Consider the following 48,095-nt stretch of genomic DNA (forward strand, 5'->3'; position numbering starts at 1 on the left):
CATCTCCATCAGAGTCATTTATAGAGCCATCGTCAGTACATCCTGGAATTACGTCAATACAAGAGCCATCATCTGAATTAGCATCAGAATTGTAATTTAGAGCAGCTTCGTCAGTACATCCTAGAACTACGTCAACACAAGAGAAATCATCTATATTAGCATCAGGATTATAATTTAGAGCTGTTTCATTAGTACATCCTTCTATTTCATCTTCATCACAAATACCATTACCATTTGAATCATTCAAAGAGCTATCAGGACATGGGTCATCTGCATTATCTACAAATCCTTCCCCAGGAAAATCGCATCCTAATTGAGTAAAGATATTAGATCCTAAACCATCACTGTCTGTGTCATAATACCACATTAATACATTGTTAGGGTTATCAATGTTGTCGGGGCAAGGGTCGTCATTATTAGTAACAAAATCAGGTACTTCATTACAAGATATTGTACTCATAGCAGGATTTCCTAAACCGTCCCCATCCGAGTCAGAATACCATGTTTGAGCATACTCGCAGGAGTTATCTTCTAACATTGCTAACGCATCATAATTACATGCAGTTTCATCGGTACATCCATATGTTAAAGTATATTCACCTATAAAATTAACAGATATTAAGTTGCCAAAAGCCTGACAATTATAAGTATCTGAATTTGGACCAAATTGAGTTCCCATAATCGCACCATTGTCGTCCATAGGAATTGTTTGGTTGCCAATTAAAAGCGCCCAATTTGTGAGTTCTTCTCCGACTTGAAAACCATTATCAAGTCCCGATTCCGCCCCCCAAGCAGGGACTGCTGTTGAAGTTCCACTCCACTCCTCTGAACCTCCACATACAAGCTGTCCGTTTTCGTTTTCATAAAATACTCCTATTGTAGCTCCTGTTGGTATCTCGCCTCCGTTAAGGGATATATTTAGATTAGTAATTTCCGGCTCATTAATTAAAATTGTCATATTACAATCTGATGGTGTAACTGTCCAATTTAAATTGTAACATGTGCCATTATCATATGTTGCATCAGAATTATAATTATAAGCGGATTCATCAGTACATCCAGCAATGCCAGAAATTTCACAATTATATTCTGCTGATAACAATTGCCCAAATCCGTTGTTTGAAAATGAGTCAGAGAAGGGACCGCCACTAGTCATAGCATAACTATCAGCTATAAAAGTTTGATTGCCAACTTGTAATAACCATGTAATTTCTTCACCCTCATCAAATCCATTCTCTTCTCCTGATTCTGACTTCCAAACAGCAATTGCTAATTGCTCTCCAGTCCAGCTTTGGTAGCCGGCACATACATATTGATTGTTATCATTAGTAAAGAAAGCACCTAGTAATGATCCATTAGGTGGATTCTCGCCATTTATTGTAACTACATCAGTGCCTCCAACTTGAACAGTCATATTACCATCGGTAATAATATAATTCCAGTCGATATTTTCTAATTCACAACTTGTGTCATCATTGTTATTACAATTGCCACAGCTTTCAGGACAGGCATCTGAAACAGAGATTCCATTATACTCCCCGTCACATGTAAAGGCTGAAATAGCAGTTACACAAGGAAATGGAAATGCAGTGTCATCATCTTCACATATCGTTTCACAATTGTCACAGCTTTCAGGACAAGCATCTGAAACAGAGACTCCATTAAACTCCCCGTCACATGTAAAGGCTGCAATGGCAGTTGCACAAGGAAATGGAAATGCAGTGTCGTCATCTTCACAGCTATCATTACTTGCATATTCACATAGTTCACTTATAAATGAACTATTAGAGCATTCGTCTCCAGAATAATTAGAAGCGGAGGAGTCGTTACATCCACCAACTACAACACATGAACCATCGTCAATTGTGGCTGCTGAATCCCAATTTGCAGCAATACTACATGTGCAACCAGGGTACTGGCAATCTTCATCAATAAAATTAGAGTTGTCGCATTCTGATCCTGAATAATTAGATGCTAAAGAGTCACTACACCCCCCAGTTATAATACAGCTTCCATTGTCCTCAGTAGCAGATGAGTCATAATTATCAGCTTGTTCACATGTGCATCCTACTGAATCTTCACATACTTCTGAAGGATTTAAATTGTTGTTGACGATTATATTGTTGTAGCCAGTAACATTACAATAATTATCTTGGGTAGGGTCTGATGCACAGTAATTAGTTGCTTGAATAATACAAAGTCCGTCTTGATCAAAAGCAACTGTTTCAGGATTAGAGCAACTACATGGTTCTAATTGAGTAGATTGAAAATTGATAGATGAGATTACAGGTGTTGAATTCGCTACAAAATTTGAGCTGCCAATAGTAAATGTGATGTCACTACTTGGATAATTAATTCCATCAATTTGTAAGAAAAATAATATTGTTTCGTTTGCGTCAAACCCGTTATCTGAACCTGAGTCGGATCCCCAAGCAGGTATAGAAATATTTCCTCCATCAATATAGCTAGGACTTCCACCTTCAATAAAACCTTCAGCTAGATTATCACAATTTCCATCATTATTAAAATCCATGCATCCGCCACATATATATTCACCGGCATTATTTATAAAAAAAACACCTAAAGTAGCTTGTGGATCATTGATTTCAGAGCCGTTGAATAAAATAGACCCTTGAGGAAATGCAATTGAAGCATTACCAGTACCTGTAGGTTCTGGAGGTGACCAATTAAGGTTTTGACCGTTAGTTATAAATATAGAACCAAGTAGTGCAAATAAAATTGCAATAATGTAATTATTTTTCATATTCTAAGTGTTTAATGTATCTAGAGATGTATTAGAATAATACCATGGTGCTAGTCTCTAAGATACAAAATTTATTAACAATATGCTAATTAGCAAGTTTCCAAAATTAGTATAAATACTCTTAAAACATATTATATTTATAAAAATTTATCTGATAACAAACTGATTTCAGTTTTTTTATTAAATAGTTTTTTTTAATTTGCTTTTGAATATTTATGATTGTGAAGTTTTTAAAATTATTATTATTAACATTAATATCCTCATCACTGATTCTTTTTGTTATACTATTATTAACAAATAGTATAAACATTACATATGGGATATTTTGGAAATTAATTTGTTTTAATTCATTAATAATTTCTTTATCATTGATTTTTTGGATGAAACTATTTACTGTTAAAAAAATAGATGATAAAAAAATCAAGACTGAAAATTCTTCAGAAAAATATAGAAGCGAGTTTTTGGGTAATGTTTCTCACGAATTAAAAACTCCTATTTTCAATATTCAAGGTTATGTAGAGACATTAATTAGCGGTGCTTTATATGATAGTTCTGTAAATAAAAAATACTTAAAGAGAACAAGTAAGAGTGTGGATCGCTTAATATATATTATTAGAGACTTGGAATCAATTGGACAATTAGAATCGGATGAGCTTTCTCTAGAATTTAGTAATTGGAAATTAAAACCTCTTATTGATGAAATTATTGAGCAGTTTGAAATAAAAGCTAATAAAAAGAAAATAAAATTATTGCATGATAAAAAAAGCACAAATTTTCATGTAAAAGGAGATAAGGATAAAATGTCCCAGGTTTTATCCAATTTAATTTCCAACTCAATCAAATACGGAAAGCGAGGGGGGGTCACAAAAATAAGTTGTCATCAAACTAAAGAGACATGTGTAGTCTCAGTTAAGGATGACGGAATAGGAATAGCAGAAAAAAATATTAAACGTTTATTTGAAAGATTTTACAGAGTAGATAAAAGTAGATCTAGAGATCAGGGTGGTACCGGCCTTGGTTTAGCAATTGTTAAACATATATTAGAAGCGCATAATCAAACCATTAATGTTAAAAGTACAGTTAATAAAGGTACTGAGTTTTCATTTTCAATAGATTGTTCCAGTTGCAATAAAAAATAAATTAATAATTAATATTATAATCATTTGATTTTAATAATTTTGTTACAAATAAAATTCTTTATGAAAAGACTCTATATACTTATGTTATTGATGATTTTTATAGGATGTAAATCCAATAAAAATCAAGATTCAAATAATATCAAAGTTGAAAATACTTCCTCAAAGGTGTTTTTCAAAAATTTAAATAATGGTGATACATTACAGAGCCCTGTTATAGTTGAAATGGGTGTTAGGGGAATGAAAATTAAACCTGCTGGAAAATTAGAGGCGGGTACAGGTCATCATCACATTATTTTAAACAGTAAATTTGTTCAGTATGGAGAAATTATTCCGATGGATAAAACACATTTACATTACGGTAAAGGAGATACTGTGGCTAGTGTTCCACTTGAAAAAGGTGAGCATACTTTAACATTGCAGTTTGCAAATGGTTTACATATGTCATATGGAGAGCAGTTTAGTAATACAATTAGTATTTATGTTAAATAAAAAAATATGAAACAATTAAAACTCTTTGTATTCAGTTTAACTTTCGCTTATTCATTTACATATGGTCAAATATTTTTTTCTGAGTATTCAGAAGGGTCTTCATATAATAAGTACATTGAAATATATAATTACTCAAATGAAACAGTGAATTTATACCCGCAGTTCGTTCTTACAAGCTGCACAAATGGCTGTATTGATGGTAATAATTTTTATCTTAATGAGTTCCCAGAAGACGCTTCGATAGCTCCAGGTGATGTTTATGTTGTTGCTTCCAGTCAAGCGGACCAGGCGATCCTAAATGAAGCAGATTATACTTTTCAATATTGTTGTGGCAATGGAGATGATGCCTATGCATTAATGTTAAATGGACTTACAGGCGATGTGTTTGATTCAAGCAATGCACTTGACATTATAGGTAATGAAAATACTTGGCAAGAGGGAATTGGTTGGGATGTTGCTGGTGTTGAACAAGCAACAGAAAATCATACTTTAGTAAGAAAAAGCTCTGTTGTTGAACATAATGCAGGAAATTGGGCTATGTCTGCTGGTACGAACGCTGATGATTCTGAGTGGATAGTTCTAGATATTGATAATTGGACTAATTTAGGATTTCACGTGTATGATTCTAGTGGTGATATTTTTGGATGTACAGATCCATTAGCTGATAATTTTAATCCAAATGCCAATAATGATGATGGAAGCTGTGAGTATTTAAATATATATATCTCAGGCTGTTATTGGTGTGAATTTGCAGCTAATTACTTTGATTTTAATTTTCAGATTACATCCAGTAATATGTCTATTGCCATTACAGATATTTCTAATTTAATGGAAGGTGATGTTGTCGGGGTTTTTTTTGTAGATAATGAAGGATACATAAAGTGTGGTGGGTCTACTTCTTATGAAGGTTCTACATTGGCAATTTCTGCTTGGGGGGATGATTTGTCAACTTTCACAAAAGATGGATTCTCAATAGGCGAGTCTTTTATATTTCTAGTTGAGAGAGATGGCATTGTTTATGAAACATCATCAACATTAAATAATGTATCACCATTCACTACAATTTATGGTGATAATAATTTTGGACAAGTTGCTGAATTTGACCTTTCTAACGAATTTGTTGAGGAGTGTATTTTGCCACTGGGTATTAGTGATGAATGTGAGGAGTTTTTTAGTGTTTCAGAAAATCAGAAAGTTCAAAAATTAGTAATTAATGTAGATATTTTTGGTAGAGAGGTGCTTGGTAAGCAGAGTTCCTTAATTATTAGTATATATGATGATGGCTCTATTAAGAAAAAGTATTATTTAAATCATTAAATTACAACCTCTTTGGGTAGAGTTTTGGCCTCTCCCAATTATATCAAATCCACCATTACGTGAATAACCAAGGTCATTTGTTGCAATAAATCCACAGCTATAAATATTTGCAAGGTCAATAATATTAATATATCCTCGTTGATTTTCCGGAATTATTTTGAGTGGGTTTGTTTTATCTCGAATTAATATTTTTTTCCATGGGGGAGAGTAAAATAATGAGCTGTCCAAACAATATGATTGAGATAATAATTCAGCCATGCCATATTCAGAATTAATAGTGTCTGATTTAAAGTATTTTTTTAATTGCTTATGCATGTCTTCCTTTATTATACGCGTTTGGTTTTTTTTAGTGCCTCCTGTTTCGATTACTAATCCGTACTCAATATTAATATTACTGTCTTTTGCAAAATGAAGTAGCTCAAAGCTTAGTCCGAATAAAATATATTTTTCTTTTTTTTGTTCGCAATTTTTAATTACGGATTTTAATTTCTCTTTCTTATTTAGGTAGAATCCACTTTTTTTATTTTTGCTTTTTGTAATCATTTGATTACACATAAAAGCTAATGAGGAATTTGGATTTTTTTTAAAACTAGGCACCATACATAGTATCGTATATAGTTTTGGATCTTTGAAAAAAAAGTTGAAAGACGATATTAAAGATTTTACATATATATCTGTGTTAAAAACATAGTGTTTTGATCTTAAACTATTTGTGCTTCCGCTACTGAAAAAAACGGCTTCATGCTTTTTTTGATGTGTAGTTACTTTATTATTTCGAAAAAAATCAATTGGTAAAAAAGGAATAGATTGGTAGTTTTTTATTTTTGAAATTTCACAGCCTAAAAGATTTACATATTCACGATACAAGACGTTAAAATTGTATTGATATCTAAATAGTTGTAGAGCATAATTATTAAACTCATCTAAACTTTTTATTTGAAAGATATTTTTTATATAATTATTTATATCCATAATTTTGTAATAGCAATATAAATAAAAATTAAAGTTTTGAAAAAAATTATCTTTTTATGCACAGGTAATTCTTGTAGAAGCCAAATGGCGGAGGGTTTTGCTAAAGAGATGCTTAAAGATAAAAACCATATAGTCCAAAGTGCCGGTGTTATGCCTGATACTCTAAATGAAATAGCAATTCTTGTGATGAAAGAAGAAGGTATTGATATTTCAAGTCAGTATTCAAAGAAAATAGAAACCTTTGATTTAGGTTCGTTTGATATTGTTGTAACTGTTTGTGATAAAGCAAAAGGTTATTGTCCTGTTGTTAAACATGTTAATCTTCTCCACTATAGTTTTTATGACCCAGTTCTCGCCACAGGTACCAAAAACCAAAAGCTTATTGTTTACAGAAAAGTCAGAGATCAAATTAAAACAATGGTAAACAACTTATTACTTAATTACAATATATTATGTCAAGAAACAAATTGAAAAAATTTTCAAGGCTTGAAAATATGTCACATGTAATTCAACCAAAAAGAGAGGACCTGTTGAATGATAAGTTTAAATTAAAAGGTTCTTGGCTAAGTTTGTTTAACAATAATAATCCTATTATTGTAGAACTAGGTTGTGGAAAGGGGGAGTATACAGTAGCCTTAGCAAAAATGTTTCCAAACTATAATTATATTGGGATTGATATAAAAGGTTCGAGAATCTATTCAGGTGCTAAAATAGTTGACGACTTACAATTAAATAATGTGTTATTTATTAGAACTCAGATTGAGTATCTAGAGTCTATTTTTGCTGAGGATGAAATTTTTGAAATCTGGATTACTTTTCCAGATCCTCAAATAAAATTTAATAGAAGAAAGAAAAGATTAACTTCTTTAAAGTTTTTAGCGATATATAAAACAATTTTAATTGACAACGGTTGTGTTAATCTTAAAACTGACAGTATATTTCTACATGGATATACGTTAGGGCTATTAGAAAATGGTCCTTTTAAAATTTTACAAAGCTCCCATGATATATATGCTTTAAATGAAGTAGATAAAAGTTTAAATATCAAGACTTATTATGAGAAAATATTTTTAGAAAAAAAACAAGAAATCAGCTATCTTAAATTTTCTTTTCTTTAGAAAAAATTTGTTTTATTTTTACATCAAAATAATTTTTAAATGACTATTGATAAGCAAAATGTTATTTCTATTTTAAACGATATTTCATCCAATGATTTATCAGGATTTATTTTAAACGAATCTATAAAAAAAATAGATGTAAATGGAGTAAATATTGAACTAGATATATTAGTTACGAATCCTACCTTACAATTTAAAGAAAAAATAAGATTAGAGATTCAAAGAATAATCTCAAAAGTATATCCAAAAGCACAAATCAGCATTAATTTTATATTTGAAAAATCTAATGAGAATAATAGTGTCTCTAGTATTAAAAATATTATTGCTATTGCATCTGGTAAAGGGGGCGTTGGTAAATCAACAATATCTTCAAATTTAGCTATTGCTTTACAAAAAAAGGGATTGAAAGTTGGTTTAATTGATGCAGATATATATGGCCCCTCAATTCCACTAATGTTTGACGCACAAGATTCACGACCAAAACAACAAAAAATTAAGGATGCTACTTTAATGTTGCCAATTGAGAGTTATGGCGTAAAGATTATGTCTATCGGTTTTTTTTCTAATCCGGATGAAGCAATTGTATGGAGAGGGCCAATGGCTACTAAGGCATTAAAAACTATTATTAATGAAACATATTGGGGAGAGTTAGATTATTTATTGATTGACCTCCCACCTGGAACTAGTGATATTCATTTAAGCCTTGTGCAAACAGTTTCAATAACAGGAGCTTTAATTGTTACTACTCCTCAACCTGTAGCTTTAGTCGATGCGAGTAAGGCTATTAGTATGTTTAATTCAAAAAATATTAATGTCCCTATTTTAGGAATAGTTGAAAATATGTCATGGCATATTGTTGATGAACAAAAATATTATTTATTTGGCCGAGATGGAGGGAAAACACTATCTGCTTCAAAGGGTATTCCTTTATTAGCAGAAATCCCTTTAAATCAAAGTATTAGAGTAGCTGGAGATGTTGGTAGACCAGCAGCTCTACAAGATAGTAGTTTATCATCTCTATTTACTAATTTGTCAAATAAGGTGGTGGAGAGTACAAATAATCGGAATAAGGATTTACCAACTACAAAAAAGGTTGAAATAACACATAATAGAGGTTGTAATTAGTTATTTTTGTAATATGAAAGAAAATTTATTGACTCGCGTAAATCAGGGATTAAATGCAATACGTCCGTATTTAGCTACAGATGGGGGAGACTTAGAATTGGTTAAGATTTCTTCAGATTTCATTGTTTTTATTAGTTTTAAGGGAGCTTGTAAAGCCTGTGATGTTAATCAAATGACACTAAAGCTTGGTATAGAGGAATCTGTCAAGAAATATGCTCCCGAAATTATTTCGGTTGAAACAATAGACTAAATATATGATAAGTACAGATATAATTATTATTGGCGCTGGTCCTTGCGGTTTGTTTGCAGTATTTGAAGCAGGATTATTAAAAATGCGATGTCATTTAATTGATTATTTGCCTCAACCAGGGGGACAATGCTCAGAAATTTATCCAAAAAAACCAATATATGATATTCCCGGATTTCCAGAAATTCTTGCAGGTGAATTAGTTGACAATCTTATGACTCAAATTAAACCCTTCAAGCCTGGTTTTACACTTGGCGAGAGAGTTGAGCAAATTGTGAAGAAAGAAGATAGTTATTTTTATGTAACTACTAATTTAGGCACTAAGCATAGAGCGAAAGTAGTTGTTATTGCAGCTGGTTTGGGTTGTTTTGAGCCACGTAAGCCAAAAGTTGAGAACTTAGATTTTTTTGAATCAAAAGGAGTTGACTACATAGTAAAAGATCCTCAAAAATATAAAAATAAAAAAGTAATTATTTCAGGCGGAGGAGATTCAGCTTTAGATTGGGCAATATATTTAGCTAGTGGAGTCGCACAATCAATTACTTTAATTCATAGAAGGGAGTCATTCAGAGGACATCCAGAATCAGTAGATAAGTTAAATAAAATGACTAAAAAAGGTCAAATAAATTTGATTACTAATTCTGAAGTCATTGAATTAAAGGGCACACCCACTTTACAAAGTTTAGATGTTAAGAGTAATTTAGATGAAGAAGTCATAAGTTTAGAAACAGATTACTGGATTCCTTTATTTGGACTTACTCCAAAGTTAGGTCCAATTGCAAATTGGGGCCTAAATCTAGATAAAAATGCTATTAATGTAAACACTTTGGATTATAGCACCAATATTGAAGGGGTATATGCTATTGGCGATATAAATACATATCCTGGAAAACTAAAATTAATTCTAAGTGGTTTTCATGAGGGAGCTTTGATGGCTCAATCTGCCTTTAAACATGTATTCCCTGATGGTAAACAGTCATTTAAATATACTACAGTTCTAGGCAAAATTGAAGGTTTTTAAAAAGTGGAAAATAAAGAAACGCTAATTGATAATGTTATTGAAAATCCAAATAACTTGGATATTATCACGATCAACATTATCGACGTTGATGACACTCGTTATGTTTTAAGAACTTTAGTTCATCAAAATCAAAACTTAATGGAAGTTTTTAGAGAAGTGGAATTTGCTATGGGCCATTGTGGTGGCATGGCTCTTTGTGCTTCTTGTCATTGTTATATTGAGAGTTCACACTGCTTAAATAGCAAAGATTTGGAAGAGGAGTCAATGTTGGATCAGTTACAAAATATTAATTCCGAGAAAAGTAGGCTTATTTGTCAAATTCCTATGGATAAGTCATTAGACGGAATTGTAATTAGAATTGTAAGAGATTAGGTTTTTAGATGTTTGGGTATATAACAAACAGGAATAGGTTCGGTTTTATGTTTATTATTTATTCTAAATTTATTAAAAATACTTAAAACCTCAATTTGTCTTTTTGTTAGTTGGTCTCCATTGTCGTAGTCCATAGCCCATTCTAACTCTTCATATGTTGCCCCAATCTGATCTTCATCAGTCCTTCCGTCCTGCCACAGCCCGTCAGTAGGGGGGGTACTTATAATATCAGAGTGAATTTGACAGTATTTTGCTAATTTTCGTACTTCGGATTTACTAAGATCTGCAATTGGACTAATGTCAACTCCCCCATCACCATATTTTGTAAAAAATCCTATTCCGAAGTCTTCAACTTTATTTCCAGTTCCCACCACTAAGCCATTTTTAGATCCTGCAATTTGATAAAGCGCAGTCATCCGAATTCTAGCCCTCGAATTTGCTAAACTTAAGTGAGAATGAAATTTAGTTGGAATAGTAGTTTTGTAATTTTCAAATAAAGAACTCAGATCGATATATTCTTTTTGAACATTTTTGTGCTCTTTAGTAAGTAAGTTTATATGAAGATTAGCATTTTTTAGTTCTAATTCTTTCTGATGAATTGGCATCGATACTACAATAGTTTTTATTTCAGTTAATGCACATAGTTTAGATGTGAGTGCGGAGTCAATTCCTCCAGATATACCAACAGTTAATGTTTCAATTGAATTATCTTGAGCGTATCTTTTTATCCATTTGACAATAAAATTTTTAGTTTCTTCCAGGTTCATTTTTTTTAGAATAAAAAGCCGAATCTTAATCCAATTTGATGAAATAAGGCATCGGGGTCGTTATTATCACCTAGTGCATTGGTGATATTATTGTTAAAAAACATACTTCCCTCTACAGATGTTTTGCCGCCTAGTGAGTATTCCATGCCAATAAATATAGATATATCGATTAGTCCCGGATTTGTAGTTTTGTTTAGAGTATTTGGACTTATCATTTCTTTTATTTTTAGATTTATTGATGGGCCAATTCTTGCAAAATAATTAAAGTAGCCAATTTCTCGGGATCTCATCTTTATAAAAATTGGAACAGTTAAATACTGCACTTTGTAGTCAATTGTTTGATTTTGACTTAAGACTCCTCCTTTATATGTGATTCCAAACCCAGATTCCAATCTATGAAATTCATTTAAAGCCACTTCAAGAGCATAGCCATAAACCACCCCAGGTTTACTGTTTGTTTCTATATCTTTTGAATCAGTTTGAATAAAATTGATTGCAGGAGCTAAATAAAGTCCCATACGAGCATTTTTTAGTTTATTGCTAAAATCTTGTGAAAAAGAAAATGAAAATAAGATGCAAAACAAATAGAGAAAATTTAACTTTTTCATATTTTTAGGAAATCTGTAGTTCATGTCTAATATACATTATATGAATAATTAAACGAAATGAAAAAAAGGATTTTATTAACTTTTTTAGCTCTAAGCTTTTTGATTTTAGCTTTTTTGCTTATTAGCAAGGATTTATACTCTAAAAGTGAAAAATGCGATTTGGATGTTTACAGATTTGAACAAGAATTTTTTAGCTTAGATTCAGACTCGTTTAACATTAAACTGCCTTTATTAAAAAGCAAATACCCTAGTTTTTTTCTTGATAATGAGATAGATTTTAAGGAAGATGTTTTTCTTAATGATACTTTGCAAAACATCTTTGATTCTGTTCAAGGGATTTTTTCAAATGATTTATTAGATTTAGATAAGTTAAATGATGGATTTTGTAATTATAAATTTTATTTCCCTAATCATAATCTCAGTTTATACACTTACATAGAGGGAACATTCGACTATAGGTATCCTGTTGTTTATTCTCATGAGAAGTTATATTTATCCTTAGATCTTTTTTTAGGTCGAAGCCATATTTTTTACAATGCAATTCCTGATTATATTAAGTACTCTCATGATGCAGAATATATACCTTCCACTTGCTTTTTATCTCTAGCAGGAAGACATATTCCTTATCAGCAGCCTGAAAATTTTATTTCTGCAATGCTATATTATGCAAAAGCTTATTTTTTTACTCAAAAAATGCTACCAGATATTCAAGATAATATTTTGTTCAAGTGTCCACAGGAAAAAATGAATTGGTGCTTAAAAAATGAAAGTGTTATTTGGGAGTATTTGATTGAAAAAGATTATTTATTCTCTGTTTCACCAGAGCTGCTTGAAAGATTTATTTTTTTATCTCCATTTTCAAAATTTGGTCTGGGTGTTGATCAAAATTCACCTGGAAGCGTGGGTGTTTGGGTGGGTTTACAGATTTTAAAATCATATGTAAAGAATAATAATATATCATTAGTCGAGTTATTAAATGAAACAGATTACATGAAAATTTTAAACAAATCAGGATATAAACCTTAATAAGACATGAAAAAAAAAGCAACAATAAATTTTGAAGTTAATTTAGATGAAAATAACATTCCTGAAGATATAAACTGGTCTGCCTCAGACAGCGATTTTGATAGTAAAAAAGCAAAGGCAGTTATGATTTCTATTTGGGATGGTGAGCAAAAAAGTTCTTTAAAAATAAATCTATGGACTAAAGAGATGATGGCAGAGGAAATGAAGTTTTTCACTTTTCAAATTATTGACTCTCTTGCTGATAATTATAAAAAATCTGTTGGTGATGAAAAGATTTCAGCTGAAATAAAAGATTTTGCAAAAAAAATTGGGAAAGCTATAAATGTTATTAAGTAATATTTGATTGAAAATTAAAATACTGATTGTTGAGTTTTTCAATTTTGGTTAAAACCTCATTTATCCCAATTTTATTTTTTGATGAAGTTACAATAGTTTCAGGAATACTAACCCAGTTATTTTGCTTCATAGATTTATTATATATCTCTGCGCTTTTTTTTATTTTGTAGGCACTTAGTTTATCACATTTTGTAAATGTCCTAATAAAGTAAATATTATTATTAACCAACCATTCCATTTTTTCTAAATCAATTTTTTGAGGTTCTATACGAATATCAATTAAAAAAAATACAGCAATTAATTGAACACCTCTATTTTGAAAATAATTATTATTTCTTTCAATTATTTCTTTTCTTTTTTGCTTGCTTATTTTTGCATAACCATACCCTGGTAAATCTACTAGACACCATTTATTATTGACTTCGAAATGATTAATTAATTGAGTTTTGCCAGGTTTTGAGGATGTGTATGCAGCTTTTTGATTAAGAATGGAGTTTATTAAAGATGATTTGCCTACATTCGATCTCCCTATAAATGCATATTCAGGTTGAATCTTAGTTGGGCAATCATTAACAGTGTTACTTGATTGAAAATGACTTATTGTTAAATTATTATTTATTGACATTTTTTTTATCATTTAGCCAATTGACTAGAATCTGGTTAAATATTTCTGGTTGCTCAATCATTGGAGCGTGACCGCACTTTTTTATCCAAAATAAATCAGAGTTTTGAATTTCTTGATGAAATTCTTTTCCTACTTCAGGAGGTGTGACTTTGTCATTTTCTCCCCAAATAATACATGTTTTTTGTGTGATTTTAGGAAGTTCGTCTTTCATGTTATGTCTAATTGCGGATTTAGCCATCATTAGTACTCGAATTACTTTTTCTTTATTATTTACAATTTCAAAAACCTCATCTACAAGTTGCTTGCTAGCTTTTGAGGGGTCAAAGAAAACTTCTTCGGTTTTTTGTTTTATGTATTCATAGTTACCTCTTTTAGGGAATTTGCCTCCAAGGGTGTTTTCATAAAGTCCAGAGCTGCCTGATAAAATCAAATTATCAATTTTTTGAGGAAATTGAAGTGCCAATATTAATCCAATATGACCACCCAGCGAGTTTCCTAGGATAGAGTATTTTTTGATGTTTAGGTCTTCAGTAAATTTGTTAATAAACTTGGATAGCTGCTTAACATTTGTTTTTAATAATGGCATACTGTAAAGTGGCAGCATAGGAAGTATAACCCTAAATCCATGATTTGGAAGACTGTTGAGAGTCGTTTCAAAATTACTAACTGCTCCCATCAATCCATGGAGCAATATAATAGTTGGTCCGGAGCCCTTTTCAATATAATTGTACTTCTCTTTCATCTTTTATATTTATGACCTATTTATTCTGGTAAATATATATTTTAAAATTTAATATAATTTCCATTTCTAGATAGTTATTAACAACCTTTGGTTTAAAATGTTAATACATTGTTCATTTCTTGTGAAAAAAATAAGTGGTACAAAGTGGTATAAAGTGGGTCTAAATACCTAGTTTTGTATTAGTTTTTTAAAAAAATTGGTACAGATGAGTGCACATTTGATAGGTGTTTATGAATGTAGGTTAGATGCTAAAGGCAGATTTATGTTGCCGAAAGCTTTCAAGAAACAGCTTTTAACTGCAGTAGATTCACCCTTTATATTAAAGAGAAGTGTTTTTCATAAATGTTTGGAATTGTTTACAGTAGAAGAATGGAATGAAGTAGTTACAGACATTAATAAATTAAATCGATTTGTTAAAAAGAATAATGATTTTATTAGAATGTTTACTGCTGGAGTGAAAGTTGTTGAACTAGATAATACAGGTAGGCTTTTATTACCAAAAGATTTGCAATCATTCTCGAAAATAAATAAGGATATAGTCTTGTCAAGTTCTGGAAATATGATTGAAATCTGGAACAAGAATTCGTATGAACAAATAATTAATAATGAGAATATTGATTTTGCTACTCTTGCCGAAGATGTGATGGGATCTAAAGATATTAAAGATGACTAAATATCATGAGTCAGTTTTATTAAATGAATCAATCAAAGGACTAAAAATTAAGCCAGAAGGCATATATGTTGATGTTACATTTGGTGGAGGTGGTCATTCTAAAGAGATATTAAAAAACTTAACTACAGGAAACTTAATAGCCTTTGATCAGGATATGGATAGTCTAATTAATAATATAAAAGGAGATAACAGGTTTACTATGATTAATTCAAATTTTCGACACTTGAAAGTTAAGTTACAGCAAGTAGGGTTGTCTTCCGTAGATGGAATTATAGCAGATTTAGGCGTATCTGCTCATCATTTTTCAGATAATGGAAGAGGTTTTTCATTGAAATATGATTCAATAATCGACATGCGAATGGATAAGAATTTAAAAAAAGATGGGAGATTTATTTTAAACAAATATAATCAACCCAATTTAGACCGAGTATTAAAGGAACATGCAGACTTTAATAATCCAAGACCTATTTCTAGTGCAATTATAAACGCACGTAAGTTAAAAGAAATTACTACAACTTTTGATTTGAAAAATATTTTTAAAACAATAATTAATAAACAAAACGAGAATAAATTTTTCGCTAGGTTGTTTCAAGCAATTAGAATTGAGGTTAATGATGAGTTAAATGCACTTAAGGAATTATTGGAGCAATCTAAGGATGTTTTAAAACCATCAGGACGTTTAGTTGTAATAGCATATCACTCATTGGAGGATGTTTTAGTAAAGAGGTTTATGAAATTTGGTCATTTTTTAAATACTCAAGAAAAAGATTTTTTCGGACGCTCTAAACAGATTTTTTCATTAATAACTAAAAAACCAATAGTTCCGACTAATTCCGAATTAAGAAAAAACAAAAAGTCTAGAAGTGCTAAACTTAGAATATGTGAAAAAATATAATTTAATATGCTCCAAAAATTAAGAAAATTTCAGTTCCTCAAAAATACAGGTCTATTCAATATTAGAGCCTTTGTAATTTTATTTGCTATTTATTCCTTTATAAGTGTTTGGTTAGCAAATGTTTCTATTAACAAAGATTTAAGGTTAAGTTCTTTAACAGAAAATCTAAAAATTTTAAAATCAGAATATGTTACAAATAAAACAACTTTAATGAATTTATCTAAGAGATCTAACCTAATCGAGAGGGCTAATTCTTTTGGTTTTTACTCTGCAGAAGAACCAATTATAATAATTCAACTAAATCATGAAAATTAAGCATCCATTAAGATTAGCCATATTAGCAACTTGTATTCTTCTGTTGAGCTTTGCAGTTGTAATTAATTTACTAACAATTATTAACGACAAAAATTATGAGATGGTTGAACATTTAAAAATGATCACCATTAAGGCAGAGAGGGGGAATATTTATACACATGACTATCAACTACTCGCTATTACATCAAACAGATACGAGCTTAGGTTTGATGGCACATATTTAAGTGCAAACGAATCGGAACTCAATAAACTTGCTGAAAATTTATCCCTTATTTTTAAGAATAAATCAAAAAAACAGTACTTCGATGATTTAATAAAAGCAAAAAAACAAAAATATTTTTTATTAAAAAGAGATGCTTCTTTACATCAGATCGAGGAACTTAAAAAAACAAGTTTCTATAAAAAGCCTCTTAATGGTGGATTAATTGTAAAACAATACTTAGATCGAAAAAAACCTAACAAAAATCTTGCATCTCGTACCATAGGAGATCTTTTCAAGGACAATAATAATCCTATATATGGTTTAGAGTATAGTTATAATTTAGAACTAATGGGACAAGACGGTAAGCAACTTGTGCTTTATGAGCCGGGGTTGAATCGTCATATTAATAGTCCTGCTAATATAAATTCCTCAGTAGGAAAAGATTTAATTACCACAATTGAACTTTCTTATCAAGATATATTGGAGAGAGCATTACTGCGTCAGTTAGAAGAATTTGAAGCTGACTTTGGTACAGCTATTTTAATGGAGGTGAATAGTGGAAAAATTAAAGCTTTATCTAACTTAAAAAAAACAAATGATAACAAGTATGCTGAAACATATAATTATGGTGTAGCTTATCAACTTGAGCCTGGTTCAACATTTAAATTAGCATCTATTATGGCTTATTTAGAGGACTTTAACGGATCTATAGAAGACACCATAGACTGTAAAAAAGGAAAGTATAAGTTTCAAGGAGCACCAATATCGACAATTGATAGTGAAGAGTTAGGGGTTGTTTCTTTGAAAGAGGCTTTTTCAAAATCATCAAATATTGGTATAGGTAGATTAATCACCAAAAATTATCATAATGCACCTGAAAAATTTATAAACAGAATATATAATTTTGGCTTAGCTAATAAATCAAAAATTGATCTTGAAAAAGTACCTTCTCCAATAATTACATCTCCAAGCTCAAAATCCTGGTCTGGTATTTCTTTGCCATGGATGTCATATGGCTATGGGATTAGTATTACAGCACTGGACTTGTTAACGTTTTATAATACAGTTGCTAATCATGGTCAGATGGTTTATCCACATTTAGGATATGCATTACGACAGGGAAGTAAATCATATCCAATTATAAGAGACAATATATCTTATCAAATTTGTTCCGAATCAACTATTAAAAAAGCACATAGTTTACTTCGCGAGGTTGTTATTAACGGAACCGGTCAAAAATTAAAAACTTTATCATTTGAGGTGTCAGGTAAAACTGGGACAACGGTTAAAAATTATACAAAAAGCAAAGAAAAAGAATATCAAGCCTCATTTGTGGGGTTTTTCCCCTCTAATAATCCTATTTATTCATGTATTGTTGTTGTAGATAATCCCAATGTTAAAAAAGGTTATTATGGTTCGCAGATTGCAGTTCCTGCGTTCAAAGAAATAGCTCAGGAAATATACTTACAAGAAGGGTTGAGTTGGAATGCAAACGATTCTTTGTTTTTAACAGAACATGATGTTTCTATACAGGAGTTAATTGAAGATTATCATAATAATAATTCAGATCAAATTATAAATGAAGGGTTTTATCCTTCTGTAGTAGGAATGCATTTAACAGATGCAATTAAATTATTGGAAAAACAAGGCCATAAGGTAATTGTTAGAGGTAAATACGGGATAGTTAATAAACAATATCCCAAAGCTAACACAGAAATAAAACATGATTTAGCAATAACACTATTTATATGAAAAAAATGCTAAAAGATTTACTATGTAATTTACAATATGTTGATATTGTTGGAAGTACAGAAATGTCAGTATCTCAACTTTGTTTAACTTCAACTAATGTAGTTCCATCTAGTTTATTTATTGCTTTAAGAGGATCAAATAATGATGGACATAATTTTATTAGAGATGCAATTTTTTCAGGCGCAAATTCTGTTATTTGTGAGCGACTTCCCAATAATCTTTCAGATAAAGTCACTTATGTTTTAGTTGAAGATAGTGCCAGTGCATTATCTTCAATTGCTTCTCATTTCTTTAATAATCCATCGAGTAAAATTAAATTAATTGGTATTACTGGTACAAATGGAAAAACATCAACTACTTATTATTTAGCATCATTATTTCGTCAATTGAACTATAAAGTGGGTTTAATATCTACAATAGAATATCAAATAGATTCTCTCATTTTACCAAGTACCCATACTACACCAAATGCCATTGTTCTAAATGAATTATTAAGTAAAATGGTTCAGGCAGGCTGTGAGTATTGTTTTATGGAGGTTAGTTCTCATGGGATATCTCAAAAGAGAACCACAGGTTTAAATTTCGAAATAGGTGTATTTACTAACCTTAGTAGGGATCATTTGGATTATCATAATACTTTTAATAATTATTTAAATACAAAAAAGAAATTTTTTGATGATTTATCAAACCTAGCAACTTCTGTAATTAACATGGATGATAATTATGGTTCATCCATGGTTCTGGAATCAAAATCAAAGAAAGTATTTTATAGCTTACATAAAAAATCACACTATAATGCTACTTTATTGGATTCTGACAGCACAGGTCTAGTAATAAGTATCGATGGCAATGAAATTTGCACATCCTTAGCAGGAGATTTTAATGCATATAATTTATTAGCCGTTTTCTCTGTTGCAATGGAATTAGGAGAAAATAAATCTCAAGTATTACGTCTCTTAAGTACTCTTTTACCTGTGCCGGGACGATTTAATACAATTAATTCGGAATATGGCATTTTTGGTATAATAGATTATGCGCATACTCCTGAAGCTTTAAGTCAAGTTATATCTTCAATATCTAATTTCGGTAATACGAAACAAAATTTAATTATTGTAATAGGTTGTGGTGGTAATCGTGATAGAGGGAAACGACCTGAAATGGCCAAAATTGCATCAGAACATAGTAAGCTTATTATTTTAACCTCTGATAATCCAAGATTTGAGAAACCTAAAAGTATTATTGCAGATATGCTTGATGGTATTAAAGATGATAATCAAAATAAAGTAAAAACTATTATTGATAGAGAGGAGGCAATTAAGTTTGCTGTCAAATCATCTGTTAAAGGATCAATCATTTTAGTTGCGGGTAAAGGTCATGAAAAGTACCAAGATATAAATGGCCAAAAGCTTCCTTTTGATGATTATCTAGTTCTTAAAAAATTTTTAAAAAAATAACTTATGCTACATTACCTATTTGATTATTTATACAACTCAGGAATTGATATAACAATGTATAATTTATTTAATTATATATCTGTACGTTCAGCACTTGCAATAATTATCTCGCTTTTTACAACTGTATATTTCGGTAAGTCTGTAATTAAAATTTTAACAAATAAATTAGTAAAGGACAATATTAGAGATTTAGGTCTAAATGGTCAATTAGAAAAAACCGGTACTCCAACGATGGGGGGCATTATTATTTTAATCGCCATTCTAGTTCCTACATTCTTACTATGCCGTCTGAATAATATATATGTTATTATTATGATAATTACCACATTATGGATGGGTATAATAGGTTTTTGGGATGATTATATTAAAGTTTTTAAAAACAACAAACAGGGATTAGCTGGTAAATTTAAAATTATCGGACAGGTTATGTTAGGATTTTTTGTGGCTATCATTATGTATAGTCATCCAGATATTGTAATTAAAGAAAATATAAGTATTGAGTCCGAAATAAATTCAATTCAATCAGAACGGATTGCCGATGATAATTTATTTTTTAGTGAAAATAAGAAATCATTAAAAACTACCATACCATTTTTAAAAGATAATCAGTTAGACTACAGCAATTTATTTTTCAATAATGAAAATGCTATAATTACTTTTTTACTTTTTGCTTTCGTTATCATATTTATAATTACAGCGGTATCAAACTCAGCTAATTTAACTGACGGTATTGATGGTTTAGCCACTGGTTGCTCTGCGATTATTGGAGCTACTCTTGGTATATTTTGTTATGTTTCTGGCAATATGGTTTTTGCAAACTATCTAGATATTATGTATATCCCTAGTATATCTGAACTGGTGGTATTTATGTCATCTTTCGTAGGTGCATGTGTGGGGTTTTTATGGTACAATTCTTATCCAGCTCAAGTTTTTATGGGTGATATAGGTAGTTTGTCTTTGGGTGCAATTATAGGTGTATTCTCCGTGTTAATAAGAAAAGAGTTGTTAATCCCAATTTTTTGCGGTGTATTTTTTGTTGAAAGTCTTTCGGTTATTCTCCAAGTAACATATTTTAAATACACAAAGAAAAAGTATGGAAAAGGTATAAGGATTTTTCTTATGTCTCCTCTTCATCATCACTTTCAAAAGCTAGGAATTCATGAGAGCAAAATCGTAACTAGATTTTGGATTGTTTGTGTTTTTATCTGCTTACTCGCTTTTGTTACTTTAAAAATAAGATAAATGAGAAAAGTAAAAGTAATTATTATTGGTGGAGGAATAAGTGGATGTGGAGCTGCTAAATTAGCAGTTAAACAGGGTTACCGTACACTGCTTTTAAATAATGTATGCTTAGATAACAATTTAAAACGTTCACTTATTGATTTAGGTGTTTTTATTCATGAGGGAGAGCATGATGTATCGTTATTAAATGATGCAGAATTTATTATAAAAAGTCCAGGTGTAACAAAAGATGTTCCATTTTTAATTGAAGCAAAAAAACAAAGCATTCAAATTATTTCAGAAATAGAATTTGCTTTTAATTTCACAAGCTCTCACATAATTGCAATAACAGGCACAAATGGTAAAACTACTACCTCTAATTTATTATGGCATATTTTAAAATCGGCAGGATTTAATGTTTGTTTAGCAGGTAATATAGGCAAAAGTTTTTCGGAATGTATTCTAGAGAATGAATACACTCATTATGTTCTTGAAATAAGTAGTTTTCAATTAGATAATGTAAGAAAATTTAAGCCTGACATATCAATTGTCTTAAATATTGACAATGATCATCTAGACAGATATGACAATGATATTAATAATTACGTTCAATCAAAGTTAAAGATTCAGATGAATCAAACTGAGAAAGAAAAATTTATCTATTTCTCAGAAGATTCTAATATCTCCCCCTATTTATCAACTATAAAAGCAGAAAAGTATTCATTTGGAAAAACTAACATTTTACCGCTTCAAAAAGGCGCATGGATTCATGATAATACAATAATAATAAACACAATTAAAAATAATTTTACTATGACAATACACAACTTAGCCCTTCAGGGAACTCACAATATTTATAATTCAATGGCAGCTAGTATAGCGGCTAGTACTCTTGGAATTAAAAATGAAATAATTAAAAAATCTTTGACAGACTTTAAAGGGGTCGAGCATCGTTTGGAATTTGTTGGAAAAGTATCGGGTGTTAAATATATCAATGATTCAAAAGCTACTAATTGTAATGCAGTATATTATGCACTTGATAGTATCTCTTCTCCAATTATTTGGATTTGTGGTGGAGTTGATAAAGGAAATAATTATGCTGTATTAAAAGATTTAGTTGCAAATAAGGTCAAATCAATTATATGTTTAGGCAAAAATAATAAAAAGATTCAATCAAATTTTAAATCAGTTGTGTCAAATATATTAGTGGTAAATAGTATGGAAGAAGCAGTTAGTTGTTCACATTCAAATGCCGATGTAGGCGATACAGTATTGTTATCACCTGCTTGTGCAAGTTTTGATTTATTTAAAAACTATGAAGAACGGGGTCAAATGTTTAAATCATGTGTTTCCAAAATTTAGAATTGATCTATGTTTACTTTGTTTGGAGATAAAATTATTTGGTGGGTTTCAATTTTACTTTTTGTTACTTCAATTTTATTAGTTTATAGTTCCGGTGGCACCACGACCCTAATAAGTCATATTACGCATCTTATTATGGGCTTAGGTTTGATTTTTATCTTTTCAAGATTTAATTATAAATACTTTACAAACTTGTCAACTATTTTAGTGATTCTATCTTCATTAATGCTGCTAATTCTGATTATTTTACCATCTTATAAAGGTGTAATAATATCAACAATTAAAGGGCGTTGGATTAGTTTTGGTATGTTTTCCTTTCAACCCTCAGAATTGGCAAAGTATAGTTTAGTGATATTTTTGTGTAGGAACTTAGTTCTTTACAAAGAACAATTAATTTATTTTAAATTCTTAGCATTATATATTCTTTTACCAACTGCATTGATTTGTTTTCTTATTATGCCATTTAATTTATCTACGGTAATATTAATTTACTTAATTGTTGTATTTATAATTTTTATTTCAGGATATCCATTATTATTGTTTTTTAAATACATCATTATACCATCACTATTTATCGCATCTGTATTTTTCTCTCTACTTGTAATTCCCTCTAATTCTATATTAGATAATTTACCTAGGTTAACTACGTGGAAGAACAGAATTTGTTTGGAGGAACCTTCCGCCCCTCCTCTTTCATGGGTAGATTGTTCTGCATATGATTCATCAAAAATATATAGTAATAATTATCAAATAGATAAAGCATTAGGTGCAATTAATAGAGGAGGTTTACTTGGAAAGGGAGCAGGAGATAGTTTTTATAAAAAAATTCTCCCAGATTCGATTTCAGATTTTATTTATGCAATTTTAATCGAAGAATATGGATTTGTTGGTGGTGTTATTGTTTTATTGCTCTATTTAATTTTTTATCAAAGAATCATGTTTCTTAGTGTTAGATCACAAAATGATTTTCCAAGATTATTATTACTTGCTTTAGGCACAATAGTATTATTTCAAGCTTTAATGCATATGTCCGTTTCAGTCAATTTAATTCCGGTTACTGGCCAAACTTTGCCTTTGATTAGTAAAGGCGGTTCTTCTGTTTGGGTTACATCATTAGCGTTTGGAATCATTTTAAATATTAGTCATCAAATTAAAAATCAGGATTAATTATTATGATAAAGCGTAAAAAAATTATTATAAGTTGTGGTGGAACTGGGGGTCATATTTTTCCCGGTCTTGAAATTGCAAAAGCTTTACAGAGGAACAATTCAAATATTGATATAGTTTTTGTTGGTGCTTCAGGGAGGATGGAAATGGAGCAAGTTCCAAAATCAGGATTCCGAATAATAGGAATTTGGATTCAAGGTATATATAGAAAATCAATTATTAGAAATATATTGTTTCCAATCAAATTAATTGTTAGTTTAATTCAGTCACTTATAATCTTATTATATTATCGACCTAGTGCTGTTATAGGTACTGGTGGTTTTGCAAGTTTCCCAGTATTATATGTTTCTTCTTTTTTAAGAATTAAGACATATATACAAGAACAAAATTGCTATGCTGGCTTAGCTAACAAATTACTTAGTAAGCGTGCACAAAGAATTTTTGTAGCCCATGATAATATGCATAAATTTTTTCCAGAAAAAAAAATTTTAAATTTTGGCAATCCTGTTAGAAAGTCCTTAAAAATAGATAAGGTTTCTAAAACACAAAGTAGAAAATATTTTGAATTAAAAGAGGATGTTTTTACAATACTAATTATTGGTGGTAGTTTAGGTGCGGGCCCAATTAACCGTACATTAGAACAGTATATTTCTAATAGTAGTTCATTTGATAGTCTATCAGGGGAGGTCAATAATTTAAAAAAAGATTTTAAAGATTGGGAACAATACGCACCCGGAATGCGTACAAACGGATTTCAATTAATTTGGCAGACAGGCTTTCAGGATTATAATCGTGTATGTGACTCTATAGGTCACTCTAAAACGGATTTTTCTGTAAAAAAGCAAGGGATGCATTCTAAAGTTCATTTCAATATTAATGTTGCAGTGTATCCTTTCATTGAGAGAATGGATTTGGCCTATAAATCTGCCGACATTATAGTTTCTAGAGCAGGTGCTATTGCAATAGCTGAAATTTGTTTTTTATCAAAAGCATGTATTTTAATACCGTCACCATATGTTACAGATAATCATCAAAAAAAGAATGCAGAATATCTAGTCAAAAATAATGCTTCATTTATGATAGATACTACTTCAACTAATTATAATGGACAAATAGAATTAAAGGATTTACTTACTAAGATTTATTCCTTTTTTAAAAACTCAAAATTAATTAATGAAATGGGTGAGAATGCAAATAATTTATTTAAGTATAATGCGGCAGAAGATATTGCAAGTATTGTCATAAAAGATATTCAAAATTGAAAAATTATGCTTAGTAAATTTAAAAATATTTATTTTTTAGGAATAGGTGGGACTGGTATGAGTGGTTTAGCAGGCTGGTGCATTGAAAAAAAATATAATGTCTTTGGATATGATAAGAACAACAATAATTTTATTTCTAATTTAAAAGAAAAAGGAGTATTAATTAGTCACGATCTTCTTACCAAGAATATACCAAATAAAATACTCGATGTTAAAAAAACATTGGTTGTTTATACCCCAGCCATAAAAAAAACTCATCCTTTATATTTATTCTTCAGAGAAAATAATTTTACAATTATTAAAAGAGCAGAATTGTTAAGTGAGATTTCTTCAAATTATAGCGTAATTGCTATTGCGGGTACTCATGGGAAAACCACTATTAGTATTATGTTGGCACATATTTTAGTTTCTGCAGGCTACTCTCCAAATGCTTTTTTTGGTGGTATGTCTAAAAATTATCACTCCAATTTCCTTATTGGCAAAAGCAATTTTATGATAATTGAAGCTGATGAATTTGATAAGTCTTTTTTACAACTCACACCAATACTCTCGCTTATAACATCAATTGATCGAGATCATATTGATACTTATAGCGATACTAAAGATATGCTAAATTCATATAGCCAATTTTTATCAAATAGTTATGAGGGCTATAAAAAAAATAATAGTCAAGAGGGTGTAAAAATTAATGGTTTTCCGGTTGTTCTGTCTTCTAAAGTTGACAAAAAAAATGTACAGTATTTATTTGCTGCCAATAAATATCTTTCTTCATTAGAACTTAATAACTTGACTGAAAAAGATTGTGGTTTTTTAAATTTAAAACTACCAAAGCACATGAGTAATCATAATGTATATAATGCAATTTTAGCAGCAACTTTAGCTAAAAAAATTGGAATTTCAAAAAATCAGATTGAGTTTGCATTTAAGAGTTTTAAGGGTGTAAAACGTCGTTTTGATTATCATTTTCAATCCAATAAATTAGTTTTAATAGATGACTATGCGCATCACCCTAAAGAGTTAGATGTACTTATAGATAGTGTTAGAAAATTATATCCAGGTCAAAAAATTTTTCTAATATTTCAACCACATTTGTTTTCTAGAACAAAAGATTTAGAAAAAGAATTTTGTGAAATTTTAGGTAAGGTTGATCAATTAGTTTTGTTTGATATTTATGCTGCAAGGGAAAAACCTATTGATGGTATTTGCTCTGAAAACTTATTAAAAAAAATAACTTTAGAACATAAATGGTATTCAGATTTTCATGGTATCCATAAGATTTTACATAAAAATTCTCCCAATTTAGTAGTAACAGCCGGTGCTGGTGATATATATCAAGTAATTCCCACAATTAAATCAATTTTATTATGAGAATCTTTAAGTTATTGCTAGCCTCATTATTATACTTAGTGTTTCTATATTTAATTTTCACTATTAAATATGAATATGATTTTTCATCTAAAATTATTTCTGTTCATTATATGAATAAAAACATTTATCAAGATGTTTCAAAGGAAATTTTTTCACAACAAACACTCGATTTTTTAAATAATTCAGATTCTTTAGAGGATATAAACATTTCATTGTTAGAAGAATTAATTATGGATAATAATTATGTTAGAAAAGCTGAAGTATATTTAGATACAGAAGATACAGTTAATATATATATTGATTTTAGAGAGCCCTTTGTAAGAACTTTAGTTGATAATAAAATATATTATTTTGACTCTGAACAGATTATGCTGCCAAATTTAAAATCATTTGATAATGAGCTGATAGTTCTAAGTGGTGATTTAAGCTCTGTAGACTTAGGTAGTCTGTTTAATTTGGCAAAGGATATATATAATAATCATATATTAAGTGAATTGATTGGAGGAATACATTACAATGAGGAAGATCACTATGTATTATCTTCTAGACTATGTGATTTAGGAATTATTATAGGAAAAGATCCTATGTTTAATTTTAATAAATTAAAACAAATTGAAGTGTTTTTAGGTCATATGTTTGAGCAGGTAGGTTGTGATTATTGTGACTTAATTAATTTGGAATATGATAATCAAATAATTTGTATTAATTAATGGAAAAAATTGTTTTTGCTTTAGATATTGGAACAACTAAGATTGTTTGTTTAGCTGGAAAGTTGAATGAACACGGAAAGTTAGAAATCGTCGGTGTAGGAAGATCAAAATCTCTTGGAGTAAAAAGAGGAATTGTTAATAATATTATGCAAACGGTTGAATCCATTAATCATGCAGTTAATATAGTTAATCAAGATTCGAGTTTAGATGTTAAAAGTGTTTGTACAGGAATTGCGGGTCAGCATATTAGAAGTTTACAGCATCAGGATTACATTACAAGGGATAATCCTGAAGAATTTATTAATTCATCGGATGTAGAAAAACTTCATGAAAATGTTCGCAAATTAATTCTTTTGCCAGGCGAAGAAATTATACATGTTTTAGCCCAAGAGTATAAAATTGACGGTGAAACTAATATTACACAGCCTGAAGGAATGTATGGAAGCAGATTAGAAGCTAGTTTTCATATTGTTGCTGGTCAAACTGCAGCTATAAGAAATATTACAAGATGTGTAGTGACATCAGGATTAAGTATTAATGCCTTGAATTTAGAGCCCCTTGCTTCTTCTGATGCGGTATTAAGCGAAGATGAAAAAGAAGCTGGAGTAGTCTTAGTTGATATCGGTGGTGGCACAACTGATGTAGCTATTTTTAAAGATGGAATTATAAGGCATACTGCAGTTATTCCATTTGGAGGCAATGTAATCACTGATGATATTAAGGAAGGGTGTTCAATTATAGAAAAAGATGCTGAGTTACTTAAAGTTAGATTTGGATCTGCTTTACCTAGTGAAAATAAGGATAGTGAAATTGTTTCAATACCTGGTTTAAGAGGAGGTGAGCCCAAAGAAATTTCTTTAAAAAATTTATCAAAAATAATTAAGGCTAGAGTAGAAGAAATTATTGACCAGGTTTATAGGCAAATTACTTCATATGGTTTTCAAGAGGGGAAAAATAAATTAATTGCTGGAATTGTATTAACAGGCGGAGGTGCTCAATTAAAGCATATAAAGCAATTAACGGAGTACATTACTGGAATGTCTACACGAATAGGATATGCAAATGAGCATTTAGCAAAGGGGAACCCCGAAGAAATTTCCCACCCATCTTATGCAACGGCAGTAGGGTTAGTGTTAAGAGGTTTAAAGGTTAATAATTTGGAGGACATTAAAGATGTGAATAATTCTAGTAAAACAAAGAATCAAGTTTCTTTTTTTGAATCTTGGTCTAAAAAATTTCTCAGTTATTTATTAAATGAATAATATATTATGTTATGGTAAATGATAAAAATAATTTTAAAAACTCTGAAAATGATTCTTTTGGAGACTTGTTTTCTCAATCTTCGAATAAATCAGAAGGATTAGATTTTAGTTTAATGGAAGATTCAGTTAATGATGCATTACATGATTCTTCAAACGATCTTTCATTAGATAATTCAGAAGATGATAATTTGGGAGAACCTGAGATAGTACATAATTTGGAGGATGATACTTTAGTTGGATCTGAAAATGATGATATGTTTATTGATGATTCCTTAGTAGAAACTGATATAGTCGATAATTCAGAGGATGATACTTTAGTTGAATCTGAGGGTGATGGTATGTTTATTGATGATTCCTTATTAGCATCTGATAAAGTCGATAATTCAGAGGATGATACTTTAGTTGAATCTGAGGGTGATGATATGTTTATTGATGATTCCTTAGTTGCATCTGATAAAGTAAATAATTCAGAGGATGATAGTTTAGAAGCGTTAAATTTTAATTTACCTAAAAACACTTCATCTGTTATTAAAGTTATTGGAGTTGGAGGTGGTGGTAGTAATGCGGTAAATCACATGGTTACAGAGGGCATAAAGGGTGTAGATTTTGTTATTTGTAATACAGATGCACAGGCCTTAGAAATGGGGCAAGCACCTACCAAAATTCAACTGGGTATTTCTTTAACCGAGGGTTTAGGTGCTGGTGAAAACCCAACAGTAGGTGAGGAAGCAGCATTTGAAAGTGAAGATGAAATAAGAAATATTTTAAAAAATAATACTAAGATGGTTTTTGTAACTGCAGGAATGGGTGGAGGTACTGGTACTGGAGCTGCTCCTGTTATAGCACAAATATGTAAAGATTTAGATATCCTTACAATAGGAATAGTTACAGTTCCATTTGGTTTTGAAGGGCCAAAAAGATTTAAGCAAGCTCAAGAAGGAATTGATAAAATGAGAAAATATGTTGACTCCCTGGTAGTTATAAATAATGATAAGTTAGTTGAGGTTTATGGAGACCTCGGGTTAAGATCAGGATTCGCAAAAGCAGATGAAACTTTAATGGTCGCAGCTCGTGGTATTGCAGAAGTAATAACAAAGAATTGTTTAGTTAATATAGATTTAAATGATGCAAAAACTGTTCTAAAAAATAGTGGAACAGCAATTATGGGTTATGGTAAAGCTAGTGGCCCCAATAGAGCCGAGGAAGCCTTAGTGAAAGCATTAGATTCTCCACTACTAAATGATAATCATATAAAAGGTGCAAATAAAATTTTATTATTGATTTTATCTGGAAAAGACGAACTTACAATTAACGAACATGCGGAGATTAATCAATATTTACAAAGAGAGGCAGGAGGTCAAGCTAATATTATCCTAGGTGTTGGTGATGACTCCTCACTCGATGAAGATATTAGTATTACAATTATTGCAACAGGCGTATTAAGTCATGATGTCGATCCAATAACTGGTTTTGAGCAAAAGAAAATACATGTATTAGATGGTTCTTCAGATAACATGAATCAAGAATCATCAACTTCAAATCCTTTAGATCTTTGTAATAATAATGAAATGGAGTTAGATTCATTGCAAAATGATAATCAGGTTAATTCAGAAGTAGAAATAAAAGAAGAAACTAAAATAAAAAATGTATTAAACTTTAATTCCGATCAGTCAAATCACATACAGTCTAATAGTATTTTAAGGGACAAAATTATTAATGATGATCTATCTAGTTTAAGTGAAAAAAATATTCAGATTGCAGAGGATAGAAAAAAAAGATTACAAAAGTTTCATAATTTAAACTTTCAAAATCAAATTATTTTAAAAGAACTAGAGGATGAGCCAGCTTATAAACGACAGGGACTAGAGCTAGATCAAGTGGAGCATTCATCATCATCATCCACATCAAGATTTTTTTTAGATTCATCTAGCGATGATTTAGAAATAAAAAATAACAATTCTTTTTTACACGATAACGTTGATTAATATGAATTTAGAAGAAAAAATTATTCGAGATATAAAAGCTTCAATGTTAGCAAAGGATATTTTAAAGCTTGAAGTTTGTAGAGCAATAAAGTCGGCAATTATTTTAGCAAAGTCAGAAAAGGGCTTTGTAAGTATTGATAACAAAAAAGAAGTTGAAATTTTACAAAAATTATATAAGCAACGAAGGGAGGCATATGAAATATATTTAAGTCAAAAAAGAATTGATCTTGCCGAACATGAAGATGCACAATCTAAAATAATTGCAACTTATTTGCCTAAGCAGTATTCGTTAAAAGAATTGGAGATATTAATAAATGATGTGATGCGGGAGAATGACTTGAGGACTAAAAAGGATATGGGTCGTTTAATGAGTATTATTATTCAGCGAGCAAAAGGAAGAGCAGATGGTAAAACAATTTCATCTATACTTTCAAAACTTTTAAATTGAAGTTATATGTAAAAAAAAAAGAGACCAATTGGTCTCTTTTTTTAGTTTTGAAATCATTATTACATCATTCCAGGCATTCCTCCTCCCATTCCAGGTGCGCCCATGGGTGGGGCAGGGTTTTCTTCTTTGATGTCCGCTAAAACACACTCAGTTGTCAGTAACATCCCTGCAACAGAAGCAGCATTTTCTAAAGCAATTCTGGTGACTTTTGTAGGGTCAATAATCCCAGCTTTTAACATGTTTTCATAAGAATCAGTTTTTGCATTATAACCAAAGTCTCCTTTTTTGGTTAGTATCTTTGAAATTACAACTGCACCTTCACCACCAGAATTTGCAACTATTTGTCTTAGAGGCTCTTGTATAGCAGTAGCAATTATGTCAATACCTGTATTTTCGTCATCATTTTCCCCGTTTAAGCTAGCAAGCTTTGACCCTGCTCGAATCAGTGCGACACCACCACCCGGAATGATACCTTCTTCAATAGCCGCTTTAGTGGCTGCAAGTGCATCATCTACTCGATCTTTCTTTTCCTTCATTTCTACTTCACTTGCTGCACCCACATATAATACAGCAACACCACCGGATAACTTGGCAAGTCTCTCCTGAAGCTTTTCTTTATCATATTCAGATGTAGTAGTTTGAATTTGGGCTTTTATTTGGTTAATTCTAGCACTAATATCCTTCTTTTTACCAGAGCCATTTACAATAGTAGTATTGTCTTTATCAATAACAATTTTTTCAGCTTTTCCAAGCATGTCAATTGTAGTAGATTCTAATTTATGACCTTTTTCTTCAGATATTACTACACCACCTGTCAAGATTGCTATATCTTCTAGCATTTCCTTTCTTCTGTCACCAAATCCAGGAGCTTTTACTGCAGCAATTTTTAAACTTCCTCTAATTTTATTAACAACTAATGTCGCTAGTGCCTCGCCGTCTACATCTTCAGCAATTATTAACAATGGGCTCCCTGTTTGAGACGTTTGTTCTAGAATTGGAAGTAAATCCTTCATATTAGAAATTTTCTTATCAAAAATAAGTAAATGTGGATTATCCAATTCTGTTTCCATTTTATCAGGGTTTGTAACAAAATATGGTGATAAATAGCCTCTGTCAAATTGCATTCCTTCTACTACTTCAACAGACGTATCAGTTCCCTTAGCCTCTTCAACAGTAATTACACCTTCCTGACTTACTTTTGACATAGCTTCAGCAATTAATTTGCCCACCTCATTGTCATTATTTGAGGAAATAGTAGCTACTTGTTCAATTTTTTCATTATTGGTTCCAACGGCAACAGATTGTTTTTTTAAATCTGCAACAACCTTTTTAACAGCTTTATCTATTCCACGTTTTAAATCCATTGGGTTGGCACCAGCAGTGACATTTTTTAAACCTGTTGATACAATTGATTGAGCTAGTACAGTAGCTGTTGTTGTTCCATCTCCGGCTTCGTCAGCTGTTTTAGATGCAACTTCTTTGACCATTTGTGCACCCATATTTTGGATAGTATCTTCAAGTTCGATTTCTTTTGCTACAGACACACCGTCTTTAGTTATAGATGGAGCACCAAATTTTTTATCAATTACAACATTTCTTCCCTTTGGACCTAGTGTAACTTTTACCGCATTAGATAATGCATCAACTCCTTTTTTTAAAGCATCTCTTGCTTCTATATTAAATTTTATTTCTTTTGCCATTTTAATAAATTTTTATAATTACTAATTGTTTAATGCTTTATATTTTAGCTAGTATGTCAGATTCTTTCATGATCAAAAAATCAATTCCATCATGTTTAAGTTCTGTTCCAGAATACTTACCATATAATATTTTATCTCCAATCTTTAATGAAATTGGATTTTCTTTAGTACCTGGACCTACAGCTACAACTTTTCCTTTTTGTGGTTTTTCTTGAGCTGAATCAGGAATTATGATTCCACTTGCAGTTTTTGTTTCTGCTGAAGAAGGTTGTACAAGAACCCTGTCGGCTAATGGTTTTATTTTCATAGTTATGTTTTTTTAATTAATAAATAATTTAACAACTAATAGATTGTCATAAATCGTGCCAAATTCTATTTTGGACTAAATTCCGACAATCTGTCATGCAAAAATCACTTAACACTGTCTGAATTGTTAATTTCAGTTTCGATATTGAAATTATCAAATACTTCTTCATCAGATGTTTTAGGTTGACTGTTTTCAATAATTGATTGTTCGTTTGAATTATTTTTGGGACCCGAAAAAGTAGATAGAAGTGCTAAAGAAACAAGCACAATAGCTAATGTCCAGGTAGTTTTCTCTAAAAAGTCAGATGTTTTTCTTGCCCCCATAATTTGATTTCCTCCTCCAAAAGCTGACGAAAGTCCGCCGCCCTTTGGGTTTTGAATCAAAATAATTAATATCAATAAAATACAGGTTATAATTATTAGTATTGCAAAAAGAGTATACATAATTTAGTTGATTTTAGTTTTTATATCTTTTATTCGGTTTGCAAAGAAACTACTTTTTTTTGGATATTTCAAACATAAAATATTATATGCTTGAATTGCGCGTTCATAATGTCCTTGTTCAAAGTATAACTCGGCTAACGTCTCAGTTGTTAGGAAGTCATCGTCAGATATACTTTTTTCAAATCTGTTAAAAGTTGGTTTTTCTAAATCAGATTTCATTGTTTCTGTTAATGGTTTTTGTAACCATTCTTCAAAATTGTGTCTATTTAATACTTTTGTAAATTTAGTTGCAGCAACTTTAGGATTAATAATTGTAAATAATTGTCGTCTGTTTGTTGAATATAATGAGCTTAATGCAAGAATTTCGTTAAAGTTTATGTCGTCATTATTATGTGCTTGAATCAAAGAAATTTTGTGAATTAGCTCACAATATGGAAATTTGGTTTTTAATTTATTAATTTCGGATGAATTAGTATTGGCTATGTTTTTTTTGAAATTCTTAACTATCCTGTTAAATACGGGTTTTTTCATTTTTATATCTTTGTTACCAGTTCATAAAGGCATTATTGAAAATATCTTCAATTAAATTATTAACAACTGTATTACTTAATTCTTCTTCGATTTCGGATAAAACACTATTACTGTCAAAATCAACATAGTCTGTAAAGATTTTTTCAAAATTTAGCGAAGTATCTAGATTGTTTATGTAGCTAATTTTTACACTAATCGTTAATCTATTTTGAGCTGCTATTTCATTGTTTTGTATTGAAACAGGCTGTATTTCATATTGAGTTATTTCACCATAGAATATCAAGTTACTAGAATTGTTCGTTAATGTTAGGTTTGTTTCAGTTTGACATTTATTAATTAATGATTCTGTAAGAAAATTACTAAGATTAGGTTGAATTAAGTCTGCGTTATTTTTGATATAATTGATTTTAATTGTTTTTGCATTTTCCGGAATTGAGGCACCTGAGAAAGAATAAATACCACAACCATTTAGAACGAGCAATGTGAAGAAAAAGATTATTATATTGTAAATACTATTATAGATCATATTGTTTAATTTTTCTGTATAGTGTTCTTTCTGAAATTCCTAATTCTTTTGCTGCTTTTTTTCTTTTGCCTTCGTTCTTTTCCAAGGCCTTTTGAATAATTTCGTATTCATTTTCTTGAAGTGAAAGATTTTCTTCTATGATTTCTTGTGTAATAATTTCTGATTTTTTTGCTTCAGCTTCTCCAATTTCTAGTGGATTGGCTTGATCATAGACTCTTTGAATACGTTCTGCATTATTAATTTGAAAGTTTTCATTATTTTCTTTTTCTTGAATTAAGTCTTTTGTTATTTGTTTTAGGTCGTTTAGATCATTCTTGAGATCAAAAAGAATTTTATATAATATCTCACGTTCTGAAAATTGAGCTTTTGCATCCTCATTTGTGGCTATCAAAGATCGGGAAGTTTTAGTTTGATTAAAGTGTGTGCTTATATCTTTTTCATTTAATAATCGCTTCTCTTCTATGATGGATAATTTTTCAGTGAAATTTTTCAATTGTCTAATATTTCCTGGCCAATTATTATTTTCAATAATAGGAATTGCTTTTTCAGAAAGTTTAATGGCGGGTATATTATTTTTATTAGAGAAGTCAGATGCAAATTTGCGAAACAATAGGTGAATATCTTCTTTTCTAGACCTCAGTGGAGGCATTTCGATTTCTACTGTGTTAATTCTGTAATATAAATCTTCTCTAAATTTATTTTTCTCAACAGCTTCTAAAAGATCAATATTAGTTGCTGCAATTATTCGTACATTTGTTTTTTCCACTCTAGATGACCCTACCTTTATAAATTCCCCATTTTCTAAAATTCTCAATAATCTTACTTGTGTTTGAAGAGGTAAATCACCTATTTCATCTAAAAAAATAGTTCCATTGTTTGCAACTTCGAAATATCCGCTTCGGTTATTAATAGCGCCAGTAAAAGCTCCTTTTTCATGTCCAAAAAGTTCACTATCAATTGTACCCTCTGGAATTGCACCGCAATTAACGGCAATAAATTTTCCATGTTTCCGTAAGGAATTTTCATGAATTATTTTTGGTATAATATCTTTGCCTGTGCCGCTTTCGCCTGTTACTAAAATTGAAATATTTGTGTTTGCAACTCTAAGAGCTTTGTGCAGCGCTCTTATAAAAAGATGTGAATTACCAACTATATCAAATCGTTGTTTTAATTTTAATATATTTTTATCCATACTTATATTATTTCTCCAATTAAAGTTGCAGATGTACAGTCGTTGATTCGGACATTTACAAAGTCACCTACTTTAGAATTTTTTTTATCAAATACAACAACAGTATTCTGAGAAGTCCTTCCAAAGAATTTGTTATCGGATTTCTTTGAAAGTCCTTCAATTAATACTTCGTAATTATTACTAACAGTTTGTTGGTTTCTTAGTAAAGAATGTTTTTGTTGTAAATTAATAATTTCTTGTAGCCTTCTTTTTTTTACAACTTCAGCTACATTATCTTGCAGTTTGCGTTCTGCAAATGTGTTTGGTCTTTCTGAATAATAAAACATGTAGCTAAAGTGATATTTCACTTTTTCCATTAGACTGAGAGTTTGTTGATGATCATTCTCTGTTTCATTACAAAATCCTGTTATAAAGTCTGAGGATAATCCGCAGTTTGGTATATATTTATTTATTGCATTTATGCGATCTAAATACCATTCCCTTGTATGCCCTCGATTCATTAGTTGAAGAATTTTTGAACTTCCAGATTGTACAGGCAGATGAATGTAGTTACAAATATTTTCATATTTAGCAATTGTTTTTAGAACATCATCCTTCATGTCTTGTGGGTTAGATGTAGAAAAACGAATTCGGATATTTTCATTGCTTGAGGCAATTTTTTCAAGAAGTGTCGCAAAATCTATTTTTTCTGTGATATTTGATTGCTTACTTAAGTCTTTTTTTGCACCTCCACCAAACCATAAATATGAATCAACATTTTGTCCAAGAAGAGTAATCTCTTTATATCCAGTTTTGTTCAGAATTTTAATTTCATTTAATATGCTTTTTGGATCTCTACTTCTTTCTCTCCCCCTTGTAAATGGTACAACACAAAAACTACACATATTGTCACATCCGCGCATTATAGAAACAAATGCAGTCACTCCATTGCTATTTAATCTAACAGGGTTGATATCTGCGTATGTTTCTTCCTTAGATAATATGACGTTAACAGCTTTTCGGCCGTCTTGTGTTTTCTTAATTAATTTTGGTAAATCTCTATATGCATCAGGGCCAATAACTAAATCAACTAATTTTTCTTCTTCTAAAAACTTTGATTTTAAACGTTCCGCCATGCATCCTAAAATTCCAATAATTAGATCTTTATTTCTTCTTTTAGTTTTTTTAAATCCTTTAATTCTTTTTCTTACTGTTTGCTCAGCCTTATCTCTGATAGAACAGGTGTTAATCAGAATTAAATTAGCTTCTTGAGGGTCTTGAGTTGTTGTATAGCCTTCTCTTTTTAATATTGATGCAACAACTTCACTGTCGGCAAAATTCATTTGACAGCCGTAGCTTTGTATATATAGTTTATTTTCTATTAATTCAGTATTTTTTTGTGATTGAATAGGTGGCTCTAACAACATTTTTTTATTTACTTATTTGTTGCAAATTTAATATAAAAAAATAAAAACATGACAAAATGACACTTAAAATATTATTAACATACGTGACTTTATTTTTGGGTGAATAGGTAACGATATTGTAAAAAAAATTATTTTTGCAGAACTTTTAACATGTTTATGATGCAAAATTTAGTGATTGTCGAATCTCCTGCTAAAGCAAATACCATAGAAAAGATTCTAGGTAAAAACTTTAAAGTGGTTTCTAGCTATGGCCATATTAGAGATCTAGCAAAGAAAAATATGGGTATAGATATCGAAAACTCATTTACTCCATTTTATGAAGTTTCACCAGATAAGAAAAAAATTTTAAGTTCACTTATAAAAGAATCAAAAAAAAGTCAAATTATTTGGTTAGCAACTGACGAGGATAGAGAGGGAGAAGCAATTGCATGGCATTTATTTGAAGCTATGAATTTAGAAAAAAAACAAGTTAACAGGATTGTTTTTAATGAAATTACCAAAAGTGCAATTCAAACTGCAATTACAAAGCCGCGTAGTATTAATCAGGATTTAGTTAATGCTCAACAGGCAAGAAGGGTTCTAGATAGAATTGTTGGATTCCGTTTGTCTCCTATATTATGGAAAAAAGTTAAAACAGGTCTTTCCGCTGGCAGGGTGCAGTCAGTTGCTGTTCGTTTAATAGTAGATAAAGAAAAGTCAATTAAAAGTTTTGTGAGCAGTTCTCAATACATTCTTTCTGCTAATTTTTCAACATCGGATAATTCAACGCTTCCAGCTATGATGGTTGGCAGTGTTAAAACAAAAAAAGATGCTATTAGTTTATTAGAATCCTTTAAAGGACAGCATTTTACTGTAAGTGATATTGAAAAAAAACCATCTAAAAGTTCTTCTTCAGCGCCTTTTACTACTTCAAGCTTGCAGCAAGTTGCATCAAATAGACTTGGTTTTTCAGTAAGTAGAACAATGAGCGTGGCTCAAAAACTATATGAGTCAGGTCACATTACATACATGAGAACAGATTCCACTAATTTATCAAAAGATGCAGTTTCCAGCATACAAAATTTTGTTACTGAAAAGTATGGAGATGAGTATTTTAATGTAAAAAAATATGTCACTAAGACCAAGGTGGCTCAAGAAGCTCACGAGGCAATACGACCGACTAATTTTTACAAATTAGATGGTGGGATTGATGATGCCCAAAAAAAATTATATAAGCTTATTTGGGAAAGAGCAATCTGTTCACAGATGAGTGATGCAATTTTTGACAAAACAACAGTTAGTATTTCTGCATCAAATAGTGAAGCCATTTTTCAGGCTAAAGGACAAATTGTTAAGTTTGATGGTTATTTACGTTTGCAACAGTTCGTAATGTCTTCTTCACAAAAAAATATTATTTTACCTGAGGTCAAAAAGTTCGATAGTTTAAAACCTCAAGTTATAAGTGCAAAAGAAAAATTTTCTAAATCACCAAGCAGATATACCGAAGCATCACTTGTTAAAAAGTTAGAAGAATTAGGAATTGGGAGACCATCTACATATGCTCCAACAATTTCGGTTATTCAAAAAAGAGAGTATGTGCTTAAGGATGATGTTGAAGGGAAGTTAGTAAAGAGTAATTTAATTACATTAGAAAATGATTTTTTAAAAAATGAAGAAAATGATGAGCTCATTGGTTCTGAAAAAAAGAAGTTAATTCCTACAGAAATTGGTAAGATTACAAATGATTTTTTAGTTAATAATTTTACAGACATCTTAGATTATAATTTTACAGCAAAAGTTGAAGATGAATTTGATAATGTTGCAACAGGTAAAAAAGATTGGAAAGTTGTTATTGAAGGCTTTTATAAACAGTTTGATCCGCAAGCAGTTAGTGTTGATAAAAATAGTGAAAAAGTAACAGGCATAAGAAATTTGGGAATCGACCCTGTAACTAAAAAAAACGTTTTTGTTCGACTAGGTAAGTATGGTCCCATTGTTCAATTAGGAGAAGTTAATAATGAAAGTGATCCAAAGCCAAAATATGCAAAACTTAGAAAAGGCCAAACTATTGATTCAATCGATTTGGAATCAGCACTTGATTTGTTTTCTTTGCCGCGTAACTTAGGTCAATATGACGCAAAAGAAATTATTGTGTCTGAAGGGAGATATGGTCCATACATAAGATATGAAAATAAATTTATTTCACTTAAAAATCACGATCCATTAACGGTTGTCCAAAGTGTATGCATTGATTTAATTAAAGAACATCAAGAGTTTGAGAAGAAAAGAATTATTAATACATTTAATTCAGACAGCCAAATAATAGAAGTTCTGAATGGTAAATATGGTCCATATATAAAGTCAGGAAAAAAGAATTTTAAGATTCCGAAAAATCAAGAGCCTAATAAATTAACATTAGAAGATTGTTTAAATATAATCTCTCAATCTTCAAAAAAATAATAAAACAATTTTTATATTGCTAAAATATGTTTTCTAATTATTTTGAACCTCTTACAAATGACTTTGCAAATTTCCAGAGTCAGTTAAATAAAAATCAAATAGGCTATAAGTTAGATTACTACTTTGATAAGTCTTTTCCCAGTATTGAGACTGCTGAGGTCGCTTTTATTTTTGTGCCAGAATACAGAGGGGGGCTTGAAAATGCTGAAAACACAAATTGCCATCTAGCTTTAAGAAAATCATTTTATAGTCTTTTTAAGGGAAATTGGAACTTTCGAATGATTGATTTTGGTAACCTTAAAGTAGGTGGTGAGCTCAAAGATACTTACTTTGCATTAACTGATATTGTCTCTAACCTTCTCAGTCAGAGTATATTTCCTATTGTAATTGGCGGAAGTAATGATTTAGTTTATGCTGTTTATCTTGCCTATGAATCTTTTTCTAGAGGAGTTAATTTATTATGTGTTGATTCAAAATTTGACTTAATTGATGCAGATTCGCTAGAAATTACATCTAGAAATTTTGTTGGACACATAATAAAAAAAGACCCAAATCATTTATCAAATTATATTAATTTGGGTTATCAAAGCTATTTGTGTCAAAATGATGAGTCTCACTTATTAGAAAAAATGTTATTTGAAAGCTGTAGATTAGGCGATATTCGCGATAATATTAACGAGTCTGAGCCGTATATGAGAAATGCAGATTTAGTCAGTTTTGATTTGTCAGCAGTAAAGCAAGCTGATGCTCCTGGGTCATCTCATCCGTCACCAAATGGCTTAGAGGCGCATCATAGTTGTGCTATATCAAGATATGCAGGTGTTAGTGATAAAGTTAGTTCATTTGGTATATTTGAGTTTGATTTGTCCAAGGACTCAACAAATCAAACATTGAATTTAACTAGTCAAATTATTTGGTATTTTTTAGAGGGCTTTAGCTTGCGCGTAAATGATTATCCATCATCTAAAACAATAAAAACTAACTATAAAAAATATTTTATACCAATTAAAGATTCTGACTTACAATTTATATTCTATAAAAGTAAGTTAACAGGCCGTTGGTGGGTTTCTTCGTCCATGGATTTTGATAATGACACTAGCTATCAAGAAAAAATAATACCATGCTCCTATGATGACTATCTTAATACTCTTTCCGGCGAAATTCCAAGTCGTATCCTACGTATATTGAAAAGCTTATCTTAATAGCTGATTTACTTTACAATGCGCACGAAATAATTTTATTCTTTTAATTTGCACAATAAATTGTTTATAAAACAAAAAAATATATATATATTTAAGCACGTAATTTTATAAATAATATAATGTTTCACTCTCATAACATGTTTTTAAGACCTTTATTGGTCTGTTTTTTATTTTCATTTTTATGGATGTGTTCTCAGCAAGATCCACAGATTACTCATAATATGTTTAATAAATATATGTATAATCCTGCTGTAGCAGGAGCCTATCCAGAGTTCCATGCAACACTACTTCATAGAAATCAGTGGGTGGGTATTGATGGTGCTCCAACTACATCAAATTTAAATGCTTATGCTTACGTAGGACAAATTCAAGGGGGTGTTGGGATCAATGTAATATCTGATAGAGCAGGAATGGCTAGCACAAAAACAGTTACTGCATCTTATGCGTACCAATTAATGGTTGGTCAAAATAGTAGGTTGGGTATGGGGTTAAGCTTTGGTTTTATGCAGTATGGTTATGATGGAACTTGGGTAACACCTGATAATACAGCGGATCAGTTCTTGCCCGATGCAAATTCTTCTAAAAGTGTACCTGACCTCGGTTTGGGTTTTTACTTAACAAACCCAAATTATTATGTTGGCTTATCTGCAACTCATGTAATTCCTATGGAAGTTGATTTTGATGGCGTTGCAATATATAATCAAGCGAGACATTACTATTTATTAGCTGGTTATGATTACGATATTACTGGAGACTTTTCTCTTAGGTTTAATATGTTTACTAAAACAGATGGTGTCTCTATACAAACAGATTATAATATTAATACATTTTACAGAGAAAACTATTGGGCAGGCATCTCTTATAGATATGAAGACGCATTGTGTTTTTTAGTTGGATTTGAGATTGCTGAAGGATTTAAATTTGCTTATGCTTTTGACATGGTAACTTCAAAATTATCGACTCAAGCAAATGGAAGTCATGAGGTGTTTTTGAGATATGCATTTGATATAGATTTTATTGGAAAACAAAATACGCGTTTTAGTAATATTCGCTATTTATAAAAAGATTACATTAAGTTAAATATTTTTGATTATGAAAAAAATAATTTATTTCATTTTTATTGGTTATGTTTTAGTTCACTTTTCTTCTTGTGTTACTGGAGACGGGGAATTAACTGGAAGAAAAACAACAAGATTATTATTTAATATAGCTGATAATCATGGTATGGTACAATTGCCAGGAGGTTCTTTTTCCATGGGGGCGAATGATCAGGATGTTCCTTATGCAAGCAGAAGTAGTTTAAAGACTGTAACCATAAGTCCATTTTGGATAGATGAAACGGAAATTACAAATGATGAATATCGTCAGTTTACTTATTGGGTTAGAGACTCTATAATTCGCAGAGAATTAATTGACATCGATAATCCAGAAAAGTGGGGTTATGTAAATGATCCAGATCCAAACTGGAACCAGGATTATTTAAAGGAAACACAAATGAGGGAAGATTATTATATTGACTGGTATCGTCCTCTAAATTTTCAAACAAAAATTGTAACTGAGGCCATGGTCAACACTTTGATATTAGATGATGATGATCAAATTTTAATTGAAGAAGATATGCTTAGACCACTTTTTCAAACTAAATTAATTGACTCTAGAAAACTAATATATGAGTATGCTTGGTTTAATCGTAATGCTGCAGCATCAAGAAATAATAGATTTCAATATGATGATGATGTAGAGTTTGAAAGTAGTGACTACAGGGAATTAGATGGTGGTAGACAAAGCGCGTTTGTAGTTAAGGAAAGAGTTCCTATTTATCCAGATACTTTATCATGGATACATGATTTTACATATAATTTTAATGAACCAATGTTTGAAAAATACTTCTGGCATCCCGCATATGGTAAATACCCAGTTGTTGGTGTGAGTTGGAAACAAGCAAAGGCATTTTGTCATTGGAGAACAGCTAATAAATTATATCATTTACCAGAAGAAAGAAGAATTTTTGAAACAGAATATCGTTTACCTACGGAAGCAGAATGGGAATGGGCTGCTAGAGGTGGTCGTGAACTAGCTATGTTTCCATGGGGTGGCCCATATTCAAGAGCTGAGGATGGTTGCTTCTTAGCTAACTTTAAACCACTAAGAGGCAATTACTGGGCTGATGGTTTCATATATACTGCACCCGCAGATTTTTATAATCAAAATGACTATGGTTTATATAATATGGCTGGAAATGTTGCAGAGTGGACAGAAACTGCGTTTGATCCTATGTCAGATATATTTGCTTCAGATTTAAATCCAGATTATACATATAATGCAAATATGGAGGATCATCCTCATTTTAAAAAGAAAGTCCTTAAGGGTGGTTCGTGGAAGGATATAGGTGCATTTTTACAAATTGGTGCAAGAGATTATGAGTATCAAGATAGTAGTAGATGTTATGTTGGTTTCAGATGTGTAAAAAGCCTTCCTTTTTCTGCATCAGGTACTCCATTAGAAGATAGATTTGAGCGTGTGAAAAAACCAAAGAAGAAAAAAAAGAATAATAGACAAAATTAAGTTTAACAATTTAAATCTGATAATATGCAGTTTGCAAATTCAAAATTTTACAAAACAATAATGCCTTATTTATACGGATGGGGTGCATCTTTAGTTATAGCTGGAGCTTTATTTAAAATATTAAGCTGGCCATATGCTAATGAAATGCTTATTGCAGGTATGGGAACTGAAGCTTTAATATTTTTCATGTCCGCATTTGAACATGCACCACCACAATATAAGTGGGAACGTGCTTTTCCTGGGATTTTAGATCCAGATGAAACTAGTGGCCCCACAACTGTAACTCAACAATTAGATAAAATGTTAGAAGATGTTGATGTTGATTCTAAAGTACTTAAAAATCTAGGTGATGGCATGAAAAAACTAAGTCAGTCTGCAAGTGGTTTAGGTGATGTTGCCGACGGAACAAAAAAATATAATAAGCAAATGTTATCTGCTTCAGGTAATTTAGAAAAGATTAACGAATTATATATGGAGCAAATTAAATCTTCTGAGAACCAATTTATGGCCACTCAAAAAATGACTAGTAACTTAACTTCATCTCTTGATCAAACATCAAGATTACACGTGGAACTGGCATCTTTAACAGAAAATTTAAATGCCTTAAATAACGTTTATGGCGGAATGTTAAATGCCATGACATCAAAACAAAAAAGAAAGTAGTATGGCGGGTAATCATATGAGTGAACTGAGTCCTCGACAGAGGATGATTAACATGATGTATCTCGTGTTAACTGCATTGTTAGCACTAAATGTTTCTAAGGAAGTGTTAAAAGCATTTCAAAGAATGGATAACTCGTTAGAGTTTTCATATGGAGAAACAAACGACTATAATGAAAAGCAATACAAAGCTTTTAAAAATCGTGCGGAAAAAAACCCTGAAAAATTTAATGAGTGGTATAATTATGCTTTAAGCGTTAAAAAAGAAAGTCAGGAATTAATACAAGTTATTCATAGTGTTAAATTAAAGATTGACTCTCTAGCTGGTCCAATTGATAGTGATGGAATGCTTACTAAAAAAGATGATAAAGACCTAGTAAAAAAATTATTAGTAAAGCCAAAAAGTCAAAAAGGTGCTTATGGTTATGGTGAAAAATTAAAGTTAGCAAGAGAAAAGTATAAGAGTTTTTTAATTTCTCTAGATTCGCTAGGTATCTATGAAGATGAAGATAAAATAATACCTAATATTGAAAAGTTATTATCTATTGATGATGTTGATGAAGATCTTGACGGACCAAAGGCCGCTGTATCTTGGGAAAACTGGAAATTTGATGGTCATGTGCCAGTTGCAGTTAATGCCTTTATGGCACAAATGAAATTGGATGTCGGAAATCTTGAAGGGGAGGTTTTAGAGTTACTTCAAAAGAAAATTGGGCAAAGTTCTATTACAGTTAATTCGCAACAAAGTGTAGTGAAGTACCCTAAGCATACTATTATGTTAGGAGATAGTTTCAGTGCAAGAGTATTTATTGCTGGTGTTGACACAAATCAATTACCTAAATTTGCTCTTTATAAATATGATTCCCAAGGAAACAGGCTCGATTCTGTTCCTTATGATACATTAATTAATGACGGAAGTGATGGATTGTTTGCTACTAAACCTACAAGACAGGGAACATACTTTTTCGGCGGTGATATAATTGTTCAGTCTGAAGAAGGCGAAAAAACCTATCCTTTTAAACAAGAATACAGAGTTGATGCTCCATTGTCTGTTATTTCTCCAGATAAAATGAATGTTTTATATACTGAAGTTATTAATCCACTTTCGATTTCTGTTCCAGGATATAGCTCTGATCAATTACAATTATACTCTGATTTTTCAGGTTGTAAAATTACAAGAGTTAAAAATGGATCCTATAGTGCAGTAATTAAGGAAAGACAGGTAGGGAAAAATAAAAAAGAGAAAATCAGTCTATTTATTAAAGATAAAAAAACAGGTAAATTGGTTGGTAAAAGGATTGAATTCAGAGTAAAAAATGTACCTCCACCAATACCTTCTGTAAGGGGTATTCAGGGCAGTGGAGATTTAAAATTAATAAAGTTAAAATCCGCTAAAGGAATTAAAGCTAAGTTAGAAAATTTTGATTTTGAACTAGAATATGAAATTACAGGCTACAGATTTAGGTATCCTGGATCGACAGGTGCTTTAAAGTCAGCTGTATATNAAGGTTGGCGATTTTCANAGGTTAAATCTATCTTTGAAACCTTGAAGTCAAATCAGACTGTTATTTTCGATGAAATCTATTACAGAACTAAAGGTAGTAAATCCAAGCCAATAAGGTTACAACAAACTATTGTGATTAAAATAAATTAAAAACTATGAAAAATCTATATACAATATCGTTTTTTATCTTCTTGTTTAATTATGCTGTATCTCAAGACAGTGAAAATAGAAGTAAAAGAGATTGGAATGATGGGAATCAATCTACATATTCAATTGAAAATCAGACAAAATTAGTAAAAGCTGTTGATGAGGATTCAGATGACAGGATTGTTCCTATTGATTCTGATTTTAACGGATTTAGGAATAGTCCAACTAAGGTTGATGCTACTAGCCAGTTTACTCATAGACGTGCTTCAGTATGGTCCGATAATTCGACTATTGTGTCTGATGAAAAAACAGGTAATTTCTCGTATATACCATATCCTTATGTAAGTGAGGATGATGTTTTATGGGCAAAAAGAGTAAGGAGAAAAATTGACTTAAGAATTTTACAAAACCATCCATTATATTTCCCTATTGAAAACACCTATGATGCTTATACAGGTTGGGAAGGTGATGGGAAATCAATTGAAAAACCTGGTTCAGGAAAAAAATTCAATGAAGTTTTATCTGGAATTGATGCTAGAAAAAATTTATTTCAAATTCTTCGAGATGCAGCAACTACAGTGAATCCTGTAACAGGACAACCTTTAGTTGGAACTTATAATATGAGTTTAACTAGAAAATTAACCACTCAAGAAGTCATCCCTAATTGGAATGAGGGCTTCCCTAATGCATTTGGTTATAAGTTTGACAACTCAGACCCAGACGAGGGAGATGGACCTGACTGGGTCTATTCATGGTATAATGCTGAAGATGTATTATTTTATTATCTTGAAGAGGAAGTTTTTTTTGATAAAAGAAGAGCTAAATTAGACTTCAGGTATGTTTCTATTACACCAGTCATACAAGATCCAGAAGGAGGTTTTGGTTCTGTTTTAGAAATGCCTACTTTTTATTTTCCTGAAATAAGAGGTTTATTAGCAAATCATAAGATTTTTCCTTTGGATGGTAATATAATGCAACGTATGTCCTTTGATGAATTCTTTCATAGAAAACACTTTGCTTCCAATATAATTAAGGAGACAAATGTTTATGATCGAACAATTCAAAATTATTTACCTGGAAAGTCTTTAGAACAGTTATTAGAGGGTGAACGTATAAAAGAACAGATCCGGCGCTACGAGAGTGATATGTGGAATTATTAAATTTTTAAATGAAGCCCCAATTTTACGGGGCTTTTTTTTTAAGCTCATTTATGAAAGTCGATTTTCTNATTGTAGGTCAAGGTATTGCTGGTACATGTTTTGCATTTGAATTATTAAGACAAAAAAAAACTTTTATCATTATAGATAAATATGATAAAAGTTCACCTTCAAATATTGCTTTGGGTGTATATAATCCATTAATCTTAAAGTGGTTTACTAAGCCTTGGGCAATTGATAATCAGATGCAATTTTTTTACGAATTTTATAGTTCTTTTCAATCTTTTTTTAAAAGTAATATAGTATTTGATATAGGGATATATAAATTTCTTAGCACTCCTTATGATCAAAATAACTGGATGTCTAGATCGTTATCCCCAAAAAGGGAGCATTATATGTCTTCAGAATTATTGATGCTCGAAAATAAATCATTTATTCACAAACAGTTTTATGGACTTGTTAAATCCTCAGGACGAGTTGATATTCCTCTTTTTCTAAAAATATTAAGAAAATTTTGTATTGCCAATCAAATTTTCATCAATAAATTTTTTAATTATAGGAATTTAATAATTAAAAAAGATTATGTGAAGTATAATGATATAATTGCTAGAAACATTATTTTTTGTGAAGGTCCTCAAGTTTTAAATAATCCTTTTTTTAAGTGGATAAAGTTAAAACCTACAAAAGGAGAATTATTACATATTAACTGTGAACATTTATCCCTTGATAGGATTCTTCATGCATCTTTATTGTTTGTTCCATTAGGCAGTGATATTTATTCATTAGGTGCAACATATGAATGGTCTTTTGATGATTCAGGTATAACTTCTAGCGCAAGAGAACGAATTTGCTCTGTTTTCGAAAAACATATTAATCTTCCTTACAATGTAAAGACGCAAAAATCAGGCATTAGGCCTTCTACTTTTGATAGAAGAGCATTCATTGGCTCTCACCCGGATTATTCGAATATGTATATAATGAATGGCTTGGGTACAAGGGGAGTTTTACTAGCTCCTTATTTATCAAATAATTTAATTAATAGTATTTATTATAATACTAAAATATTTGAAGAAGTTGCTCTTAAAAGAGTTTATGAATAAAAAAGCCCCATTAAAAATGAGGCTTTCTTACTTATAGATCGTTACGGTTATTTAACGATATTCATACTCTTAGTTGCTGTAAAGCTATCTGTATTCATTCTTACAAAATAAGTCCCTTGACCTAAATCATTTGCATCGAATGTAACTTCATGCTTTCCAACATTATAAATATCACTTGTGACTTCAGCAACATACTCACCTAACATATTATATACTCCAATTGTAACCTCTGTACTCTCTGGAACATAAAACTTAACAGTTGTTGTTCCATTGAATGGATTTGGTACATTTTGGTATAATTTGTAAGCATCTGCTGATGTCGTTCCTGATACTATGATGTTAGATGCAATGCTAATACCATCTATAGTATATGCATCACTACCTGCATCCCACTTAGTTACAACTAGTGTAGACTCAGTATTCATATCAGAATTCCATAGTTTGAATGTAACTTTCTCTCCAATTGCTAAAC

At 30.6% G+C, this 48,095-nt stretch carries 47 protein-coding genes; 33 read left to right on the forward strand and 14 right to left on the reverse strand.

The genetic code is table 11. From position 1 onward, the window contains the following. The coding region (locus CBD51_007090) for a hypothetical protein (GenBank protein ID RPG57594.1) at positions 1-2,764 on the reverse strand (2,764 nt) is incomplete at its 3' end. A 215-nt stretch (positions 2,765-2,979) separates the two neighbouring features. Here CBD51_007090 and CBD51_007095 point away from each other — a divergent pair. The 3 genes from CBD51_007095 to CBD51_007105 are packed head-to-tail and all read left to right on the forward strand — an operon-like array spanning position 2,980 to position 5,709. Next, positions 2,980-3,903: a sensor histidine kinase gene (locus CBD51_007095; protein RPG57595.1), complete on the forward strand. Its 924-nt coding sequence runs from the start codon at positions 2,980-2,982 to the stop codon at positions 3,901-3,903. Between the two features lie 60 nt (positions 3,904-3,963). Next, positions 3,964-4,392, forward strand: coding sequence for a DUF4399 domain-containing protein (locus tag CBD51_007100; GenBank protein ID RPG57596.1), 429 nt, complete (start codon positions 3,964-3,966; stop codon positions 4,390-4,392). A 6-nt stretch (positions 4,393-4,398) separates the two neighbouring features. Beyond that, on the forward strand, positions 4,399-5,709 hold the full coding sequence (locus CBD51_007105) for a hypothetical protein (GenBank protein ID RPG57597.1): 1,311 nt from the start codon (positions 4,399-4,401) through the stop codon (positions 5,707-5,709). Here the strand turns inward: CBD51_007105 and CBD51_007110 are convergent. Then, positions 5,698-6,681, reverse strand: a complete 984-nt coding sequence (locus CBD51_007110; protein RPG57598.1) for an acyl transferase — start codon at positions 6,679-6,681, stop codon at positions 5,698-5,700. The two genes, CBD51_007105 and CBD51_007110, sit on opposite strands and share 12 nt — an antisense overlap. 36 nt (positions 6,682-6,717) lie before the next feature. Between CBD51_007110 and CBD51_007115 the strand changes: the two genes are divergently transcribed. The 6 genes from CBD51_007115 to CBD51_007140 are packed head-to-tail and all read left to right on the forward strand — an operon-like array spanning position 6,718 to position 10,564. Continuing rightward, entirely contained in the window at positions 6,718-7,152 is a 435-nt protein-coding gene (locus tag CBD51_007115) for an arsenate reductase ArsC (protein RPG57599.1), read from the forward strand. Further along, positions 7,131-7,799: a tRNA (guanosine(46)-N7)-methyltransferase TrmB gene (trmB, locus tag CBD51_007120; protein RPG57600.1), complete on the forward strand. Its 669-nt coding sequence runs from the start codon at positions 7,131-7,133 to the stop codon at positions 7,797-7,799. The genes CBD51_007115 and trmB overlap by 22 nt, the downstream gene beginning before the upstream one ends. 39 nt (positions 7,800-7,838) lie before the next feature. Further along, complete coding sequence (locus CBD51_007125) at positions 7,839-8,924, forward strand: ATP-binding protein (protein RPG57601.1); 1,086 nt, start codon at positions 7,839-7,841, stop codon at positions 8,922-8,924. A 13-nt stretch (positions 8,925-8,937) separates the two neighbouring features. Next, on the forward strand, positions 8,938-9,174 hold the full coding sequence (locus tag CBD51_007130; protein ID RPG57602.1) for a NifU family protein: 237 nt from the start codon (positions 8,938-8,940) through the stop codon (positions 9,172-9,174). A gap of 4 nt (positions 9,175-9,178) precedes the next feature. Then, positions 9,179-10,192, forward strand: coding sequence for an NAD(P)/FAD-dependent oxidoreductase (locus CBD51_007135; GenBank protein RPG57603.1), 1,014 nt, complete (start codon positions 9,179-9,181; stop codon positions 10,190-10,192). Between the two features lie 3 nt (positions 10,193-10,195). Then, on the forward strand, positions 10,196-10,564 hold the full coding sequence (locus CBD51_007140; GenBank protein RPG57604.1) for a ferredoxin: 369 nt from the start codon (positions 10,196-10,198) through the stop codon (positions 10,562-10,564). Here CBD51_007140 and nadE read toward each other — a convergent pair. Together nadE and CBD51_007150 are read right to left on the reverse strand one after the other, a co-directional pair. Further along, the gene (nadE, locus tag CBD51_007145) at positions 10,561-11,331 is read right to left on the reverse strand and encodes an NAD(+) synthase (protein ID RPG57605.1); all 771 of its coding nucleotides are present in this window, start codon (positions 11,329-11,331) and stop codon (positions 10,561-10,563) included. The two genes, CBD51_007140 and nadE, sit on opposite strands and share 4 nt — an antisense overlap. Before the next feature lie 5 nt (positions 11,332-11,336). Then, a complete protein-coding gene (locus CBD51_007150; protein ID RPG57606.1) occupies positions 11,337-11,963 on the reverse strand; it encodes a hypothetical protein in 627 nt (208 codons plus the stop codon). A 33-nt stretch (positions 11,964-11,996) separates the two neighbouring features. On the opposite strand from CBD51_007150, the gene CBD51_007155 reads away from it, so the two are divergent. Both CBD51_007155 and gldC read left to right on the forward strand, forming a co-directional pair. Next, entirely contained in the window at positions 11,997-12,965 is a 969-nt protein-coding gene (locus CBD51_007155; protein RPG57607.1) for a hypothetical protein, read from the forward strand. A gap of 6 nt (positions 12,966-12,971) precedes the next feature. Further along, the gene (gene gldC / locus CBD51_007160; GenBank protein ID RPG57608.1) at positions 12,972-13,301 is read left to right on the forward strand and encodes a gliding motility protein GldC; all 330 of its coding nucleotides are present in this window, start codon (positions 12,972-12,974) and stop codon (positions 13,299-13,301) included. Here the strand turns inward: gldC and CBD51_007165 are convergent. After that, a complete protein-coding gene (locus CBD51_007165) occupies positions 13,294-13,926 on the reverse strand; it encodes a YihA family ribosome biogenesis GTP-binding protein (protein RPG57609.1) in 633 nt (210 codons plus the stop codon). The genes gldC and CBD51_007165 overlap by 8 nt on opposite strands. Further along, entirely contained in the window at positions 13,913-14,668 is a 756-nt protein-coding gene (locus CBD51_007170) for an alpha/beta hydrolase (GenBank protein RPG57610.1), read from the reverse strand. The genes CBD51_007165 and CBD51_007170 overlap by 14 nt, the downstream gene beginning before the upstream one ends. 205 nt (positions 14,669-14,873) lie before the next feature. Between CBD51_007170 and CBD51_007175 the strand changes: the two genes are divergently transcribed. From CBD51_007175 to CBD51_007240, 14 genes are all read left to right on the forward strand, one after another. Beyond that, positions 14,874-15,341 (forward strand): division/cell wall cluster transcriptional repressor MraZ, encoded by a 468-nt coding sequence (locus tag CBD51_007175; GenBank protein ID RPG57611.1) that lies wholly within the window; start codon positions 14,874-14,876, stop codon positions 15,339-15,341. Continuing rightward, positions 15,334-16,236: a 16S rRNA (cytosine(1402)-N(4))-methyltransferase RsmH gene (gene rsmH / locus CBD51_007180; protein RPG57612.1), complete on the forward strand. Its 903-nt coding sequence runs from the start codon at positions 15,334-15,336 to the stop codon at positions 16,234-16,236. Before CBD51_007175 ends, rsmH begins: the two co-directional genes overlap by 8 nt. A gap of 6 nt (positions 16,237-16,242) precedes the next feature. After that, entirely contained in the window at positions 16,243-16,551 is a 309-nt protein-coding gene (locus tag CBD51_007185; protein RPG57613.1) for a hypothetical protein, read from the forward strand. Then, positions 16,541-18,505, forward strand: a complete 1,965-nt coding sequence (locus CBD51_007190) for a hypothetical protein (GenBank protein RPG57614.1) — start codon at positions 16,541-16,543, stop codon at positions 18,503-18,505. The genes CBD51_007185 and CBD51_007190 overlap by 11 nt, the downstream gene beginning before the upstream one ends. Before the next feature lie 5 nt (positions 18,506-18,510). Continuing rightward, positions 18,511-19,959: a UDP-N-acetylmuramoyl-L-alanyl-D-glutamate--2,6-diaminopimelate ligase gene (locus tag CBD51_007195; protein RPG57639.1), complete on the forward strand. Its 1,449-nt coding sequence runs from the start codon at positions 18,511-18,513 to the stop codon at positions 19,957-19,959. Between the two features lie 3 nt (positions 19,960-19,962). Beyond that, on the forward strand, positions 19,963-21,201 hold the full coding sequence (locus tag CBD51_007200; GenBank protein ID RPG57615.1) for a phospho-N-acetylmuramoyl-pentapeptide-transferase: 1,239 nt from the start codon (positions 19,963-19,965) through the stop codon (positions 21,199-21,201). Then, positions 21,202-22,542, forward strand: a complete 1,341-nt coding sequence (gene murD, locus CBD51_007205) for a UDP-N-acetylmuramoyl-L-alanine--D-glutamate ligase (GenBank protein ID RPG57616.1) — start codon at positions 21,202-21,204, stop codon at positions 22,540-22,542. Positions 22,543-22,551: 9 nt separating this feature from the next. Continuing rightward, positions 22,552-23,709 carry a hypothetical protein gene (locus CBD51_007210; protein RPG57617.1) on the forward strand — a complete coding sequence of 386 codons (1,158 nt, stop codon included), beginning with the start codon at positions 22,552-22,554 and terminating at the stop codon, positions 23,707-23,709. Between the two features lie 5 nt (positions 23,710-23,714). Further along, positions 23,715-24,971 (forward strand): UDP-N-acetylglucosamine--N-acetylmuramyl-(pentapeptide) pyrophosphoryl-undecaprenol N-acetylglucosamine transferase, encoded by a 1,257-nt coding sequence (locus CBD51_007215; GenBank protein RPG57618.1) that lies wholly within the window; start codon positions 23,715-23,717, stop codon positions 24,969-24,971. Positions 24,972-24,977: 6 nt separating this feature from the next. Continuing rightward, entirely contained in the window at positions 24,978-26,339 is a 1,362-nt protein-coding gene (gene murC, locus CBD51_007220; protein RPG57619.1) for a UDP-N-acetylmuramate--L-alanine ligase, read from the forward strand. Next, the gene (locus CBD51_007225) at positions 26,336-27,049 is read left to right on the forward strand and encodes a hypothetical protein (GenBank protein ID RPG57620.1); all 714 of its coding nucleotides are present in this window, start codon (positions 26,336-26,338) and stop codon (positions 27,047-27,049) included. Before murC ends, CBD51_007225 begins: the two co-directional genes overlap by 4 nt. Further along, positions 27,049-28,311, forward strand: a complete 1,263-nt coding sequence (ftsA, locus tag CBD51_007230) for a cell division protein FtsA (protein RPG57621.1) — start codon at positions 27,049-27,051, stop codon at positions 28,309-28,311. The genes CBD51_007225 and ftsA overlap by 1 nt, the downstream gene beginning before the upstream one ends. Positions 28,312-28,733: 422 nt before the next feature. Next, positions 28,734-30,296, forward strand: coding sequence for a cell division protein FtsZ (ftsZ, locus tag CBD51_007235; protein RPG57640.1), 1,563 nt, complete (start codon positions 28,734-28,736; stop codon positions 30,294-30,296). A 1-nt stretch (position 30,297) separates the two neighbouring features. Further along, entirely contained in the window at positions 30,298-30,744 is a 447-nt protein-coding gene (locus CBD51_007240) for a GatB/YqeY domain-containing protein (protein ID RPG57622.1), read from the forward strand. A 59-nt stretch (positions 30,745-30,803) separates the two neighbouring features. On the opposite strand, the gene groL is transcribed toward CBD51_007240, so the two are convergent. The 7 genes from groL to miaB form a co-directional block, all read right to left on the reverse strand. Beyond that, the gene (gene groL / locus CBD51_007245) at positions 30,804-32,444 is read right to left on the reverse strand and encodes a chaperonin GroEL (GenBank protein RPG57623.1); all 1,641 of its coding nucleotides are present in this window, start codon (positions 32,442-32,444) and stop codon (positions 30,804-30,806) included. Positions 32,445-32,481: 37 nt separating this feature from the next. Then, positions 32,482-32,751, reverse strand: coding sequence for a co-chaperone GroES (locus tag CBD51_007250; GenBank protein RPG57624.1), 270 nt, complete (start codon positions 32,749-32,751; stop codon positions 32,482-32,484). 104 nt (positions 32,752-32,855) lie between these two features. After that, on the reverse strand, positions 32,856-33,194 hold the full coding sequence (gene secG / locus CBD51_007255; protein RPG57625.1) for a preprotein translocase subunit SecG: 339 nt from the start codon (positions 33,192-33,194) through the stop codon (positions 32,856-32,858). A 3-nt stretch (positions 33,195-33,197) separates the two neighbouring features. After that, positions 33,198-33,725 carry a hypothetical protein gene (locus CBD51_007260; protein ID RPG57626.1) on the reverse strand — a complete coding sequence of 176 codons (528 nt, stop codon included), beginning with the start codon at positions 33,723-33,725 and terminating at the stop codon, positions 33,198-33,200. Positions 33,726-33,738: 13 nt separating this feature from the next. Continuing rightward, positions 33,739-34,251 (reverse strand): hypothetical protein, encoded by a 513-nt coding sequence (locus tag CBD51_007265; GenBank protein RPG57627.1) that lies wholly within the window; start codon positions 34,249-34,251, stop codon positions 33,739-33,741. Continuing rightward, entirely contained in the window at positions 34,241-35,443 is a 1,203-nt protein-coding gene (locus CBD51_007270; GenBank protein ID RPG57628.1) for a sigma-54-dependent Fis family transcriptional regulator, read from the reverse strand. The genes CBD51_007265 and CBD51_007270 overlap by 11 nt, the downstream gene beginning before the upstream one ends. A 2-nt stretch (positions 35,444-35,445) precedes the next feature. Continuing rightward, entirely contained in the window at positions 35,446-36,849 is a 1,404-nt protein-coding gene (gene miaB, locus CBD51_007275; GenBank protein RPG57629.1) for a tRNA (N6-isopentenyl adenosine(37)-C2)-methylthiotransferase MiaB, read from the reverse strand. Positions 36,850-37,005: 156 nt separating this feature from the next. Here miaB and topA point away from each other — a divergent pair, with 156 nt between their 5' ends. The 8 genes from topA to CBD51_007315 all read left to right on the forward strand — a co-directional run bounded on the left by topA (position 37,006) and on the right by CBD51_007315 (position 47,623). Further along, the gene (gene topA, locus CBD51_007280; protein RPG57630.1) at positions 37,006-39,288 is read left to right on the forward strand and encodes a type I DNA topoisomerase; all 2,283 of its coding nucleotides are present in this window, start codon (positions 37,006-37,008) and stop codon (positions 39,286-39,288) included. A gap of 26 nt (positions 39,289-39,314) precedes the next feature. After that, on the forward strand, positions 39,315-40,490 hold the full coding sequence (locus CBD51_007285; GenBank protein ID RPG57631.1) for an arginase: 1,176 nt from the start codon (positions 39,315-39,317) through the stop codon (positions 40,488-40,490). A gap of 119 nt (positions 40,491-40,609) precedes the next feature. Then, on the forward strand, positions 40,610-41,551 hold the full coding sequence (locus tag CBD51_007290; GenBank protein ID RPG57632.1) for a type IX secretion system membrane protein PorP/SprF: 942 nt from the start codon (positions 40,610-40,612) through the stop codon (positions 41,549-41,551). Between the two features lie 31 nt (positions 41,552-41,582). Further along, a complete protein-coding gene (locus CBD51_007295; GenBank protein RPG57633.1) occupies positions 41,583-43,055 on the forward strand; it encodes a gliding motility-associated lipoprotein in 1,473 nt (490 codons plus the stop codon). A gap of 24 nt (positions 43,056-43,079) precedes the next feature. After that, positions 43,080-43,718: a gliding motility protein GldL gene (gene gldL / locus CBD51_007300; GenBank protein ID RPG57634.1), complete on the forward strand. Its 639-nt coding sequence runs from the start codon at positions 43,080-43,082 to the stop codon at positions 43,716-43,718. A gap of 1 nt (position 43,719) precedes the next feature. Further along, positions 43,720-45,369, forward strand: a complete 1,650-nt coding sequence (locus CBD51_007305) for a hypothetical protein (protein RPG57635.1) — start codon at positions 43,720-43,722, stop codon at positions 45,367-45,369. A 5-nt stretch (positions 45,370-45,374) separates the two neighbouring features. Beyond that, positions 45,375-46,526 (forward strand): gliding motility protein GldN, encoded by a 1,152-nt coding sequence (gene gldN / locus CBD51_007310; GenBank protein ID RPG57636.1) that lies wholly within the window; start codon positions 45,375-45,377, stop codon positions 46,524-46,526. Between the two features lie 8 nt (positions 46,527-46,534). Further along, positions 46,535-47,623 (forward strand): FAD-binding oxidoreductase, encoded by a 1,089-nt coding sequence (locus tag CBD51_007315; GenBank protein ID RPG57637.1) that lies wholly within the window; start codon positions 46,535-46,537, stop codon positions 47,621-47,623. 47 nt (positions 47,624-47,670) lie between these two features. Here the strand turns inward: CBD51_007315 and CBD51_007320 are convergent, their stop codons facing one another. Further along, positions 47,671-48,048: a T9SS C-terminal target domain-containing protein gene (locus CBD51_007320; GenBank protein RPG57638.1), complete on the reverse strand. Its 378-nt coding sequence runs from the start codon at positions 48,046-48,048 to the stop codon at positions 47,671-47,673. Positions 48,049-48,095: the final 47 nt, after the last annotated feature.

It is taken from the genome of Flavobacteriales bacterium TMED191 (genome assembly GCA_002171975.2).
Lineage (GTDB): Bacteria > Bacteroidota > Bacteroidia > Flavobacteriales > TMED113.

Excerpts from the sequence above, each read along its gene's own strand:
- miaB (RPG57629.1), bottom strand. The coding sequence starts at position 36,849 with ATGTTGTTAGAGCCACCTATTCAATCACAAAAAAATACTGAATTAATA.
- rsmH (RPG57612.1), top strand. The coding sequence starts at position 15,334 with ATGACTAAATATCATGAGTCAGTTTTATTAAATGAATCAATCAAAGGA.
- CBD51_007240 (RPG57622.1), top strand. The coding sequence starts at position 30,298 with ATGAATTTAGAAGAAAAAATTATTCGAGATATAAAAGCTTCAATGTTA.
- ftsZ (RPG57640.1), top strand. The coding sequence starts at position 28,734 with ATGTTTATTGATGATTCCTTAGTTGCATCTGATAAAGTAAATAATTCA.
- CBD51_007285 (RPG57631.1), top strand. The coding sequence starts at position 39,315 with ATGTTTTCTAATTATTTTGAACCTCTTACAAATGACTTTGCAAATTTC.
- secG (RPG57625.1), bottom strand. The coding sequence starts at position 33,194 with ATGTATACTCTTTTTGCAATACTAATAATTATAACCTGTATTTTATTG.
- CBD51_007270 (RPG57628.1), bottom strand. The coding sequence starts at position 35,443 with ATGGATAAAAATATATTAAAATTAAAACAACGATTTGATATAGTTGGT.
- CBD51_007175 (RPG57611.1), top strand. The coding sequence starts at position 14,874 with ATGAGTGCACATTTGATAGGTGTTTATGAATGTAGGTTAGATGCTAAA.
- CBD51_007265 (RPG57627.1), bottom strand. The coding sequence starts at position 34,251 with ATGATCTATAATAGTATTTACAATATAATAATCTTTTTCTTCACATTG.
- gldN (RPG57636.1), top strand. The coding sequence starts at position 45,375 with ATGAAAAATCTATATACAATATCGTTTTTTATCTTCTTGTTTAATTAT.
- CBD51_007295 (RPG57633.1), top strand. The coding sequence starts at position 41,583 with ATGAAAAAAATAATTTATTTCATTTTTATTGGTTATGTTTTAGTTCAC.
- CBD51_007200 (RPG57615.1), top strand. The coding sequence starts at position 19,963 with ATGCTACATTACCTATTTGATTATTTATACAACTCAGGAATTGATATA.
- topA (RPG57630.1), top strand. The coding sequence starts at position 37,006 with ATGATGCAAAATTTAGTGATTGTCGAATCTCCTGCTAAAGCAAATACC.
- CBD51_007320 (RPG57638.1), bottom strand. The coding sequence starts at position 48,048 with ATGAATACTGAGTCTACACTAGTTGTAACTAAGTGGGATGCAGGTAGT.
- CBD51_007135 (RPG57603.1), top strand. The coding sequence starts at position 9,179 with ATGATAAGTACAGATATAATTATTATTGGCGCTGGTCCTTGCGGTTTG.
- CBD51_007155 (RPG57607.1), top strand. The coding sequence starts at position 11,997 with ATGAAAAAAAGGATTTTATTAACTTTTTTAGCTCTAAGCTTTTTGATT.
- CBD51_007250 (RPG57624.1), bottom strand. The coding sequence starts at position 32,751 with ATGAAAATAAAACCATTAGCCGACAGGGTTCTTGTACAACCTTCTTCA.
- CBD51_007260 (RPG57626.1), bottom strand. The coding sequence starts at position 33,725 with ATGAAAAAACCCGTATTTAACAGGATAGTTAAGAATTTCAAAAAAAAC.
- gldL (RPG57634.1), top strand. The coding sequence starts at position 43,080 with ATGCAGTTTGCAAATTCAAAATTTTACAAAACAATAATGCCTTATTTA.
- CBD51_007150 (RPG57606.1), bottom strand. The coding sequence starts at position 11,963 with ATGAACTACAGATTTCCTAAAAATATGAAAAAGTTAAATTTTCTCTAT.
- CBD51_007110 (RPG57598.1), bottom strand. The coding sequence starts at position 6,681 with ATGGATATAAATAATTATATAAAAAATATCTTTCAAATAAAAAGTTTA.
- groL (RPG57623.1), bottom strand. The coding sequence starts at position 32,444 with ATGGCAAAAGAAATAAAATTTAATATAGAAGCAAGAGATGCTTTAAAA.
- nadE (RPG57605.1), bottom strand. The coding sequence starts at position 11,331 with ATGAACCTGGAAGAAACTAAAAATTTTATTGTCAAATGGATAAAAAGA.
- CBD51_007105 (RPG57597.1), top strand. The coding sequence starts at position 4,399 with ATGAAACAATTAAAACTCTTTGTATTCAGTTTAACTTTCGCTTATTCA.
- CBD51_007195 (RPG57639.1), top strand. The coding sequence starts at position 18,511 with ATGCTAAAAGATTTACTATGTAATTTACAATATGTTGATATTGTTGGA.
- CBD51_007190 (RPG57614.1), top strand. The coding sequence starts at position 16,541 with ATGAAAATTAAGCATCCATTAAGATTAGCCATATTAGCAACTTGTATT.
- CBD51_007290 (RPG57632.1), top strand. The coding sequence starts at position 40,610 with ATGTTTCACTCTCATAACATGTTTTTAAGACCTTTATTGGTCTGTTTT.
- CBD51_007100 (RPG57596.1), top strand. The coding sequence starts at position 3,964 with ATGAAAAGACTCTATATACTTATGTTATTGATGATTTTTATAGGATGT.
- CBD51_007170 (RPG57610.1), bottom strand. The coding sequence starts at position 14,668 with ATGAAAGAGAAGTACAATTATATTGAAAAGGGCTCCGGACCAACTATT.
- CBD51_007215 (RPG57618.1), top strand. The coding sequence starts at position 23,715 with ATGATAAAGCGTAAAAAAATTATTATAAGTTGTGGTGGAACTGGGGGT.
- CBD51_007125 (RPG57601.1), top strand. The coding sequence starts at position 7,839 with ATGACTATTGATAAGCAAAATGTTATTTCTATTTTAAACGATATTTCA.
- murD (RPG57616.1), top strand. The coding sequence starts at position 21,202 with ATGAGAAAAGTAAAAGTAATTATTATTGGTGGAGGAATAAGTGGATGT.
- gldC (RPG57608.1), top strand. The coding sequence starts at position 12,972 with ATGAAAAAAAAAGCAACAATAAATTTTGAAGTTAATTTAGATGAAAAT.
- CBD51_007130 (RPG57602.1), top strand. The coding sequence starts at position 8,938 with ATGAAAGAAAATTTATTGACTCGCGTAAATCAGGGATTAAATGCAATA.
- CBD51_007165 (RPG57609.1), bottom strand. The coding sequence starts at position 13,926 with ATGTCAATAAATAATAATTTAACAATAAGTCATTTTCAATCAAGTAAC.
- CBD51_007225 (RPG57620.1), top strand. The coding sequence starts at position 26,336 with ATGAGAATCTTTAAGTTATTGCTAGCCTCATTATTATACTTAGTGTTT.
- CBD51_007210 (RPG57617.1), top strand. The coding sequence starts at position 22,552 with ATGTTTACTTTGTTTGGAGATAAAATTATTTGGTGGGTTTCAATTTTA.
- ftsA (RPG57621.1), top strand. The coding sequence starts at position 27,049 with ATGGAAAAAATTGTTTTTGCTTTAGATATTGGAACAACTAAGATTGTT.
- CBD51_007095 (RPG57595.1), top strand. The coding sequence starts at position 2,980 with ATGATTGTGAAGTTTTTAAAATTATTATTATTAACATTAATATCCTCA.
- CBD51_007185 (RPG57613.1), top strand. The coding sequence starts at position 16,243 with ATGCTCCAAAAATTAAGAAAATTTCAGTTCCTCAAAAATACAGGTCTA.
- murC (RPG57619.1), top strand. The coding sequence starts at position 24,978 with ATGCTTAGTAAATTTAAAAATATTTATTTTTTAGGAATAGGTGGGACT.